51 protein-coding genes (2 of these 51 cut by a window edge) are annotated in these 57,671 nt (G+C 58.9%); 16 read left to right on the plus strand and 35 right to left on the minus strand.

Annotation, left to right across the window (positions count from 1 at the left end; genetic code table 11):
- The 8 genes from AC07UB_RS16160 to AC07UB_RS16195 all read left to right on the plus strand — a co-directional run.
- A protein-coding gene (locus tag AC07UB_RS16160; protein WP_492790475.1) for an ABC transporter substrate-binding protein crosses the window boundary here: on the plus strand, positions 1–25 show its 3' portion. The gene continues 1,370 nt to the left of window position 1, outside the view; 25 of the gene's 1,395 nt are visible here — the last part of the coding sequence; its start codon lies off the left edge, out of view; its stop codon occupies positions 23–25.
- Between the two features lie 26 nt (positions 26–51).
- Positions 52–972, plus strand: a complete 921-nt coding sequence (locus AC07UB_RS16165; protein WP_492790476.1) for a carbohydrate ABC transporter permease — start codon at positions 52–54, stop codon at positions 970–972.
- Positions 969–1,808, plus strand: coding sequence for a carbohydrate ABC transporter permease (locus AC07UB_RS16170; RefSeq protein ID WP_492790477.1), 840 nt, complete (start codon positions 969–971; stop codon positions 1,806–1,808). Before AC07UB_RS16165 ends, AC07UB_RS16170 begins: the two co-directional genes overlap by 4 nt.
- Entirely contained in the window at positions 1,805–2,857 is a 1,053-nt protein-coding gene (locus AC07UB_RS16175) for an ABC transporter ATP-binding protein (RefSeq protein WP_492790478.1), read from the plus strand. The genes AC07UB_RS16170 and AC07UB_RS16175 overlap by 4 nt, the downstream gene beginning before the upstream one ends.
- Positions 2,858–2,900: 43 nt before the next feature.
- Positions 2,901–3,647 (plus strand): GntR family transcriptional regulator, encoded by a 747-nt coding sequence (locus AC07UB_RS16180; protein ID WP_494654465.1) that lies wholly within the window; start codon positions 2,901–2,903, stop codon positions 3,645–3,647.
- A 47-nt stretch (positions 3,648–3,694) separates the two neighbouring features.
- A complete protein-coding gene (locus AC07UB_RS16185; RefSeq protein WP_492790480.1) occupies positions 3,695–5,335 on the plus strand; it encodes an arylsulfatase in 1,641 nt (546 codons plus the stop codon).
- A 186-nt stretch (positions 5,336–5,521) separates the two neighbouring features.
- Positions 5,522–6,361, plus strand: a complete 840-nt coding sequence (locus AC07UB_RS16190; protein WP_492792675.1) for a formylglycine-generating enzyme family protein — start codon at positions 5,522–5,524, stop codon at positions 6,359–6,361.
- The gene (locus AC07UB_RS16195) at positions 6,358–8,148 is read left to right on the plus strand and encodes a chloride channel protein (protein ID WP_492790481.1); all 1,791 of its coding nucleotides are present in this window, start codon (positions 6,358–6,360) and stop codon (positions 8,146–8,148) included. Before AC07UB_RS16190 ends, AC07UB_RS16195 begins: the two co-directional genes overlap by 4 nt.
- 10 nt (positions 8,149–8,158) lie before the next feature.
- Here AC07UB_RS16195 and AC07UB_RS16200 read toward each other — a convergent pair whose 3' ends face one another.
- Genes AC07UB_RS16200 through AC07UB_RS16210 form a run of 3 tightly spaced genes read right to left on the minus strand, consistent with a single transcriptional unit; the run spans position 8,159 to position 11,671 of the window.
- Positions 8,159–8,881, minus strand: coding sequence for a GntR family transcriptional regulator (locus tag AC07UB_RS16200; protein WP_492790482.1), 723 nt, complete (start codon positions 8,879–8,881; stop codon positions 8,159–8,161).
- 49 nt (positions 8,882–8,930) lie between these two features.
- Positions 8,931–10,526: a GMC family oxidoreductase gene (locus tag AC07UB_RS16205; protein WP_492790483.1), complete on the minus strand. Its 1,596-nt coding sequence runs from the start codon at positions 10,524–10,526 to the stop codon at positions 8,931–8,933.
- Between the two features lie 17 nt (positions 10,527–10,543).
- Positions 10,544–11,671 carry a mandelate racemase/muconate lactonizing enzyme family protein gene (locus AC07UB_RS16210; RefSeq protein ID WP_492790484.1) on the minus strand — a complete coding sequence of 376 codons (1,128 nt, stop codon included), beginning with the start codon at positions 11,669–11,671 and terminating at the stop codon, positions 10,544–10,546.
- Positions 11,672–11,781: 110 nt separating this feature from the next.
- Between AC07UB_RS16210 and AC07UB_RS16215 the strand changes: the two genes are divergently transcribed.
- From AC07UB_RS16215 to AC07UB_RS16225, 3 genes are read left to right on the plus strand one after another with little or no spacing between them, the layout of a single operon-like run.
- Positions 11,782–12,552, plus strand: a complete 771-nt coding sequence (locus AC07UB_RS16215; protein ID WP_492790485.1) for an ABC transporter permease — start codon at positions 11,782–11,784, stop codon at positions 12,550–12,552.
- Positions 12,549–13,373, plus strand: a complete 825-nt coding sequence (locus AC07UB_RS16220; RefSeq protein ID WP_492790486.1) for an ABC transporter ATP-binding protein — start codon at positions 12,549–12,551, stop codon at positions 13,371–13,373. Before AC07UB_RS16215 ends, AC07UB_RS16220 begins: the two co-directional genes overlap by 4 nt.
- Before the next feature lie 39 nt (positions 13,374–13,412).
- Positions 13,413–14,408: an ABC transporter substrate-binding protein gene (locus AC07UB_RS16225; RefSeq protein ID WP_492790487.1), complete on the plus strand. Its 996-nt coding sequence runs from the start codon at positions 13,413–13,415 to the stop codon at positions 14,406–14,408.
- 149 nt (positions 14,409–14,557) lie between these two features.
- On the opposite strand, the gene AC07UB_RS16230 is transcribed toward AC07UB_RS16225, so the two are convergent.
- Genes AC07UB_RS16230 through AC07UB_RS16255 form a run of 6 tightly spaced genes read right to left on the minus strand, consistent with a single transcriptional unit; the run spans position 14,558 to position 20,583 of the window.
- A complete protein-coding gene (locus AC07UB_RS16230; RefSeq protein ID WP_494654461.1) occupies positions 14,558–16,009 on the minus strand; it encodes an aldehyde dehydrogenase in 1,452 nt (483 codons plus the stop codon).
- Between the two features lie 55 nt (positions 16,010–16,064).
- Entirely contained in the window at positions 16,065–16,781 is a 717-nt protein-coding gene (locus tag AC07UB_RS16235; protein ID WP_492790489.1) for an ABC transporter ATP-binding protein, read from the minus strand.
- The gene (locus AC07UB_RS16240; RefSeq protein ID WP_492790490.1) at positions 16,774–17,523 is read right to left on the minus strand and encodes an ABC transporter ATP-binding protein; all 750 of its coding nucleotides are present in this window, start codon (positions 17,521–17,523) and stop codon (positions 16,774–16,776) included. The genes AC07UB_RS16235 and AC07UB_RS16240 overlap by 8 nt, the downstream gene beginning before the upstream one ends.
- Positions 17,520–18,464 carry a branched-chain amino acid ABC transporter permease gene (locus tag AC07UB_RS16245; protein WP_492790491.1) on the minus strand — a complete coding sequence of 315 codons (945 nt, stop codon included), beginning with the start codon at positions 18,462–18,464 and terminating at the stop codon, positions 17,520–17,522. The genes AC07UB_RS16240 and AC07UB_RS16245 overlap by 4 nt, the downstream gene beginning before the upstream one ends.
- Positions 18,461–19,330: a branched-chain amino acid ABC transporter permease gene (locus AC07UB_RS16250; protein WP_492790492.1), complete on the minus strand. Its 870-nt coding sequence runs from the start codon at positions 19,328–19,330 to the stop codon at positions 18,461–18,463. Before AC07UB_RS16250 ends, AC07UB_RS16245 begins: the two co-directional genes overlap by 4 nt.
- A 32-nt stretch (positions 19,331–19,362) precedes the next feature.
- Positions 19,363–20,583: an amino acid ABC transporter substrate-binding protein gene (locus AC07UB_RS16255; RefSeq protein ID WP_492790493.1), complete on the minus strand. Its 1,221-nt coding sequence runs from the start codon at positions 20,581–20,583 to the stop codon at positions 19,363–19,365.
- Between the two features lie 154 nt (positions 20,584–20,737).
- Between AC07UB_RS16255 and AC07UB_RS16260 the strand changes: the two genes are divergently transcribed.
- Positions 20,738–21,664 (plus strand): helix-turn-helix domain-containing protein, encoded by a 927-nt coding sequence (locus tag AC07UB_RS16260; protein ID WP_492792676.1) that lies wholly within the window; start codon positions 20,738–20,740, stop codon positions 21,662–21,664.
- A gap of 510 nt (positions 21,665–22,174) precedes the next feature.
- On the opposite strand, the gene cnbZ is transcribed toward AC07UB_RS16260, so the two are convergent.
- Genes cnbZ through AC07UB_RS16290 form a run of 6 tightly spaced genes read right to left on the minus strand, consistent with a single transcriptional unit; the run spans position 22,175 to position 27,481 of the window.
- Positions 22,175–22,930, minus strand: coding sequence for a 2-amino-5-chloromuconate deaminase CnbZ (gene cnbZ, locus AC07UB_RS16265; protein ID WP_492790494.1), 756 nt, complete (start codon positions 22,928–22,930; stop codon positions 22,175–22,177).
- A 46-nt stretch (positions 22,931–22,976) separates the two neighbouring features.
- Complete coding sequence (locus AC07UB_RS16270; protein WP_492790495.1) at positions 22,977–23,708, minus strand: ABC transporter ATP-binding protein; 732 nt, start codon at positions 23,706–23,708, stop codon at positions 22,977–22,979.
- The gene (locus tag AC07UB_RS16275; protein WP_492790496.1) at positions 23,701–24,450 is read right to left on the minus strand and encodes an ABC transporter ATP-binding protein; all 750 of its coding nucleotides are present in this window, start codon (positions 24,448–24,450) and stop codon (positions 23,701–23,703) included. Before AC07UB_RS16275 ends, AC07UB_RS16270 begins: the two co-directional genes overlap by 8 nt.
- Positions 24,443–25,378, minus strand: a complete 936-nt coding sequence (locus tag AC07UB_RS16280) for a branched-chain amino acid ABC transporter permease (protein WP_494654457.1) — start codon at positions 25,376–25,378, stop codon at positions 24,443–24,445. The genes AC07UB_RS16275 and AC07UB_RS16280 overlap by 8 nt, the downstream gene beginning before the upstream one ends.
- Positions 25,375–26,241 carry a branched-chain amino acid ABC transporter permease gene (locus AC07UB_RS16285; protein WP_494654455.1) on the minus strand — a complete coding sequence of 289 codons (867 nt, stop codon included), beginning with the start codon at positions 26,239–26,241 and terminating at the stop codon, positions 25,375–25,377. The genes AC07UB_RS16280 and AC07UB_RS16285 overlap by 4 nt, the downstream gene beginning before the upstream one ends.
- Before the next feature lie 28 nt (positions 26,242–26,269).
- Complete coding sequence (locus AC07UB_RS16290) at positions 26,270–27,481, minus strand: amino acid ABC transporter substrate-binding protein (RefSeq protein ID WP_494654453.1); 1,212 nt, start codon at positions 27,479–27,481, stop codon at positions 26,270–26,272.
- Between the two features lie 164 nt (positions 27,482–27,645).
- On the opposite strand from AC07UB_RS16290, the gene AC07UB_RS16295 reads away from it, so the two are divergent.
- Together AC07UB_RS16295 and AC07UB_RS16300 are read left to right on the plus strand one after the other, a co-directional pair.
- A complete protein-coding gene (locus AC07UB_RS16295) occupies positions 27,646–28,548 on the plus strand; it encodes a LysR family transcriptional regulator (protein ID WP_494654451.1) in 903 nt (300 codons plus the stop codon).
- 292 nt (positions 28,549–28,840) lie between these two features.
- A complete protein-coding gene (locus AC07UB_RS16300) occupies positions 28,841–29,902 on the plus strand; it encodes a ketopantoate reductase family protein (RefSeq protein ID WP_494654449.1) in 1,062 nt (353 codons plus the stop codon).
- A 69-nt stretch (positions 29,903–29,971) separates the two neighbouring features.
- Here AC07UB_RS16300 and AC07UB_RS16305 read toward each other — a convergent pair whose 3' ends face one another.
- From AC07UB_RS16305 to AC07UB_RS16345, 9 genes are all read right to left on the minus strand, one after another.
- The gene (locus AC07UB_RS16305; protein ID WP_494654447.1) at positions 29,972–31,057 is read right to left on the minus strand and encodes a glycerol dehydrogenase; all 1,086 of its coding nucleotides are present in this window, start codon (positions 31,055–31,057) and stop codon (positions 29,972–29,974) included.
- Entirely contained in the window at positions 31,054–31,830 is a 777-nt protein-coding gene (locus tag AC07UB_RS16310; protein ID WP_494654445.1) for an SDR family NAD(P)-dependent oxidoreductase, read from the minus strand. The genes AC07UB_RS16305 and AC07UB_RS16310 overlap by 4 nt, the downstream gene beginning before the upstream one ends.
- A gap of 2 nt (positions 31,831–31,832) precedes the next feature.
- Entirely contained in the window at positions 31,833–32,666 is an 834-nt protein-coding gene (locus AC07UB_RS16315) for a carbohydrate ABC transporter permease (RefSeq protein ID WP_492790504.1), read from the minus strand.
- On the minus strand, positions 32,666–33,526 hold the full coding sequence (locus tag AC07UB_RS16320; RefSeq protein ID WP_494654443.1) for a carbohydrate ABC transporter permease: 861 nt from the start codon (positions 33,524–33,526) through the stop codon (positions 32,666–32,668). Before AC07UB_RS16320 ends, AC07UB_RS16315 begins: the two co-directional genes overlap by 1 nt.
- A gap of 64 nt (positions 33,527–33,590) precedes the next feature.
- Positions 33,591–34,904, minus strand: coding sequence for an ABC transporter substrate-binding protein (locus AC07UB_RS16325; protein ID WP_494654441.1), 1,314 nt, complete (start codon positions 34,902–34,904; stop codon positions 33,591–33,593).
- Positions 34,905–34,959: 55 nt separating this feature from the next.
- Complete coding sequence (locus AC07UB_RS16330; protein ID WP_494654439.1) at positions 34,960–36,012, minus strand: ABC transporter ATP-binding protein; 1,053 nt, start codon at positions 36,010–36,012, stop codon at positions 34,960–34,962.
- Between the two features lie 3 nt (positions 36,013–36,015).
- A complete protein-coding gene (xylB, locus tag AC07UB_RS16335; RefSeq protein ID WP_492790508.1) occupies positions 36,016–37,542 on the minus strand; it encodes a xylulokinase in 1,527 nt (508 codons plus the stop codon).
- A 38-nt stretch (positions 37,543–37,580) separates the two neighbouring features.
- A complete protein-coding gene (locus AC07UB_RS16340) occupies positions 37,581–39,062 on the minus strand; it encodes an FAD-binding oxidoreductase (protein WP_492790509.1) in 1,482 nt (493 codons plus the stop codon).
- A gap of 143 nt (positions 39,063–39,205) precedes the next feature.
- Positions 39,206–40,195 carry a LacI family DNA-binding transcriptional regulator gene (locus AC07UB_RS16345; RefSeq protein ID WP_494655278.1) on the minus strand — a complete coding sequence of 330 codons (990 nt, stop codon included), beginning with the start codon at positions 40,193–40,195 and terminating at the stop codon, positions 39,206–39,208.
- Positions 40,196–40,539: 344 nt separating this feature from the next.
- Between AC07UB_RS16345 and AC07UB_RS16350 the strand changes: the two genes are divergently transcribed.
- Positions 40,540–40,785 (plus strand): hypothetical protein, encoded by a 246-nt coding sequence (locus tag AC07UB_RS16350; protein ID WP_492790511.1) that lies wholly within the window; start codon positions 40,540–40,542, stop codon positions 40,783–40,785.
- A 29-nt stretch (positions 40,786–40,814) separates the two neighbouring features.
- Here AC07UB_RS16350 and AC07UB_RS16355 read toward each other — a convergent pair whose 3' ends face one another.
- Positions 40,815–41,534, minus strand: coding sequence for a Crp/Fnr family transcriptional regulator (locus tag AC07UB_RS16355; protein ID WP_492792677.1), 720 nt, complete (start codon positions 41,532–41,534; stop codon positions 40,815–40,817).
- Between the two features lie 278 nt (positions 41,535–41,812).
- On the opposite strand from AC07UB_RS16355, the gene AC07UB_RS16360 reads away from it, so the two are divergent.
- Positions 41,813–45,028 (plus strand): ATP-binding protein, encoded by a 3,216-nt coding sequence (locus AC07UB_RS16360; protein ID WP_492790512.1) that lies wholly within the window; start codon positions 41,813–41,815, stop codon positions 45,026–45,028.
- Positions 45,029–45,041: 13 nt separating this feature from the next.
- Here AC07UB_RS16360 and AC07UB_RS16365 read toward each other — a convergent pair whose 3' ends face one another.
- The 10 genes from AC07UB_RS16365 to AC07UB_RS16410 all read right to left on the minus strand — a co-directional run.
- Positions 45,042–46,508: a Dyp-type peroxidase gene (locus tag AC07UB_RS16365; RefSeq protein WP_494654433.1), complete on the minus strand. Its 1,467-nt coding sequence runs from the start codon at positions 46,506–46,508 to the stop codon at positions 45,042–45,044.
- A 14-nt stretch (positions 46,509–46,522) separates the two neighbouring features.
- Positions 46,523–48,571 carry a hypothetical protein gene (locus AC07UB_RS16370; RefSeq protein WP_494654431.1) on the minus strand — a complete coding sequence of 683 codons (2,049 nt, stop codon included), beginning with the start codon at positions 48,569–48,571 and terminating at the stop codon, positions 46,523–46,525.
- Positions 48,568–50,049 (minus strand): cytochrome P450, encoded by a 1,482-nt coding sequence (locus tag AC07UB_RS16375; protein WP_494654429.1) that lies wholly within the window; start codon positions 50,047–50,049, stop codon positions 48,568–48,570. The genes AC07UB_RS16370 and AC07UB_RS16375 overlap by 4 nt, the downstream gene beginning before the upstream one ends.
- Before the next feature lie 797 nt (positions 50,050–50,846).
- Positions 50,847–52,283, minus strand: a complete 1,437-nt coding sequence (locus AC07UB_RS16380) for an NAD-dependent succinate-semialdehyde dehydrogenase (protein ID WP_492790517.1) — start codon at positions 52,281–52,283, stop codon at positions 50,847–50,849.
- A 34-nt stretch (positions 52,284–52,317) separates the two neighbouring features.
- Entirely contained in the window at positions 52,318–53,085 is a 768-nt protein-coding gene (locus AC07UB_RS16385; RefSeq protein ID WP_494654427.1) for an SDR family NAD(P)-dependent oxidoreductase, read from the minus strand.
- Positions 53,086–53,134: 49 nt separating this feature from the next.
- Positions 53,135–53,845, minus strand: a complete 711-nt coding sequence (locus AC07UB_RS16390) for an ABC transporter ATP-binding protein (RefSeq protein ID WP_492790520.1) — start codon at positions 53,843–53,845, stop codon at positions 53,135–53,137.
- Positions 53,845–54,573, minus strand: a complete 729-nt coding sequence (locus AC07UB_RS16395) for an ABC transporter ATP-binding protein (RefSeq protein WP_492792678.1) — start codon at positions 54,571–54,573, stop codon at positions 53,845–53,847. The genes AC07UB_RS16390 and AC07UB_RS16395 overlap by 1 nt, the downstream gene beginning before the upstream one ends.
- An 11-nt stretch (positions 54,574–54,584) precedes the next feature.
- On the minus strand, positions 54,585–55,619 hold the full coding sequence (locus AC07UB_RS16400) for a branched-chain amino acid ABC transporter permease (protein WP_494654425.1): 1,035 nt from the start codon (positions 55,617–55,619) through the stop codon (positions 54,585–54,587).
- A complete protein-coding gene (locus AC07UB_RS16405; protein ID WP_492790522.1) occupies positions 55,612–56,502 on the minus strand; it encodes a branched-chain amino acid ABC transporter permease in 891 nt (296 codons plus the stop codon). The genes AC07UB_RS16400 and AC07UB_RS16405 overlap by 8 nt, the downstream gene beginning before the upstream one ends.
- Positions 56,503–56,556: 54 nt before the next feature.
- Positions 56,557–57,671 carry the 3' portion of an ABC transporter substrate-binding protein gene (locus AC07UB_RS16410; RefSeq protein ID WP_492790523.1) on the minus strand. It continues 61 nt past the right edge of the window, so the window shows 1,115 of its 1,176 coding nt (coding positions 62–1,176); its start codon lies off the right edge, out of view — the gene reads right to left on this strand; the stop codon is at positions 56,557–56,559.

The following is a 57,671-nucleotide window of genomic DNA, read 5'->3' on the forward strand; positions in this document are numbered from 1 at the left end:
CGTCGAACCGATGATGCGTGGCTGATCTTGGCGAAGCCAGCGACAACAATCATGCGGGCTTCCGGCAACGCGGCCGTCATCGCATCGGGCGATTACGGCCGCGTGCTGGCGAAGCGCGAGCGGCGGTTCGCAGGTGCATTGCTTGCACCGGCGTTCGTTGCGCTCATGGCAACCACGACCTTCCCGCTCCTGTTTCTGATCTGGACGAGCGCGTTCCGAATGGATCTCGCAATGCCGTTTTCGGATGGCTTTGTCGGATTTGAGAACTATCGCATCCTGCTGGCCGATGATCGGTTCTGGTCGTCGCTGCTGGTCAGCCTGATTTACACCGGCTCCACCGTTATCCTGCAGGTCGCACTAGGGCTGGCGCTGGCCTTGCTCGTGATGGACATGAAGCGCGGGCAGAGCTGGTTTCGTGTTATCGCCATTCTGCCTGTTGTGCTGTCGCCCGCGGTGGTCGGCATGATCTGGCGAACATTCATGCTCGCGCCCGAATTCGGCATTGTCGACTACCTCGCAATCAATGCCGGCATCGGCAGCAAGAACTGGCTCGGCGACCCCTTCCTGGCAATGGTCTCGGTCATTGTCATCCATACATGGCAGTGGACCCCGTTTGCGTTCATGGTGCTGCTGGCCAGTCTCGCGTCTCTTCCGGAAGATATCTATGAAGCAGCCCGCCTTGACCGGGCAACCGCGTGGCAGCGTTTCCGGCGCATCACGCTGCCGCTGCTGCGGCCTGCGATTGTCATGGTGATCATCATGCGGACGATGGTTGCGCTGACTGCGTTCGCCGCGATTTTCACTGTGACGGGAGGCGGCCCGGGCACCGCCACCGAAATTCTCAACCTCTACGCCTACCGTAAATCTTTCACGGAATTGTCGATCGGCTACGGCTCCGCGCTCGCTGTGGCCCTTCTCGTGGTGACCATTTTGATCTCCGGCGTGCTGTTCGCCTTGCGGAGGGCAAAATGACGGCCAGACGAATTCGTGTCACCGTAACGCTTGGAATCTCGCTGGTGTTTCTGCTGGCATGGGTTTTCCCGATCGTCTGGAGTGTCTTGAATTCGCTCAAGACCGATCGCGACGTCCTCGCCTACCCGCCAAAACTCTTCTTTGAACCGACCTTGAGTGCCTATCGCGACGTTCTGTTCGGTTCTGCATCGATCCTGCCGAATCTTATCAGCAGTTTCATCATCTCGATCGGGACCACCGTCATTACAATGCTGATGGCCGTGCCGGCTGCCTATGCGCTGGCGCGCTTGCGCTTCGGCGGCAAGAAAACAGCGGGCTTCTACGTTCTCGCAACCCAGATGCTTCCTCCAGTCGGCATCATCATCCCCTACTTCCTGATTCTGCGAAACGTCGGCTGGATCGATACCTATCAGGGTATCATTCTTATCTATTTGTCGTTTTCCCTGCCCTTCGCAATCTGGCTGCTGGTTTCCTACTTCGAGGACATTCCGTTCGAGATGGAGGAAGCCGCCTATCTCGATGGCGCGAGCCGGATGCGGACTCTGTGGCGGATCATCATTCCGCAGGTACGCGGCGGGATCGCCGTCACCATCGTATTCGTATTCCTCAATGCGTGGAACGAATTCCTGTTCGCGGTCGTGCTGAGCGGCAACACCGTGCGGCCGGTCACAGTCGCCATGTTCAACTTCATCTCTGTGGAACAAACCTTGTGGGCTAAGCTCGCAGCTGTTTCCGTGCTCGCGATGCTCCCGGTCGTGATCCTCGGCATTGTCGCCCAGAAAAATATCGTCAAGGGACTGACCGTCGGGGCGGTCAAGGGCGGAGGACGTCGGTGAGCGGTCGCGGTCAGGTACGTTTTGATGGCATCTCGAAGATGCATGGCGAATTCGCCGCGCTGAAAGGCGTGACATTCGAGATTGAGCCCGGAGAGTTTTTTGCGTTGCTCGGCCCGTCGGGCTCCGGAAAGAGCACCACCTTGCGAATTCTCGCCGGCCTCGACGCGCCGACCGCGGGCCGCGTTTTTATCGACGCTCAGGATATTACGGCCTCGGACGCGCGCGACCGTGACATCGCCATGGTGTTTCAGAGCTACGCGCTTTATCCGCATATGACCGTCTTCGAAAACATCGCCTTCCCGCTTGAGATGGCGAAGTTGCCGACAGCAGAGATCAAGCCTGCGGTGCATGAGGCTGCGCGCAAGGTTGCTATCGAACATCTGCTCGAACGCAAACCCGGCCAGTTGTCGGGAGGCCAGCAGCAGCGTTGCGCGCTCGCGCGGGCCATTGTGCGCAAGGCGCGGCTGTTCCTGCTCGATGAACCGCTGTCCAACCTCGACGCCAAGCTGCGGCTGGAAACCCGCGTGGAGCTGAAGAAGCTGCAACGTTCGCTCGGTGTGACGGCCGTATACGTCACGCACGACCAGGAGGAAGCGATGACGCTGGCCGACCGCATGGCGGTGTTCATGGCCGGTGAAATCCAGCAGATCGGCCGCCCGGCGGAAGTCTTTGCCCGGCCTAACTCCATCGATGTGGCCGCCTTTATCGGCAGTCCGCCCATGAACCTGATCCCGGCACGCTATAGCGACGGCGGCATCGACATCGCGGGCCATCGTCTCGACACCGGAATGAAGGACGGCGGCGATCGCGATGTCGTCGTGGGCATCAGGCCCGGTTCCGTCCGGATCACTCCGAACGGAATACCGGCAATCGTCGATCTCGTCGAAGACCTTGGCGACACGGCGATCCTCGATCTTGACTGCGGCGGCACCTTGATTCGCGCGCGCGTCAGCGATGGCGATGTTCCACGCGAGGGTACGAGGCTATCGATAACCGCGCGGCCGCAAGACATTCATCTTTTCGATAAGGCGACACGCAAGCGTTTGTGATGACAATGTTCCGCGTCTTCGCACTCAAAAGGCACGACCGACAATGACCAGCTCCCATGAGCCCGTGAACGCAAGTTCTACGCCGCTTCACATTCAGGTCCGAGAGACCATCCGGCGGCAGGTCAAGGTCGGCAAGCTGATCGACAAGGCCGGCCGGCTCATGACAGAAGCCGAACTCGGCAAGCATTTCGGCGTCAGCCGGATAACCATCCGCAACGCCATCAAGCCGCTGGTCGATGAAGGCATCTTCGAGCGTGAGCGCGGCCGCGGAACGTTCCTGCGCACAAATCAGCCCGAGAACTGGGTCGGGCGGCTGATGGGTTTCTCGGAAACCATCAAGGACGCTGGCTATCAGCCCGGCGCAAATATTCTGTTGCAGGGAATGACGAACAAGCACGACGCCGACGTCCGCAAACAATTGCGGGAGCGTGCCGTCTGGCAGCTCAAACGCGTCCGTCTCGCTGACGACATTCCCATCGCAATCGAGCACGCTTTTTATCCTCCGGACATCGGGCTCGAGCTGGAAAAGCGCGATCTGACGTCCATCGTGATGTACCGCGTGTTCGAAGCCGAGATCGGCTTCGACATCAAGGAAGCGACCCAAACAATCAGCGCATCCCTGGCGGACGCCACCAGCGCAAAGCTTCTCGGCGTGAAGGCCGGCAGCCCGCTGCTGTCGATCGAACGCCTCACCGTAAATGCAGACGGGCGCCCCCTGGAACTGCTGCGTTCGGTCTATCTGCCGAACTACTTTCGCCTCAGCATCAATCTGACGAGACGCCATCTCTGACCGGTTGGCAGGACGTTTTTTAGTAAAGCTCAAGAAGGACAAGAACCGTGCGAACTGGTGGTAAAGCATCCGACAGCCCCAACATCCTGATCATCCTCAACGACGACATGGGGTTTTCCGATATCGGATGTTATGGCGGCGAAATCGAAACCCCGAATCTCGACCGGCTTGCAGCGAATGGCCTTCGCTATTCGCAATTCTACAACACCGCCCGCTGCAGCCCTGCACGCGCGTCGCTTTTGACCGGCTTGCACCCGCATCAGACCGGGATCGGAATTCTCACCTACAACAACGGACCAGAGGGCTACGCAGGTAACCTGAACAAGAGTTGCGTGACGGTGGCCGAAGTTCTCAAACAGAAGAATTACAAGACTTACCTGAGCGGTAAGTGGCATATCTCCAGCAGCCTGACCGTGCCCACGGACTCGTGGCCCCTGCAACGGGGGTTCGACTATTTCTTCGGCACCATCATCGGCGCAGGAAGCTTCTATCATCCGAACACGCTGACGCGCGGCAACGACAACATCGAACACGAAGCCGAAAAGGATCCGGCTTTCTTTTACACCGACGCGATCAGCGATCAGGCTGTCACCTATATCCGGCAGCACAAGCAGGCCAATCCCGACGCCCCGTTCTTTCAGTATGTTGCTTACACGGCTCCGCACTGGCCGCTTCATGCCCACGAAGAGGATATTGCCAAGTACAAGGGCAGGTTCGACGCTGGATGGGACAAGCTGCGCGAACAACGCATGAAACGGCTGATAGACGGCGGAATCATCCATCCGAACTGGCAACTGACGGACCGCGATCCAACACAGCCGCCCTTTACTGAAGCAGAGAATCGCGCGTGGACGCTGCGCTGCATGGAAGTCTACGCAGCCCAGATCGACCGGATGGACCAGGGCATCGGCCGGATTATCGCGGCGCTGGAGGAAACGAACCAGTTGGATAACACCCTCATCATCTTTCTCTCGGATAACGGTGCGTGCGCGGAAGACATTCCAGACAACGTCACGGCGCAGGAGTTGGTCGATCAGCTTATGATTGCCAAGGCGAAGACACGGGCCGGCGAACCAGTCCGGTTCGGAAACGATCCGTCCCTGATGCCTGGCGCAGAAGATACGTATCAAAGCTACGGTACGGCGTGGGCCAACCTGTCGAACGCACCATTCCGGCTTTATAAACACTGGGTGCACGAGGGCGGGATCGCCACACCATTCATCGTGCACTGGCCGCGAGGCATCAAGGATAAGGGCGGCCTGCGGCATAATCCCAGCCAGCTCCCGGATATTATGGCAACCATCGTCGATGTCACCGGCGCCACCTACCCCGCGACGTTCAACGGCAACACCATTCTGCCATGCGAAGGCGAGAGCCTGGTGCCATCGTTTGCGGCAGCGTATGGCGGTCGCGGCCCGCTGTTTTGGGAGCACGAAGGCAACGCCGCAATTCGCATCGGAAAATGGAAGCTGGTGCGCAACTATCCCGGTCCGTGGGAACTCTACGACATGGAAATTGACCGCACCGAGATGCACGATCTCGCCGCGCAGCATCCGGAGCGTGTTCAGTCCATGAGCGAGCAATACGCGGCTTGGGCAAATCGCTGCGGCGTGATCCCGCGCGAGAAGATACTCGAATTGATGAAAGCCGAAGGCGGCACGGCATTCTGGGAGCAGGAACGACAGTAACGCGGCTGTTAGGCAAGTAAAAACAATGGAGCGCGATACGATCGCTGAGCACCGATGACCGAGAGTTCTCCCCGTTGCTGTGTGGCTCGCCGTACCGACGATGTTTCGGCGGCATCACGCGACGGAATTGAACCGAGCTCAGCATTCATTGCGCGTAGATGGAGTCCTTCTATCGGCGGCTCTTTCATCATGGGATCGAATGACAGACGGTTCCCGGAGGATGGCGAAGGACCGCCGCGCTCCGTAACCGTGAGCGAATTTGCGATCGCCTGTTACGCGGTCAGCAACCTCCAGTTCGGTGACTTCGTTCGCGCAACCGGATATTCCACCGACGCGGAGCGATATGGCTGGAGCTTTGTCTTCCAAGGCTTTCTATCAGACGATCTCAAGCGTGACATCGGCAGCCGGGCGGCCGATACGCCGTGGTGGATTCCCGTACCACACGCCTACTGGGCGCAACCGGAGGGCCCGCCGAGTACGATACTCGATCGGCTCGATCATCCCGTTGTGCACATTTCATGGAATGACGCTCAGGCCTACTGCAAATGGGCCCGTACGCGCCTGCCGACGGAAGCGGAATGGGAGATCGCCGCACGCGGCGGACTTGAGCAAGCGACATATCCCTGGGGCGATGAGCTCACGCCTGAGGGACAACATCGCTGCAACATATGGCAGGGCAGCTTCCCCGATCGCAATACGACCGATGACGGCTATGCCGGAACCGCTCCCGTTCATGCCTTCGGACCGAACGGCTACGATCTGTACAATGTCGCCGGCAATGTCTGGGAATGGTGCCAAGACTATTTCTCGCCCGACTATCATTGCATCACCGACGTGACCAATCCGCTCCAGAGCCAGCCAACCGCCACTCGCTCGCTCCGGGGAGGATCATTCCTCTGCCATGAGTCCTACTGTAACCGCTATCGTGTCGCCGCACGCAGCTCGAACACGCCGGACAGTTCGTCCAGCAATATCGGATTTCGCGTGGCACGGATCGCTGACGGCGACACCCGGAAGACGCCATGACCTACGTTACCCCGCCGGACTCTCCCAAAAAGCCGAGCGTCGCGGGCTATCTGCTGCCCACCGTGCTGCGCAATTTCGTCCGTAATCGCGAAACCGGCGTCGTCGCAGTCGCGATCGTGATCGGGCTTCTCTCCGGCCTCCTTGTTGCTATCATCTCGAAGCTGAGCGAAATCGCGCACGCATTGCTGTTCGATATTCCCTACGACGCACATCTAAGCGCGACCGGCATGATCTCATGGCAACGCACATTGCTGGTGCCGATCGCGGGCGGTCTGGTCCTCGCCGTGATCGCAATGTTTGTGGCCGGGCGCTTTAAGGGGCAACTCGCCGACGCGATTGAAGCCAATGCACTTTACGGCGGCCGCGTTTCGATGCGAGGCAGTCTTCTCATCTCGATGCAGACCCTGCTTTCGAACGGCTTCGGTGGATCGGTCGGTCTGGAAGCCGGTTACACACAAATCTGCGCCGCGTTCAGCTCTCACATCGGCAAGCGCCTCGCGGCACGCCGCAGCGACATGCGGCTGCTGGTGGCTTGCGGCGCAGCCGGTGCGATCAGCGCGGCATTCTCTGCGCCGCTGGCTGGCGCCTTCTATGCGTTCGAGGTTGTTCTGGGTGCATACACATCCGCCGGGCTGGTGCCGGTCATTGCAAGCGCCGTGGCTTCGTGGCTGGTGGCGCGCCATCTGACTCATCAGTCATTCCTGATGGTCCCTGGCTTTCCCTCGCCCGTTTCGGTCGAGATGATCGGTCAAACCGTTCTGATCGGCGTCATTTGCGCATTCGCCAGCATCATCCTGATGTTGGCGGTGGCTTCCTCCGAACGTCTTTTCCAACGATTGTCGGCTTTCGGCGGTTTCCTGAGACCAATTCTCGGTGGTGCATTGCTGGGCGCCCTCGCTCTCCTGACACCAACGGTGCTCGGCGCCGGGCACGGCGCGATGCAGATTCTGCTCGTAAGCAACCCAACATGGCTGCTGCTGACGACGACGATCGTCCTCAAGACACTGGCATCGGCCATATCGCTTGGGTCCGGATTTCGCGGCGGCTTGTTCTTCGCATCCCTGCTGCTTGGCGCGCTGGTCGGTCAACTCTATAGCACCGTGATGAGCATCCTGCTGCCCGACATTGCCTTGCAGCCGGGAACAGCGGCCATCGCCGCGCTCGCAGCGCTTGGCACCGGGGTACTTGGGGCGCCCTTCAGCATGATCTGTCTGGCGCTCGAAATTACCGGCGATTTTTCGGTCACCGTCGGCGCCGTCGTCGCCTCGTCCGTCAGCGCACTGATTGTCAGGGAACTGTTCGGTTACAGCTTCGCGACCTGGCGTTTCCACTTGCGGGGTGAGGTTATTCGCGGTCCTCAGGATGTCGGCTGGATCCAGCAATTGAGCGCGACATCCTTGATGCGCTCGGACTTCGAGAATGCTCTCAGCACAATGCCGATCGTCGAAGCCCAGAAGTTGTTTTCGCCCGCGCGCGTCAAACAGATTGTGCTGCGCGATCCAAACGGGACTTATGCAGGTCTCGTTTCGTCCGCCGATCTGCATTCGATCGCAACAATCGACAATCTTCCGCTCGCCACGTTGGCGCAACAGAGCGAGGAGTTCCTGCTGCCTGATGCGACGATCCGGGACATCATGGCAGCCTTTGAACGGACCGAGGCCGATGTGCTGACGGTCGTTGACCGCGCAGACCACCGTGCCGCCATCGGAACGGTCAGCGAGGCGCACGTTCTGCGGACTTACGGTGAGGAACTCGAACGGCGCAATCAGGAACTGTATTTCCGGTGAGCCGCCTACTTCAAGGCCGCAAATCCATATCGATCCGGACGAAGTCGCCGCGATAGGTCACCTCACCAAGATAAATCACGGTCCGGTCTGCAGTTGTGAAAACCCGCCGAACTTCAGCGACGGGCGAATTCAACGGTACTTGCAGCAGCTTCGCGACTTCGAGGTCGGCAGTGCCGATCGTCAGCGTTTGCCGCGCGCTGCTGATCGCGGGATCGCGCATATCCTTCAGGATCGGAATCACGGTTTCCTTGCGAAAGCGCTTTGGATGCCTGCGGAATATTTTTTCGTCGAGATAGATCGAGATCACACAATAAGGCCGGCCATCACGTGAATGCACCCGGCGCATGAAAACATAATGCGCCGCCGCCTTGCCCTCTTCCGGCCGCAGCGGCGCGTCGGTACGGCTTTCCGAAATATTGATGATCTCCGGCGATGTGTCCCGGTAGACCTCCGCGAGGTCGGACAGCGTCGTCTCGACCTTCAACCATCGGTTCTCGGTCAATGTACCTGTGATAAAGGTACCACGCCCTTGTTGAGCCTCCATAACTCCATCGCGCACGAGCAGATCGACCGCCTGCCGGATGGTTACGCGCGAAACACCGAACTCCGCTGCGAGCGATTCATTGGCCGGCAACCGGAGGCCCTGCGCCCATATTCCGCGGGCGATACGCTGACGAAAAATATCGGCGATCTGGGCGTATTTTGGAACATGGCTGTTTGAAATCAAATCCATCGCTGTTCTCATGTTTCAGATCATTGGTCTGATACTAACGCCACGCGACCTACGACATGACCAGCGCCGCGCCCCGTTCTCCAATCATCAGGCTGCTCGCATTGGTATTCGCGGAGGTAATCTTCGGCATCACCGAGGCATCGATGACGCGCAGCTTTTCGACACCGCGGACACGCAATTCAGGATCGAGCACCGATTTCTCGTCGCTTCCCATCCGGCAGGTGCCGACGCAATGAAACACGGTGCCGCCGGTGTTTCGCGCGAAATCCCACAGGCCGGCCGAATCGTCCGCCGAAGCGCCGGGCACCACCTCGGTATCCCACAGATCTCGGAATGATTTCTGCCGATAAATATCACGCAGCATTTTCAAGCCTGCAACGATGGTCTTGCGGTCGATATCTTCGGCAAAGTAGTTCGGATCAATGCGCGGCTGAGTGAACGGATCGGTCGATTGAATCGCAAGATGTCCTCGCGATTCTCCGTGGCATTGCCAGACCGACGCCGTAAATCCTGAATAATTGTGCAAGGGGGTACCGGGTTTATCGACCGACAGCGGCATCACGTTGAACTGAATATCGGGACGTCCGCCCACGGAATACTCCGTGCAGGCAGCGCCGCCGACCTGTCCCGCGCCCGCGGTCAGCGGACCGCTACCCGCCAGCATCCACTGCAAACCCATCTTTGCAAGCTCGAACGGATTGCGGACCTGATCGTTGAGCGAAATTCGATCCTTTAACCGGACAATCATGCGGGCCTGATAGTGATCCTGCAAATTGCGGCCGACCTCGGGTGAGTCGGCAATGACGGGAATGCCGAGTCCACGCAGCAGATCAGGCGGACCGACGCCGGAGAGTTGCAATACCTGCGGCGATTGCAACGCGCCGGCCGACAGAATGACCTCGCGGTCGGCTGCAGCGGTGAAAACCTCTCCCTTGCGCACCCATTCTACGCCGCTCGCGACGCGGCCTCTGAATGTGACCTTGCTGACCTGAGCGTCAGTCACGACAGTCAGGTTGGTACGATCTCTGGCGGGCCGCAAAAACGCCGACGCAGAACTGGTACGCCAGTGGCGGCCAATGCCGAGTTGATACGTGCCGACACCCAACGTGGAGGCGCCGTTAAAATCCGGATTACGCGGAAGGCCGAATTCCACAGCAGCATCGACCCACGCTGCAGAAGCGCGATTCCCTGTCCGAAGGTCGGAGACTTCAAATTCACCGAGGCCGCCATGGTACTGGCTCTCACCGCCTTGGTACCGCTCGTAACGCCGGAAGTACGGCAGCAGTTCGCGGTAATTCCAACCTTTCGCGCCAAGACGCTCCCAGTCGTCGAAGTCCTCATGCTGGCCGCGGATGAAGATCAAACCGTTGATCGATGACGACCCGCCAAGCACCCGCCCGCGCGGCCAAATGATCGACCGTCCGCCGGTGCCTTCTCCGGGTTCGGTCTTGAAGAGACGTGAGAAGCGCTCGTTGTAGATCGTGCGGTAGTAACCCACCGGAAGCTTCAACCAGAAATTCCGATCGGACCCTCCGGCCTCCAGCAGCAGCACGCGGCAGGACGGATCGGCGGACAAGCGGTTCGCAACCACGCAACCGGCTGATCCCGCGCCGACAATGATGTAGTCATATCCCTGAGCAGCCATACTTGCTTCCCGACAGATCAGGCTGTCCGATATTGTTCGATCGAAAGGAGGTCGGGTTCGATTCCAAGACCCGGATGATTGTCCAGCGTCACCCGGCCGTCATTGATCTTGCTGACGGGCCCACAGAACTGGTCACGCAGCGGATTGAGGTTCGAGTCGACTTCCAGCAATCCGTCGCCGCCGACCCCTGCCAGCAAGTGTGCCGATGCCAGCAGGCCTATGCCGCCGCCGAGATAATGCGGACAGAACATCTTGCCCGACTTCAGAATATCGCGCGCGATCTCCGCGCAAGCGGTCAATCCGCCCCATTTGGCGATATCCGGCTGAACGACCTGCAGGACATCGTCACTTAGCGCTTGTGCAAAGCCTTCGCGGCTCGCAATGTTTTCTCCCGCCGCCAGCCGCAGATCGCTGCCGCTACGAAGTGCCTGCCATTCACTCCACGGCCGGTCGGCACGGATTGGCTCTTCAAGCCACGCCAGACCAAATTCCTGAAGGTGCGGCGCAACTTCAAGCGTCCGTTCCTTTGACCAGGCTTGGTTGGCATCCGCCGCCAACATTCCATTTCCGATGAGCCTGCGAAGCGCCCCGAGATTTGCGCGGTCAACCGCCAGATCAAAGCCGATCTTCAACTTCAGCGCGCGATGCCCCCGGCTCAGCGCCGCTTCCGCCATTTGCGCCGAGCCTGTCGGGTTGATGCCGCTGGCATAGACCCGGATTTCATTACCGTTGCCCCCGAGCAACTTCCATAGCGGCATGTTGCGGCGACGCGCGCAGAGATCCCACACCGCGAGGTCAATGCCGGCGATCGCCTGCGCAAAAGGGCCCGGCTCCCCCGATTGCAGCGCGAGGACGGCGGTGGCCTGCGTCAACCTTTCGAAAACATCCGAGGGCTGGCTGACGGAAAATCCGGCTACCGCCGGCGCCAGAACCTCGTTGACCAGCCTCGCCCGGTGCTCGGCGCCCGTCGAGGGAAAGTTAGCCCAGACTTCTCCCCAACCCACCGTGCCGTTATCGTCCTCAACGCGAACGAAGACCGCAGGCCGATCCAGCATCCGGCCGAATGATGTGACGACCGGTGTGGAGAGCGGGTAGCGGTAACAAAATGCCTGAACGGTACGGATGGCGAACGTCTGCGATGTCATTTCTGCGATCCGACAGCGCGACCGGCAACATGCGGCCGCCTCTTGTATGGTCATCCTATTTATAATATGACTGCCATCGGATCAACTGCAATTGCTTGCGGGATGCACGAATGAATGGGAGTGTCGCGAGACGCTTTTTGCTTGGGCTGGCACCGTGGGTCGGCGCTGTCCTTCTTTGGTATGGCGTGCGCTGGAGCGGGTTTGTCAACGAGTCCTTGATTCCAGCGCCTCATCAGGTCGCAGCCAAGTTTGTCGAATTGCTGCTCAATGAAGGGCTGCTGTTCGACATCTACGCCTCGACGCGAAGGGTCTTGATCGGCGTCGTGCTGGGCATTCTCGCCGCCGTTCCGGTCGGCTTCCTGCTGGGCTGGTATCGGCCTGCCCGGACCTTCGCCGATCCCATGATCAATTTCTTTCGGGCACTTCCACCAATCGCGCTGATCCCGCTCGTCATCGTCTATTTCGGCGTCGACGAAGCCGCAAAACTCGTGATCCTGTTCTATGCCTCGTTTTTCTCGGGCGTGATCGTGATGTACGAAGGCGTGTCGCAAATCACGCCGCTGTATATACGCGTGGCACAAACCCTCGGCGCCGGCGAGTTCGAGATTTTCCGAAAAGTCATCATCCCGCTGACAGTCCCCCATATCCTGACCGCATTGCGGGTCGCACTGGGTGTGGCGTGGGCAACGCTTGTTGCATCCGAGCTGGTTGCAGCTCAGCGCGGTCTCGGCGCAATGATCCAGAACGCCTCGACCTACTTTCTGCTCGACGTCATCTATGTCGGCATCATCTGCATCGGCTTTATCGCTCTGATCATGGACCTGATCCTGCGGCGGATCAGTGCGCGCCTTCTGGTCTGGCAAGAACGGGCTGTGGCATGAGCGAGACAGCTAGCCTCAAGAGAGTGCAGTTCGACCACGTCTCACTCGCCTTTGATACACCCAAGGGCAAACTCACCGTCGTGGAGGATGTCACCTATGACATCAACGATGGCGATTTCATCGCGGTGATTGGCCCTTCCGGCTGCGGCAAGACCACGATGATGAGTATGCTGGCCGGATTCCAGAAGCCGACTACGGGTAATGTCCTGTTCGACGGACATCCCGTCAAAGGACCCGGCCCCGAACGAGGCGTCATCTTCCAGGAGTACGGTGTTTTTCCGTGGCTGACCGTGAAGGAAAACATCGCGTTTGGTCTCCAGCTCAAGGCGAACCACGTTCCGCTCACGGAGCGGAATCAAATCTGCGAGCACTATCTCGCGCTGATGGGACTTTCGGATTTCGCGAATTCCTATCCGAAGCACCTGTCCGGCGGAATGCGTCAACGCCTTGCGATCGCCCGCGCGTATGCCGTGAAGCCGCAGTTTCTCCTGATGGACGAGCCGTTTGGCGCTCTCGATGCGCAGACCCGGGCCAATATGCAAAACCTGCTGCTGAAGGTTCTCGCCACCGAAGGCAAAACCGTCATGCTCATCACGCATTCCGTCGAGGAAGCGATCTATCTCGCCTCCCGCATCGTGGTGGTGACGGCGCGTCCGGCCCGGATCAAGCAGATCATCGATGTGCCCTTCGCCTATCCGCGCGATGAATCGATACAGGAGCGCCCGGAATTCGGTGAACTGAGAAGCTACATCCGAGAACTCGTTATGAGCGAATACCGCGCGCAGCAGGCACAGATGCGTCCCGCCTCATTTTCGGAATAATCGCAAACACAAATCACAATCAACCGGGAGGATAATGCCATGGATCGACGACAGTTTCTCGCAACGACAGCAGGCGTCGCACTGAGTGGTTTCGCAGCTTCCGCGCCCGCCATTGCACAAGCCAAGACCAAGGTCCGCGTCGGCTATCTGCATACGGTCGCCGTTGACGGACAGATCTGGACCGGAATGGACCGGGGTTCGTTCGAGAAGCAAGGGCTCGATCTGGAACTGCGCCAGTTCAACACTGGCCTGGAAATCTTCCAGGCCCTGATAGGCGGCAGCCTCGATGTGCTGGCCACCGGCGCTGTGCTCTCAAATTTCCCTGCGCGTGGACAGGGCAAGGCATTCCTGATCAACGACATCGAAGTCGCAACCGCGCAGCTTTGGGTGCGTTCCGATCAAGGCATCAAGTCGTTCGAGGATTTGAAGGGAAAACGTATCGCGACGGCCACCGGCACGACCGCACACGTTTTCCTCGACAAGGCATTGCGCGCCAACAAGGTCGACCCCAAGGAGGTCGAACTCGTCAACCAGAGCATGCCCGCAGCAGTGACGGCCTTTATCTCAGGGGCAGTGCCGGCGGTTGCGCTTTGGGTGCCGTTCAATGTCACCGTCCGCGACAAGGTACCCGGCGCCGTAAAGCTTGCGGACGCGTCAGCCTATTATCCGCAAGCCGCGATCATCGGCGGATGGGCGGCCAGCAACAGCTACTACGATACGAACAAGGAGGCTCTCGCCAAGATCATCAAGGGCTGGGCCGAAGCAAATGATTACATCATCGCCAACAGCAAAGAGGCGATGGAAGCGCTTCAGAAAAATCACTACAGCCAGACGCCGTTGACGGACATCAACGAGCAGTTCAAGGCGCAGAAGATGTTCACGTCGCGCGACTGGAAGCGGCTCTATTCGGACGGAACTGTGACCAACTGGTTGCAGCAGACGACCGACTTCTTCATGGCAAATGCCGGGGTCAAGGACTTTACGCCGGCAAGCAAGTATTTCGACCCGAGCATTTACCTCAAGACGATTGCTTGAAGTCTCTCGCGTGTGGACGGCGACCCTACGATTGCCGTCCACCGCTCTCGTTATGACGCACAACTGCGCAATCGAGACCAGCACGCCGCCGTGCGTCCCATCTGCGACCGCAGAATCCTCTATCCGAACCTTTGCCGGGCTTCGGTACCTCAAATGGGATAATGCTGCGGGCCGGTTTCGATGGTGATCCATCGCAGTTCGGTGAACTCGGCTACGCCTGCTTTGCCCCCGAAACGCCCATAGCCCGACGCTTTCACCCCTCCAAACGGCATCTGGGCCTCATCATGTACTGTCGGCCCATTGACATGGCAGATGCCGGATTCGATCCGTTTCGCGACGTCGAGTGCGCGCGCAATGTCGCGGCCAAAAACTGCGGCCGACAATCCGTATTCTGTGTCGTTCGCAACCCGCACGGCTTCATCCGCGCCATTGACCCGAACGACCGAGACAATGGGACCGAATGACTCTTCGCCATAGATGCGCATTGTCGAAGTGACATGATCGACCACCGTCGCCGACATCAGCGTCCCATCGACCTTCCCGCCCGCAACCACCCGTGCCCCCTTCCCGACCGCGTCCTTGATCAACCCCTGAATCCGATCCGCGGCATCCGTTCCGATTAGCGATCCAAGCGGCGTATTCCCCGTACGCGGGTCGCCGGCCACGAGCGTCCCTGCCTTGGTGGCAAGTTTGGCGACGAAGGCATCAGCGATTTTCGCATCGACGACAATCCGTTCGGTCGACATGCATATCTGTCCCTGATTCATGAAGGCACCGAACGCTGCTGCCGCGACCGCCGCATCGATGTCAGCATCGTCCAGTACAAGCAGCGGCGCCTTGCCGCCGAGTTCAAGTAAAACGGGCTTGAGGTACTTTGCAGCGGTCTGGGCGATGATGTGTCCGACCCGCGTGGAGCCTGTGAAGTTGATGCGCCGCACCGCCGGGTGAGAGATCAGTGCATCGATGAAAGCGGGCGCATCTTCCGGCGCGTTCGTGATCACATTCAGAACGCCCGGCGGCAGACCTGCCTCGCGCAGGCACTCCGCGATCAGCCGGTGCGTGCCGGGGCAAATTTCCGACGCCTTGAGGATAACGGTGTTTCCGCAAGCCAGGGGCAGCGCCACCGCGCGCACGCCGAGGATGACCGGCGCGTTCCAAGGCGCAATACTGAGCACGACGCCAGCCGGTTGGCGGATTGCCATTGCGATACATCCCGGCTTGTCGGATGGGATCACCTCGCCGGAAATTTGCGTGGTCATTGATGCCGCCTCACGCAGCATCCCCGCCGCAAGATTGACATTGAACCCCGCCCAGCCGGCGGTCGCGCCGGTTTCCGCAGCCATCAATTCGATGAACTTCGGGGCCTTGCTCGCCAGTATGTCCGCCGCTTTCAGCAGGATCATGCGGCGTTGGCTCGGCCCGGTAGCCGACCACGCCGGAAAGGCCGCTGCTGCGGCGTCGGCCGCCCGCCTGACATCGGTGATCTTCGCCGCAGCCGCACGTGTGGCAATATCGCCCGTGATCGGGTTGAGCCGGTCAAATGTCACACCGTCGATCGCCTGAACATCCTGATTCTCGAGCAACAGATTGATCTGATTCATGCCAGCTTCCTCTCTGTGATTTCCTGATGCTGCATAGCTTGGTTCCGGGTCAGGACTAGCCCGGAAGCCCACCGAGATAAGCACGCCGCACCGCCGGGTCGGACTTCAATGCCGACGCCGTTCCGCTGCCGACGATCTTTCCGTTTTCGATGAGATAGCCGCGATCAGCAAGCGCGAGGCTTTCCTGTGCGTTCTGCTCGACCAGCAGCAGGCCGACGCCGGCCTCGCGCACCTGACGCAGCGACGCGAATAGTTCACGGACCATCAATGGCGACAGACCGAGCGAAGGCTCGTCAAGCAGCAGAATCTCAGGGTTCGACATCAGTGCGCGGCCGATCGCAACCATCTGCTGCTCACCGCCGCTCATGGTGCGGACGGTTTGAGTGAGCCGCTCGCCGAGACGGGGAAACAGCGACAGCACCCGCTTGCGTCGCGCCGCCTCACCATCGCGCGCCCGCTTCGGATTGGCACCGAGCAACAAGTTCTCGGCGACGGTCAGTTCCCCGAAGATGCCCCGCCCTTCCGGCACCGATGCCAGCCCGGCTTCCACGATCTCATGCGCCGGAAAGCTGGAAAGATCGCGACCTGAAAGTTTGACGCTCTTCCCGGGAAGACACGGCACGATGCCTGCAATAGCTTTCATGAGCGACGTCTTGCCGGCGCCGTTCGCGCCAAGAATAACGACGATTTCGCCATCGCCGACGTTCAGCGCTGCTTCGGTGAGCGCGCGGTGCTGGCCATAGGCGACGCTCACATCCGAGACTTCAAGCATCCGCTGTCACCCCAAGATAAGCCTCGATGACAACGGGATCAGTGAGGACAGTGTTCGGTTCGCCCTCCGCGATCTTGCGGCCAGTGTTCATGACCACACAACGATCGCAAAGCGAACGGATCGCGTCCATGACATGCTCGACGAGCAGGATCGAGAGCCCGTCGTCCTTCAGAGAACGGATCAGTTCGATCCCGATCAGCAGTTCCGATGGATTGAGGCCCGCGAGCCACTCGTCGAGCAGCAGAAGTTGTGGCGTCAGCGCCAGCGCCCGCGCCAGTTCAAGCCGCTTCTGATCGATATAGGTAAGTTCGGATGCCGGCCGCTCGCCCTGCCCGCCCAGCCCGACGCGTTCCAGCAACATTGCTGCGGCATCATTCATCTCGCCGGACGCGAGCGGCGTACGATGAAATGCGAGCCCCGCGCGGACATTGTCGGCGCAGGTCATGCCGCCAAGCACACGCACAAGCTGAAATGTGCGGGCCAGACCGAGGCGTGCGATGCGATACGCCGGCAATCCCGCAATATCCGTTCCGGCAAAACGGATCGTCCCGGAATCCGGGCGCAGCAGGCCCGACATCAGATTGAGCGCCGTCGTTTTGCCTGAGCCATTCGGGCCTAGCAACCCGACGATCTCGCCACGATGCACGGCGAGATCGATCGCGTTGACCGCAACGAGGCCGCCGAACGCCCGCGTGAGCGCGATGACCTCAAGCACAGGCGATGACGAGGCGGCCCGGATCATGTCTCCGCCCTCCGCATCATGCGCAACGCAGGCCGCGAGACCAACCGGTCCCACAAACCGGCCACCCCGGACGGCAGCGCGTACACGATCAACAGAAAGACAACGCCCATGACGAGCGTCGAGGTACTCGGGAAACGCGCCGACAGGAACTCGAACAGCAGTGTCAGCGGCACCGCACCGAGGACAGGCCCCCACAGCCGGTGCGCGCCGCCAAGCAACGCCATGATCACGACCTGAAAGGAGATCGTTGCATTGAACGCAATCGACGGCTCGATATAGGTCCAGCGCGGTGACATGATCGCGCCGACCAGAGTCATCACGATGGCGCTGATCGTGAACAGCGCCACCTTGGCGATGGTGACATTGATTCCGCAATGCTGCGCGACGGTTTCGTCTTCACCGATAATGCGGAGCGCAAATCCGAGCCGCGAGCGGGCAATCATCCATCCGACGGCGAACACCACAACCGCAAGGACAAGAAGTTGCCAGTAGATGTCGTTCTGCGTGATCTCCACGAAGACATAGCGGCCGAGCACGCGCGTCTTGTTGACCTCGTACCAGACGACGAGTTGGCGCACGAGTTCCGCGAGGCCAAACGTGAAGATCACGAAATGGACGCCGCTGAGTCTGAGTGTCGACAGGCCGACGATCACGGCCATCAACCCGCCGATCGCCGCGGCAATGCCGAGCACCAGTGGCCATGCCAGGACTTCGCCCAGCACCGCGACCGTATAGGCGCCGACACCGAAGAAAGCCGCGGTTGCCAGCGAGACATACCGTGTGGGGCCGGAAAACATGCCCCATGCCGTCGCAAGAACAGTGAATTGAAGGAGGCTTATCGCCAGCGACAGATAGTAGGCGTTCACGTAAAGCGGAAGAAAGATCAGCACGATCAGGCTGCCAAGAGCCGCCACCGCGAGCGCCATCTGCGATGCTTTCATCGCTGAGCCCTCCCGAACAAGCCAGCCGGCTTGATCAGCAGCACCGTCAGGAACAGCGCGAAGTTGACCGCGAGCGTCAATCCTGGATCGACGTATGTCGCCACGAGTGCCTCGCTGAGCCCCAAAAGAAGGCCGGCAACCAGACACCCCAGCAGATTGCCCACGCCTCCCATCACAACGATGATTAGCGCCTTCATCGTGAACACCACACCCGAACTCGCGCTGAATGTCATGAACATGCTGATCAACACCCCGGCCGTCGTCACCAGCGCGCCACCGAGCGCGAAGGCCAACGCCGACGTTTGCCCGACATTGATCGCGACCAGTTGCGCAGCGGCGGGATCGACCGCGACGGCGCGAATGGCCGTCCCAATGCGGGTGCGCGTTAGCACCAGATACAGCGCAAGGCCGATCGCCACGGCGAGGCCGAACGCCATCAATCGGTTCAGTGCCAGATTTTCGCCAAGCAATTCGACCGGGATCGCAAGAAATGAGTAGCTGTAATAAGCGCCACCGAACATCGCCAGCATGATGCCCTGAACGATGAACATCATTCCGAACGTCGCCAGAATGCTTTCAACCTCGAGCGCATCGCGCGTGCGGGCGCGCCGCACCAGTGGCGTGAGCAGCACACGATAGAGTGCGTAGCTCACGCCAAAACTAATGGGAATGACGAGCGTCAGTCCAAGCAGCGGACTGAGAGCCCATCCCGTGAACAGCCAGTAAGACGCAAAGGCTGCGGCGACGAGAAACTCGCCGTAGGACAGGTTCATGATCCGCGCGACGCCATATTGAAGCGTCAGACCCATGGCAATCAGCGCGTACATACCGCCGAGCATGAGTCCGGTGAGGACCGCGTTCGTCATCTTTATTCAGACTAGCTGGAGAGATCGGACGATTACGGAGCCTTCCAGGCTGGCTTTGGCACGACGGCGCCGCGCGCGCCTTCGTTAACCGCAGGCCCGACGCCATAGAACTCGCCGCCCTGCCATTGTCCGACCCACCAGTATTTGGTCGGCATGTTGTTTTCGAGCTTGATCTTGCCGATCACCGTGTCGAACGTCCCGGTCTGTAGATCCTTGATGACCGCAGCGCGGTCGACCTTGCCGACGCGCTCGATAGCCTGCTGCAGCATCTGAAGGCTGGCGTAGGTTACGGCGCTGGCCCAGCGATCCGGCTCAGCCCCGTTCGCGGATGCAGCCTTGTGCCGCGCGAGATAGTCCTTGATCGCCGGACTATCGCCGCTCCAGCCGCCTATGCCCATCACGCCTTCGGCGTTTGCGCCGAACTTCTGCCGGAACAGCGGAAACGCGGTGCCTACGCCTGTGTAAAAGATTTTGGGGTTGAAGCCGGCAATGCGCGCCTGTTCCGTGATCGCGAGAGTATCCGGCGGGTAGCTGAAGGCGATGAAAACGTCGGGATTAAGCCCTTTCGCTTCATTGACGATGGGACCGAGATCCTGCGTGCCGATCGGATAGGTCTTGTCGTAAACGAGCTTGAACTTTGCCGCCGTCAGCGCAGGGCGCGCTGCAGCTGACAGATCGATGCCGAAACCATCCGCGATGCTTGCCATCGCGACCGTGTCACCGATCTTTCCCTCGGTTCGCAGCTTGACCAGCAGTTCAACGAGGGTCTTGGAGGCATCCGCACTGGTGCCGAGCAGCCAGAAACTGTTGGGCCAGCGCTTTGCCAGTTCAGGCGCGCGGTCGGTCACCGCAGTCGCGGCAAGATGCGGATAACCGGCCTTGTTGAGAATAGGCCCCATCGCAAGATTCAAACCCGTGCCCCATGGCGGCAGGATGAAGTCCACCTTGTCCTGGCTGATCAGCCGTTCCAGCGCGCGCGCCGCCTCTTCCGCGCTTGAGCGATCATCATACTGTACGATCTCGATCGGCACGCGCTTGTCGCCGAGCTTCAGACCGCCGGCGGCATTCACTTCCTTCACCCACAGGTCGTAGTTCGGGATTGTGCTGACCGCGGCGCCTCCGGCGTTCGGGCCGGTGCGCGAGATAGCGTAACCGATCTTGATCGAGGTCTGCGCCTGAGCGGCCTCCCCCAAAACGGCAGCGCCGGCAATCGCGAGCAACCCCGCCGCGAGGCGGGTGACTGATGACACCATGTTCTCCTCCCAGAGATAATTCCGTCCGTCGCCTTGAATGGCGTTCGACGGTAAGAGATTAATCGAGCACCATCTGCAGATAATTGGACGGTTCCGGGGAAAGATTGTATTCTTCCGTCAATTCCACTGGTTCACAGGCGACGGATTGTCTCAGGTGCAGGACGGCACGACCCATGTCATCCCCGGCCCGGCCGGTTTTCTCGAGAAAGCCAGCCCGGCCCTTCATGCGGAAACCTTCTCCGGCGGGCTCGCGCCGCGTGACTGGGTCATCCGCCAGCATGTCGACCGGCGCGCGCATCTGCTCATGATCGAGACACGAAACGGCACGGCGACGCTACGTGGAACGGCTGTTGCGTTCGAAGCTCCCACTGTGCTGTGGCTGCCGGGCGATGTAGAGGGCCATCTCCAAGTGGAAGCCGGCACGACGGGCCATCTCGTCGCCATCTCCGAGGATTTCCTGACCCGGATCGTCGCGAGCAGCGCAGAAGCTCTCCATTTGCAGCGCGCGATCGGCCGGTTCGTGATGCTGAGCGGCCGGCAGATCGACGGTGCAATCGATGCCGTCGCGGGGTCCTGTGCGACGCTGGTACGCGAGCTCCACACGCCGGGCCGCGGCAGCATGAGCATGGTTTCATCTCATATCCTGTTGCTGTGTCTGCATCTGTGGCGTTCGGCGACCCGGGAGGACGCCACAAGCGAGACAGCTCAGCGCGGCGACGGGCCGCGTCTTGTCGGCAACTTTCTCCAGATGGTCGAACTGCACTATCGCGACGGCTGGCCGATCGCACGTTATGCCGCGGCGCTCGGCGTGACAGACGACAAGCTTCATGCACATTGCAAACGCGAAAAGGCCAGCAGTCCGCGCGCCATCATCCACGATCGGCTGATTCACGAGGCTTGCACCCGGTTGCATCAACTCGATCTGCCGGTCGAACAGATCGGATACGGCCTGGGCTTTCGCGATCCGGGTTATTTCAGCCGCTTCTTCCGCAAGCATCAGGGCATTTCACCGGGCGCCTATCGACGTCGCACCAGAGTTGAGCATGCGAAACGCGGACCATTTTATGCGGCTTGGCCATAACGCTCGGCGGCGACCATAAAGTCAGCTGCGCTTGAGGAAAAAGTATCCGCACAACAGGATCGGGGTCGCGAGCATCATCCATGACACGCCGTCCCAGAAGCCGTCACCGACCAGCGCTGATATGAGGACGATCGCACTCAGCGCACCGAGAACAATCGATATCGAGAAGATCTGGCCGTTGATCTGACCAGCGCCTCGCGCGCGACCTCAAGCCGTCTGGTTCTCAGATAGTCGATGGCGCTGATGCCGTAAGCCGCCCGAAAGCGCACGTTGAACGACCGGCGGCTCGATCCCGCCTGTCGGTTGCCTTGAACAGATCGAGAAACTTTTGCTCGATACTCAGCGCCGCAATCGACGAGCGGGAAAGGCGATATCGACAGCTCGTATGGCTCCGCTCGGAGCTTCGCCGCTGCTCAGGTTGGTCTAACCTGTCGCCATGGAAGCGGACGCCCGCCCACTCAACGGGGCGGGCATTGGTTTAGAGCTATTTGAAAGTAGCCTGCCGGCGGCTCAGCTCTCTATGACGCGTTCCACATGGACGCGGCGGCAGTCCATTTCATACTCCAGGTCCTGAACCGGCGGCCGGTTGAGGTACCAGGTCAGGCCCTGTCCGAAAATGCCGCGTTTGCCCAGCTCGCTTTCGATGAAGGGGTAGATATCATGAACGGTATAGAGCTGGGTCGCGGTCACCTGACTCCAGTCGCCACCGAATGCGCTCATGCGGCGTTCCATCTCGCCCAGAACCCACCGCGCCTTCTCGACCATCGCCGCCGGACTAATGTCACCGAGCCGAACGGCATGATCGCGATAGCTGCCCTTGCCTTCCGGCGCCTCGCCGCTGCCCGCGACAACGAACGATGTAGGCGCATTCGCAGCCGGCACCGCATACGAAAACGCGTGGAAGCTTGGCTCTGCCGGCGGATTGATTTTCGGACAAACGTTGCTGCGCGATACCGGATTCAGTCCGTCCGACAGCAATCCCCATGCCTTCAGAGTACCGGTGTACACTTCATTGAACTGCACGAATCCGCTTTCCGTGAACGGTGCGGGCGAGCGCAACTCGCAAGCAGCGAATGCGGTCAACGGCCTGCCGGCGTCCTTTAGATGCTGCGCGATGCGATCGAAGCCTTGCCGCAGCGGCACCGGCTTGGTGAACCGCACCCGCTCGAGGGAGAATCCCGGCAGCGCCGCGACTCCGGCTGAATACTGGCTGACGCCGGGCATGAACCTGTAGCCGCCCTTTGCTGCTTCGACAGTCTCGATCATGTTGCCTCTTCTTACTGCAGGAATTTCTTTTCCGGTGGATTTCAAGTTACTCTTCGAGCACGCCGAGATAGGCGTCGCGAATGATCGGATCGGCCAATAGCTCCGTACCGGACCCCGTCCGCACGATTCGGCCCATGTCCATCACGAAAGCCGCATGACACAGGTCGAGCGCCGTCGTCACATCCTGCTCGACCAGCAGGATCGACATGCCCTCTGCGTTTAGCGCGCGAAGCGCAGCGACGAGTTGCTCGACCAGCAACGGTGACAATCCAAGCGACAATTCATCGATCATCAATAGCTTCGGCGCGCTCATCAGCCCGCGCCCGATCGCGCACATCTGTTGCTCGCCGCCGGACAATGTCGCGGCCGCCTGATTGCGGCGTTCGAACAATTTCGGAAACGTCGCGTAAACGCGGTCCATATCGCGACTGATTTCAGCGCGTCCGGCCGTGCGCGAATAAGCCCCCATCAGAAGATTGTCTTCAATGCTCATCGCGCCGAACAGCCGCCTGCCCTCGGGCACATGCACGATGCCGTGTGACAGGATTGCTGCCGCAGTCGCACCGACGAGGTCCACGCCGTCGGAACGATAGCTTCCCGACTGGATCGGGATCAGGCCCGATAAGGCACGCATCAGCGTCGTCTTGCCCGCGCCATTGGAGCCGATCAGCGCAGTGATCTCCCCGCTTCGCACGGAAAGATCGATGCCCCACAGCACCTGAACCTCGCCATAGCCAGCGCGCACGCCCTGCAATTCAAGGATGGGTGTATCAGCCATGAGCACCGGCCCTCTGCGCATACTGCTGACCGAGGTAGGCTTCAACGACTGCCGGATTCTTGATCACGTCCCGCGGAGCGCCATCGGCGATCAACTGACCGTTGTGCAGCACCACGATCCGCGTGCAGACATTTAGCACCACCTTCATCAAATGCTCGATCATCACGATGGTGATGCCGCTTTCCGCAAGCTGATGGATAAGGCGCGTCGCACGTTCGACTTCCGCGCTGTTCAGACCTGCATTCACCTCGTCGAGGAACAGCAACTTCGGCTTCATCGCCAGCGCCTTCGCGAGTTCAAGGCGCTTGCGCATCGCCAGAGTCAATGTCGCTGCGGGTTGATCTGACTGCGTTTCAAGGCCGACGAACGCGAGATGCGCACGCGCTTCTTCTCGCGCCGTTCTGATGCTCTCGCCGGGCTGCGAAAACAGTGCGGCTGCGGCGACGTTGTCCAGCGCGCTGAATTCCGCGAACGGCTGCACCACCTGGAACGTGCGCGACAGTCCGAGACGCGCAGACTGATAGGTCTTCACGCGCGTGATATCCTGCCCCATGAATGTCACGGCGCCGGAGCTTGCCGGAGTAACGCCGGTAACGACATTCACCAGCGTGGTCTTGCCCGCGCCGTTCGGGCCGATGAGGCCCAGGACTTCGCCTTTATTGACGCCGAGCGAGACGTCGCGCAGCGCCTTCAGGCCGCTGAAATTTCGGGAGACGGACTGGAGCCGGAGGATTTCAGACACGCTTCGGCCTCCATGAGAGAAGGCGATCACGCATCGACATCAACCCGTGCGGCAGGAACAGCAACAGTATGACGATCAGAACGCCGAGTACGCCGCTGTGAATCTGGATGTAGTTGCGCCAGACCACCTCCTCCAGACCGAGATATACGAAAGCCCCGATCAGGACACCGAGGGGCGAGCCCAGCCCTCCAATCAGCGCCATAACAATCGGTTTCACCGAATAAAGAATATCGAAGACATCGGATGGATCGATGTAATGCACCCACGCCGCATAGACCCCGCCTGCGGCGCCCACGAAACAGGCGGACAGACCGAAGGCGATGCTCTTATAGAGCGTGGTGTTGAGTCCGATCATATTGGCCGCGGTCTCATTCTGGCGGATGCAGGCGAGGCCGAAGCCGAGTTTGGAGCCAGCGACGAGAATGACCATCAGCACAGTGCCGAGCAGCAGCCCCCACATCACGTAGAAAAAGAATGTTGCGTCCGCCATCACACCAGCCGCCGAGGTCAGCGGGATGTTGAGCCCCATGCCACCACCAGTTAGATCGGTGGCGTTGTTGACGAGTTCTCGGAATACCTCGATCAGCGACAGACTGGCGATTGCGAAATAATGCCCGCGCAGACGAAGCAGCGCCGCGCCGAGCAGACACGCCAGCACAAACGACATTACTCCGGCAGCGGAAACGGACACCAGCAGCGGCATGCCCTTGCCGATCAGGACGCCCGCCGCATAGGCGCCGAAGCCGAAGAACGCCGCAGTCGCGAATGACGGATAGCCTGCGAAGCCGCCGACGACATTCCAAGACAGCGCGAGAATGCCGTACATGCAGGCGATTGTGCCCAGCCGCAGCGCGTAGGATCCACCAACCATCGGCAACGCGGCGATACAGACGACCAGCGCCAGAAGGATAAAATTCGACCGTGTCATTCAAAGCCCTTTCGGCCGAGCAGACCTTGGGGACGCACGATCAGAAAAACGATCAGTAGCGCGAACGACAACGTTGTTGCATGAGCGGGACCTATCAGCGTCGAGCCAATCCCTTCAATCAGCGCCAGAAGAATGCCGCCCGCCAGCGCGCCGGACACGCTGCCGAGGCCGCCTAGCACGCAGACGACAAAGGCCTTTCCGAGATAGGCCGTGGACGTCAATGGTGAAATCGGAAAGATCAGCGCCATCAGCACGCCGGCGCAGCCCGCGAGCGCGGCGCCAAGACCGAACGCAATCGCATAAATCGAATTGACGTCGACGCCCATGAGTTTGGCCGCGTCGCGATCGAGTCTGACCGCAACGATGGCGCGGCCGACCCGCAGCCGCCGCAAGATTAGATAGAGCACGCCGGTCAATGCCAGCGCCGACACGGTTGCGATCAAACGATCGACCGGCACGACAACATCGAACAGCGAAACCGAACCCATCGGCGGCGTCAGCGTCAGTTTCCGGTAGTCCGCCTTGAAGTAGTAGATCATCGCGTTGTTGAGGATCAGGTCGAGCCCGAATGTCAAAGTCAGCGTGACAAGCACTGGCGCGGTGATCACACGATTGAGGATCAGGCGCTGGATGACGTAGCCAAAAACGAAAAAAGCCGGAGCTGCGATGCCGAGCGCATACCACGGCGAGATGTGGAGCGACTGATAGAGCCCCCACGCCAGATAAGCGCCAAGTACGATAAAGGATCCGTGGATCAAGTTGATGACGTTCAAGACGCCCCAGACCAGCGAGAAGCCGATCGCGATACACGCGTAAAGGCAGCCCAGCACTAACGCATTGATCAGAACCTGGGCCGCCAGCATGTCGTGTCCTCTCCTCAGCTACGGCGTATCAGTTGACGCCGAGCTTGAATTCGCCCTGCTTGATAATCGCAGGTGAGAGAACCACGGCCTTGCCGCCCTGAAGCTGGAATACGGGCGGCTCCAGTGAATCGATCTGTCCGGTGGGGCCGAACTTCACCGGTCCCCAGAAGGTCATTTCGTTCAGCTTGGCAAGTTCGTCACGCACCTTGTCCCGGTCCAGCGAACCGGCCCGTTCGATGGCCATCTGGAACAGCGCGCCGGAAACAGACGCGGAGGCCTGCGCATAGTCGGGATCCGACTTGAACTTCTCACGGAACAGTTTCACGTAATTCGCGGTGGTGCCGAAAATGTCCTTGCCGGAATATTGTGCGGCCGGATGCCACCAGGCCGCGCTCGTGATGTTCTCGCCGCTCGCACCAGCGGCATCGATGAACTCCTGATACGCGGGACCGGCGATCATCGAGACCACGCTGGCCTTGATCTGCTGATCGCTCATCTGCTTGCGGACCAGCAGCAGATCGTTGATGTAGCCGGTTACGAAAACCCACTGCGGTGCGAGCGATTTGATCTGCGATAGCGTCGCCGAGTGATCCAGCGTGTTGATCGCGTATTTCTCGAAGTAGACGACCTCAAGGCCGTTAGCCTTGGCCGACTTTTCCATTTCCTGCGCAATCGCCAGCGGGAAGAGATCGTTGCGCGCCAGAATGGCGACCTTCTTCACATCCGCCGCTTTGGCCTTGACGATTTGCGTCAGCGGTGTGGTCAGCGTGTCGTTCGGCGTAAAGGTCCCGAACAAATACTTGTAGCCCTGGTCGTAGACCTGCGCGGAAGACGCGGTCGATGCAATAGTTGGCACCTTGTATTTCTCGGAGACGCTGCTGCCGGCCTTGGCGGCGCCCGAACCGAACGGACTGAACAGGAAGTTGACATTGTTCTGCGTGATCATCTGCTCGGTGGTCTGCACCGCGCGCGGTGTGTTCGACTGGTAGTCGGCGTAGACGATCTCGACTTTGTACTTCTTGCCGCCGACCGAAATACCGCCAGCCTTGTTGGCCTGCTCGGCCCAGAGGTCGTATCCCTGCTGCTGTTTGATGGCCTCGGGCGCCAGCGGGCCAGTCAGCGGAAGCGGCGCGCCGAACTTGATGACATCCTGCGCTATAGCCGCAGAGGCGGATAGCCCGAAACAGGCGGCGAGAAGAAGCGCATTCAAGCGACGTGATGCAAGCCGGAAATGAGTCATCCAAATTCTCCATCGGGACCGAGAGCGGGACCTGACGAAAGCATGACAAATTGAGGGGTCGAATAAAAGCATTGAATTTCGAACCGAACGGTCTGAAAATTCGAACGCTATGCACCGCCTGCATTCTTTCCGGGCAAGCAACGAGGCCCCTAGGAACACGAAACATGATTGAATCAACAGCTTTGCGATACTTTCGGGAGGTCACGCTGCGCGGCTCCATCAAGCGCGCGGCCGAATCGTTGCGCATCGCACCAAGTGCCATCAGCCGGCAGGTGCAGGGGCTTGAGGACGAACTTTCAGCGAAACTGTTCGAGCGGGGCGCGCGCGGCATGAGCCTGACCGGCGCCGGCCACCTGCTCTATCGTTATGCCGTCGAAAGCGAGGACAGGCTCGACCGGATTCGCGCCCAGGTGGAGGAATTCGACTCGCTGCAGCGCGGCCACGTCAAGCTTGCAACGGTGGAAGGCCTGCTCGCGAGCTTTGTGTCCGATTTCGTGGTCGATCTTTCAAAAAATTATCCCGGCATCTCGATCACGGTCACGACCGCGGGCACCAGCGGTGTCGCGGAAAAGGTCGGACGGCACGAAGTCGATTTCGGTCTCGTTTTCGGGCGCGCACCACGGCGCGACCTGATCGAACTCGCGCGTATGCGCCAATCGCTGTGCCTCATGGTCGCTCCCGGTCATCCGATGGCAGGTAAGGAATATTGCACGGTCAAAGACCTCGCAGGTTTGCGCGTGATCCTGCCCGATCCGTCGTTCGGCATCCGTCAGGAAATTGACCGCGCTTGCGCCAAGGCCAACGTCCAACTCGATGTCTACAGCGAGACAAACTCGATTGCCTTCCTCCGCACGATCGCCATGAAGGCCAATATCGGAACCTTCCTGCCGCGTGACTCCGCCATGCCCGAACTACTTGCAGGCACATTGGTCGCAGTGCCATTGCGCGATAAACGTCTCGAAGCGACGCAGGTAACGCTCGTGCAGCTTGCAACCAGAAATACCACGCCGTCGGGTCTTCGCGTCGCGCAGCTTCTTATGGAAAGAATGAAGGACCGGAAGACTTGAACGAGGCCGGCCCCCTGACGGTGCAGATCGCATCACACTGGAAGAAATGTTCATATGTCAGCATTTCGACTTGGCCGGATGCGCATCGGCGACGGTCAAAGTCGGCCCCCTATATGATTGTTATGTCTATCGACTTGCGGTAGATACCAACGCCTCCTTGCCCAAAGGAGCTATTCCCCTGTGATGTTAAGGGTTTGGCCTGCGCCGTTCCTTCGCCCAGGTGGTGTTTCTGACGTGACCGACATTTCCCAGCCCCATCTGGGCTAGAGACGTAATTTGAGGACGAGCGAGCATGGCGCGCAATATTCTGATTCTTGGAGCCTCGTACGGCTCGCTGCTGGCAACAAAGCTGCTGATGGCTGGTCACAACGTGACTTTGGTTTGCCGGAAGAACACTGCGGAATTGATCAACCGCGAGGGCACCGAAGTTCGTATCAAGCTTCGCGATGAGCGGAATCACCGGTCAATCTTTTCCCGCGATCTGCCCGGAAAACTGGATGCGACCTCACCCGATAAGGTCGACCTTTCCCGGTATGACCTCGTTGCTCTTGCCATGCAGGAGCCGCAATACACCAACCATACGATCCGGGTTTTGATGATCAAAATCGCCGAGGCGAAGTTGCCTTGTCTTTCGATCATGAACATGCCGCCCCTGCCCTATCTCAAGCGGATTCCGGCGCTGGCAGACATGGAACTCGAAGAGGCCTATACGAATGCTCAGGTGTGGGAACGCTTCAAGCCGGGACTGGTGACGCTCTGCTCCCCCGATCCGCAGGCCTTCCGTCCACCGGAGGAACCGGCAAATGTGCTTCACGTGGGCTTGCCAACAAATTTCAAGGCTGCGGTATTTGAAGATGAGGCTCACAACAAGCTGCTTCGGGAACTGGAAACGGACATCGACGCTGTGAAGCTCGATGGTCAGGATGTTCCAGTGAAGCTCAAGGTGTTCGATTCACTGTTCGTGCCGCTGGCGAAATGGTCGATGCTGTTGACCGGCAACTACCGCTGCATCACGCCAAACGATCCTCAGCCGATCCGCGACGCGGTGCACGGTGATCTGAAACTCTCGAAGTCGATCTACACCCATGTCGATGCAATCGCGCAGCGTCTGGGAGCCGACCCGCAGGATGCGGTGCCATTCGAGAAGTACGCGAAAGCAGCGGAAAGCCTTCTCAAGCCCTCGTCCGCAGCGCGCGCGGTTGCAAGTGGTGCGCCGTTCATTGAGCGGGTCGACCTGCTGGTGAAGCTGATTTCGCAGCAGCTAGGCATGCCCAATGCAGAAATCGACCGCACGGTGCAAATCGTCGATCAAAAGCTCAGCGAAAAGATCGTCGCGGGTGGATCAGGCGGATAACGGCAGCGAGCGATGCCCCATTTGCGACAACTCACCCTATGCTCTGGCTCAGAGACCTAGCTCTCCCTGCTATCCCGCGCAGCAGTTCGCCTTGTCCAATGCCGCGACAAGACCTTGCTCGGTCACATCGCCAACGAATTGCTTCAGATACGGCGCTTCGGCAATCGACCGCTGCGCGATGATCCGAATACCATCCTGCGCGTTCCCTGAAAATCCTAAGTCCTTAAGGCTCGTGGGCAGACCGACTGCCCGAAAGAATGCGACCATATCGGTGAGGAATTCAGACGACCGCTGCTCGAGGCAGAGTTGTGCCAGAAGCCCGAACGCCACCTGCTCCCCGTGTAGCGCGCCGTTGAGCGAGGGAATGGCCGAGAAGCCGCGCGTCAGCGAGTGCGCAATCGATAGACCGCCGCTTTCGAAGCCGAGACCGCTGAGCAGGATCGTTGCCTCAACAATGTTCTCGAACGCAGCATCGGGCTGCTTGCGATCCACCGCCGCGAGAGAAGCAATCGCATCGCGACGGATTACCTGATAGCACTGATCGGCAATCGATACAGCGAGCGCCGCAGGCCGTGCCTTGTAGAAATTCAAGCCACCGGAGTTGTAGCACTGCTCCGCTTCAAACTTCTTTGTAAGCGCGTCGCCAATTCCTGCGACAAAGAACCTTCGCGGCGCGCGCGCGATTATCGACGTATCGACGACGACCGCGTCTGGATTGGTCGGCATCAGCCTGACTTCCTTCAGAACGTGGTCATCCGTGTAGACGATGGCGAGCCGGCTGGTCGGCGCATCGTTGGAGGCCACCGTCGGCACGACGATAATCCCTCCCCCTCGCAGAATGCGAACGCCCTTCGCAGTGTCGATCGCCTTGCCGCCGCCAATGGCGATCACGACGTCACTCGCCGCAGCATCGGCCTTGCTTGCCATTGCATCGATCTGAGTCGAAGAGCATTCGCCTGAGAACTCCGCGAAATACAATCCATCGACGCAGGGCTCAAGAATTCCCTCAAGCTGCGCGCGCAATGATCCGAGAACGGCGGTATCTGCAAGAACGAACGGACGCCGGCCATACATCGGGACAAGCGTAGCAAGTTGTTCCAGGGCACCCGGCCCCTGAACGTAACGATGCGGCCCGCCGAACGCGCGAATGGTCATTGGTCGCCCCAGAAGAAATCGCGCTTGCCGCCATCCATGCAGATCAGCGCGCCATTGATGAAAGCCGCCTGAGTGGAACATAAAAACGCGATCAACGATCCCACTTCGTCCGGCTGGCAGAAACGTCCGAGCGGATTCTGTCCGGCGATAATCGCCCGCTTCTCGGCGGAGAAACCAGCAATCAGCGCGGTCTCGACATAGCCCGGCGCAATGGCATTCACGGTAATTCCTGCGCTGCCCACTTCCTTGGCCAGCGTCCGTGTAAAGCCGATCACACCGGCCTTCGCGGCGGAATAGTTCGTCACGCCGGGCCGGCCGCCTCCGGTGACGTTCATGGAGGATGTATTCACGATCCGCCCGAAGCCACGTTCGCGCATCAACGGCACGGCATATTTGCTGCACAGGAACGTGCTGCGCAAGTGCGTGCGGACGATGATGTCCCAATCGTTGATCGACATGTCTTCAGCATTGCGTCCAAGATGGCGGCCGCCCGCGCCAGCGTTATTTACCAAAACATCGAGCTGACCCAGTCCCTTATGCGCCGCGCGCACTACGGCCTCTGCGCCTGCTTCCTCGGACACATCCCCGACACAGGCCACGGCTTTGACCCCACTCGCGCACAATTCGGCGACCGTGGCATCGGCGGCATCCTTGTCGATATCGTTGATGGCAATGGAGCAGCCCTCCGCCGCCAATGCCAGTGCTTCCGCCTTGCCGATGCCGCGCGCAGCTCCAGTCACCAGCGCAGCCTTGCCTTTCAGTCCGAGATCCATGATCAACCCTTTACGGCGCCAGCGCCGAGACCTTGAATGAAATACTGCGTCAGCATCACGAATGCCGCAAACAGCGGAAGCGCGATCAAGGTCGATCCGGCCATGATTTCACCCCAGCGTAGGTCAAACGAACCAACCATCGACGCCAATCCCACCGGCAGCGTCTTGTTGGCATCACTCCCGATCATGATCAGCGCGAAGGTGTAGTCAGTCCATGACAGCAAGAACGAGAAAATCGCAACCGTGATCAATCCCGGCAGCGACAGCGGCAGAACGACTCTCAGGAACGCACCAAGCCGTGTGCAGCCGTCGACCATCGCGGCTTCCTCAAGCTCAAAAGGCATGCCCTTGAAGAAACCCCAAAGGAACCAGACTCCCAACGGCAGCGTCAGCGTCAAATGCGACGCGATCAGGCCGATCAGGGTGTCGCTGAGGCCGAGGCGCGCGAAGATCGTGAACATCGGGATTGCGATCAGTAGCGGCGGAAACATGTAAGCATAGAGCATCGCGCCGACGATCAGCTTCTTGCCGCGAATCCGCTGGCGGGTCACCGCATAGGCAATCATGATCGAGAAGATCATCGTCACGACGACCGTCACCACCGCGACGATCACGCTGTTCATGAAGTGCGTGGGGTAATCAGTCAGTTCGAGCAGGTTGCGATAATATTCCAGCGTGAACGGGCCCGGCACCAGCGAGACGGTACTGAGCAGGCTGGTCGGTTCCCGAAGACTGGAGATGAACATCCAGTAGATCGGAAATGCCGAATAGATCGCGATAACGATCGCAGCACCATAGAGGCTGAGCCGGGCCGGGAGCGATTTGACGGCAGCCATTAATCGTCCTCCAGCGGGAAGATGCGAAAGTAGAAAAATACGGCGACGGACAGGATTGCGAAGGAGATCGTTGCGATCGCCGCGCCCCCGCCGATGTCGAACAGGCTGAAGGCATGGCGATAGGACAGGATCGCCAGATGCTCGGTCGAGCCGACCGGGCCACCGCGCGTCAGGAGCCAGATCACATCGAACTTGTTGAACATCCAGATCGCGCGCAACAACACGACAACGGTCAGGATCGGCTTCAGCATCGGAAGTGTAATGTGGAAGAAGCGCTGGACCGCGGTCGTTCCATCGACCCGCGCGGCCTCATAGAGCGACGTGGGAACAGTTTGCAGTGCCGCGAGGAAACAGGTCGTGACGAACGGCGTCCACATCCAGACGCTCACCAGAATGACCGATGTCATCGCGGCGCCAGAGCTCTCAAACCAGTTCACCGGCGGCAATCCCAACGCCGCGATGGTCTTGGTGAGAATGCCGATACTGCCATCCACCATCCATTTGAAGGTCAGGATGACGACCACTGTCGGCAGGAGATAAGGAAGAATGGATAATCCGCGGACGAAATTGCGGCCCGGAAACGTCTCGTTGAGGATCAGCGCAAATCCGATGCCGAGCACGACCTGAAGCACAATGGAGCCGACCGAATACACGACGCCATTCCAGAGCGCACGCCAGAACTCCGGCAATTGTAGGATCGCGATGTAATTATCGAGACCGACCCACTTGGCCTCACCGACGAACGAATCGAGCTTGTAAAAACTCAGGCTGATCGCATAGGCCACCGGCGCGACGATCAGAACGAGCGTCACGAGAAGTCCAATCACCAGAAAGGTGTATATCGTCGTCTTCGAACTCAAATTCGTCTTTCCGGGAAAATCCCGGCCGGGAGCATCCGGCCGGGGCAGTTGGCAAACGCGTTTCTTATGCCGTGAGCTTGCGCATCTTGTCGCCTGCCGCCTTGACGCAGTCGGCTGCCGGCGTGTTCTTGAGGATACGGTTCTGCAGCATCTCGGGGATCACGAAGCCCTCGAACACCTTACCCGGACGCAGATCCGGCGCCGGGCCTTCGGTGTCGACCGAGGTCAGGATCATCGATTTGTCGACGATGAAGTTCTTCATCGTCTCGACTGCATCCTTGTGCTTTTCGATCAGCGGGTGAGCACGCCAGCGAGCATCCTCATAGACGTCCAGACGCGGCGGCTGGAAGTGCAGCGGCGCGGTGTGCAGGAAGTTGATGTACTGGTTCTCGGTGAACCATTTCATGAACTTCATCGACTCGCTGGAGTTCGGCGTCTTCAGCACAACCCATCCATCGTAACCGTGATTGACGGCTTTCGACTTCCCCGCGCTGTCCATATACGGCATGATTCCGTACTTGGTCGCGAGAGCCGGCGACGTGCGCTCGAGCGCCTCGATGATACGGCCGGCGTAGGCCGTGTGCCCAACCTTGTCTGAAGAGAAGTTGGAGAGTACTTCGCCGAAGCTTGCCTGGCTGGTGCCAGACGGCATCGTCTTGTAGAGATCAGCGAAGAAATCGAGATAGGCCGCGACCTTCGGAGCGTTGGCGGCATTGTCGATGGCGACATTCCATTTGTCGTCAAACAGCTTGACGCCTTCCGCCCACATGAAGCCCGGCGACAGCCAATTGGTCGCGCCGTTGCTGCCGATGGGGAACAGGGAACCCGCGCGGCCATCCTCGTTCAGAGCCTGCGAGTTCTTGAGCATGTCAGCCCAGTTCTTGGGAACACTCAGGCCCTTCTTCTCGTAGAGGTCCTTGCGATAGTAGATCCATGCGAGGTTGTAATCGTAGGGATACCAGTAGGTTTCGCCCTTAATGGGGAAGAGTATCTTCGGTCCCCACTTGTGCTTGCTGGTCAGTTCGGTCAACGGCATCAAATGCCCTTCCGCCTGCAGCAGCAACACATGGCCGACAAATGCGAACGTCGCGATGTCATAAGGCTGACCGCCGCGCAGCGACGTCGTCACCTTGGTAAAAGCGTCGTCAAGCGGCACGGAGTCGACGACGACCTGTGTGCCTGTCATCCGTTCGTACTCAGCACATGCGACCTTCAGCGCCCGGATGCTGTCGATGGACGTTTCAGTGTTGAGGAAGCGGATCGTCTTCTTGCCCTGCCCCCAAACCACCGGCGCGCCAAGTGTGCTGGCGGCAAGTCCCGCACCGGCGCCCTTGATGAGCGTGCGGCGGTCGATACCCGATTTTCCGTTCTTAGCCATTTCCTTTTCTCCCATGGCAATTCACCCCTTATGTTTGTTTTAGTTTCTTGGCCGTCTAAAAACGCTGTCCTGTCGCTTTCGAAAACAGATGGAGCCGCCCGGCTTGAAGCCGGACGGGAATTCGCTGACCGAACGTCCAGTTATCGACGCGATCCGTGAGAATACGCAGGCGTGCGCCGCTCACTTCACCGATGCCGAGAGTTTGCGCACCGAGCTGTTCGATGACGCCGACCTCGAATGCGAGCGCACCGGGACCCTCGCCGAGCGTGACATGCTCCGGGCGGATGCCGAGCACGATGTCTTCGTTGATGCCCTGAAACTGCGCAGGTAGTTCTATCCGCAGCGCGCCGCTTTCGAACACACCGTTCCCCGCACGCCCCTCGATCAGGTTCATTTCAGGTGAGCCAATGAAGCCGGCGACGAACAGATTGACTGGGCGATCGTAGACTTCGAGCGGCGCACCGACCTGCTGCACGTGACCATCGCGCATGATCACAATGCGATTGGCGAGCGTCATAGCCTCGACCTGATCGTGGGTGACGTACACCATACTGGTGCCGACCTCCTGATGCAGCCGTGCGATCTCCTCGCGCATACGCACGCGCAACTTGGCATCGAGGTTCGACAACGGCTCGTCGAGCAGAAATACTTCCGGTTCGCGCACAAGCGCGCGACCGAGGGCAACACGCTGCATCTGGCCGCCCGAAAGCTGCTTTGGCTTGCGTTTCAGATATTCATCGAGGCCGAGCATCTTGGCGGCGCGCTGGACTCGCATATCGATCTGCGCCTGATCCATCTTCCGCATCCGCAGGCCGAAGGCGAGATTTTCGTAAATCGTCTTGTGTGGATAGAGCGCGTAATTCTGGAACACCATTGCGATGTTGCGATCCTTCGGCTCCAGCGCCGTGACATCGCGATCACCAATGAAGATCTTGCCCGAGGTAATTTCCTCAAGGCCAGCCATCATCCGCAGCGTGGTAGACTTTCCGCAACCCGAAGGACCCAGGAATACAACGAACTCGCCGTCGCGGATGGTCAGATCGACGCCGTGAACGGCGACCACCGGGCCATACGCTTTGCGAACCTTTTCCAGTCTAATCTCTGACATGCGTCACTTGCTCTGACCGGCTACGAAACCGTGGATGCGATGATTGATTGGCGCCAGCGCCTTCTGGATATCGCGGTAGATGGGAAAACCTTGATCGTAGATCGCTGCACGAACCGGGTTCGGCGTCGCACGCGACACGATTTGAACGACATCCGCGGCGGCGCGCTCACTCTCGAAGACGCCAATGCCAACGCCTGCCAGCAATGCCGCGCCATACGAGGCGTCCGCCACCGCAGGAAGCTCGACGGTGATGTTCAGCACGTCGGCAACGATCTGCCGCCACAAGGCGCTTCGCGCTCCGCCGCCCGTCAGGCGCGCGGTTGTGAAGCCGAGTCCCTTCGATTTCATGACCTCGTGACAATCGCGAAGGGAATAGGCCACGCCTTCATAGAGAGCACGAACGAAATGGCCGCCACCATGATTGAAGCCCGCTCCGACAAAATCCGCGCGCAGCAGCGGATCCCAGTATGGACTGCGTTCGCCGTTGAGATAAGGGTGAAAGAACAGGCCCTCAGAACCCGGGCGCACCGCAGCCGCCCGCGCATCCATGGCGTCGAACACAGCACTTCCGTCCTCACCCTCGCGACGAAAGAACGTGTCGCGGAGCCACTTATGTGCCGACGCGCAGGAATTGGTTGCCGCGATGACGTACCAATGATCCGGCACGACATGATAATAATTGATCAACGAGAAGTCCGGCCGCGCTTTCGGCGACAACACATTCACTGTCGCGGCCGTGGCGAGCTTCACGACACCCATACCTTCGCGCACCATGCCGGCGCCAAAGGTCTCCGCCGCCGTGTCCGATGTGCCGCAAACCACCGGGGTCCCTTCGGCGAGGCCCGTCGCCTGTGCTGCCATTGCCGTGACCTTGCCAACCACGGCGCTCGGCTTGACGATCGGCGGCAACGTCGCCATCGGCCAGCCGATCATGTCGCACAGTTCTTTCGACCATTCGGCGCTTTGCGCATCCAGCATGAGGGTGCCGAGCGCATCGATGGTGTCGGTTTCCCATGTGCCGGTGAATTGCGCGCGGAGCCAATCCTTGGCGACATAAAGGCGCTTTACGCGGGCAAATGCCTCCGGCTCATGCGTGCGCAGCCATAGCATCTGCGGCAGCGTCCAGGTCGGATTGGCACGGTTCGCACCGATCTCAAGGATGCGGGCGTCGGCCTTTTCGCGGAGTTGTTGCGTTTCATCCCGACTGCGCTGATCGTTCCAGAGAATGGCCGGACGGATCACACGACCGTCGGCATCCTCCAGCACCTGGGTATGGGCACCGGCTGAAAATGAAATCGCGGCGATATCGGAGGCCGGGCGGCCCGACGTCTGTAACCCGCGACGCAGTGCGTCGCAGGCTGCAAGCCACCAGTCATCGGGATTCTGCTCGCTCCAGCCCGCGTGCGGTGACGATGTCGCGACCGGCGCGGACGCTTCGCTGACCAGCGAACCATCGCTCTTGATGATGCTGATCTTGAGCGAGCCCGCACCAAGATCGATGCCGACCAGAAGAGGATCAGACACCGCCATGACGCGCGCCCTCCCCAACAGCGCAGGTGCGCGCGATGTCAATCACGGCGAATGTCTTTCGCATTCGCGCTCGCGCGCAAGCCGATCTTTCCCGGGTTGAACAGGTTTTCCGGATCTATCGCATCCTTGATCGCCTGCAACACTGCAAGGCCTGAGCCCAGTTCACGCTTCATCCAGGGATTGCGGAACAATCCCGCACCGTGGTGATGCGCGATGGAGCCGCCATGATCCAGCGTCAATTGCTGCACCGCGTCCCAGAGCTTCTGGTGAATCGGCAGCGCCTGATCGTCTGCCATGGGCGGCAAACGCACTGTCATGTACTGGCAGGCACCTTCCGGATACACGTGCGACCAGTGCGCGCCAAAATGAACACCGGGATGAATCGCCCGCACAGCCTTACCAATCGCGTCATACATTGCAGGAATCGTGGACCAGTTTCCGGTCACTTCAATCGTGTCGTTGAAGTACCCGGCGTCATGCCACTTCTGGGAATAGGCAACGTAACGGTTTTGCTTCCAGTGTTGGTACGGTCCATCGGGTCCTACCTCGCCGCCCTGTGCTGCGGCGATTTTGAGCGACATGTCCTGTTCGGCCGACACGAGAGGCTCGCTGCCACTGAACTGGAAGACAGCGAGAAACGGCTTGGTTTTGAACAGTTCGATGTCTTTGGTGCGCTCGTCGCTCTCGACGCGATCATAAAGACGTACAATCGACGGGCGCAGTTCGGCCTGCATGATGAGACGCGCGCTGTCCAAAGCGGACTGCAACGACGGGAACGCAAGCACGATACCGCGTTCCACGGCGGGTTTCTTGAAGATACGCAGCGTCGCCTCGGTGATAATCCCGAGGGTGCCTTCGCTGCCGATGATCAGGTCACGGATGGAGGGACCGACCGAACGCCGGGCAACGGGCCGCACTTCAAGCGGCGTGCCGTCTGGCAGCACAGCCTTGAGGCCCACGACAATATCCTCGATTTTTCCGTAACGGCTGCTCAACTGCCCGCCGCCACGGCAAGCAAGCCAGCCGCCGACGGTCGATATCTCGATGGATTGCGGCAAATGCCCGCTGGTGTATCCGGCTTCATTGAGCTGACGCTCGAAATCAGCACCATTCATTCCCGCCTGCACGGTCACCATCGCATCAGTGGGATTGATCGAAACAATCTGGTCGAGCCGGCGGATGTCCACCATAACCTCGCCGCCCAGCGGGATCGCGCCGCCGAGCACGCCGGAGCCGTTACCATATGGAATCAATGCGATGCTGCGCGCTTTCGCAAGCTCAACGATACGAACGACTTCATCCTGGTTCGCCGGGCGGACAACCAGGCGCGGCACAGCTCCAGCAATTGCGCCCGCGCGTTCGCGGAATACGGCGAACGGCAACCGGTCCCTTGAATAACCAAGCCGTTGGTCGAAGGACGTCAGAACGTTCGCCGGTCCGACAATGGTGGCGAACGCCTGAGCCAGGCCTTCATCGACCTGATCGGTATTGCGAATGGCAACGATGGTGTTTGCGGTCATGACAGCCCCTGTTCGGAGGCCAAGTTCGCCACGCTCACTCGACGTACTCCCCGACAACTTCGCTTTTCTATGATTGAACAAATAGTTTGCGCAATCGTTTGTTCAAACGTCGTCTAAACTTGCCCGTCGGTCAAGTTAAAAATTCAGCGTGGAGCTGGACCTGTAGACGCGCGCGCGACCAGACCGTCCGGCGCCAATGGCGCGACGGGTTGCGGCGTACCGCCGTTCAAAAGATCAATCAGAAGATCGGATGCAATCTCGCCCATCAATTCGGTCGGCATCTTCACCGACGTCAACTGCGGATAAAGCATGGTCGCAACGGGCGCATCGTGCAGACCGATCACAGAAACGTCGCGCGGAATTTGCAAACCTGCATCATGCAAAACAGCCATCGCGCCCGCCGCGGTGACGAGCGTTGCACCCAGAACCGCCGTCGGCTTGAGCGCAAGAAGACTGCGCATCGCGTCCGCACCGCCCTCTGCTGTATAGCCCGCAACGGCAACCAACTTCGGATCGAACGGAATCCCGTGACGCTTCAGTCCATCACGATAGCCGGCGAGACGTTCGCCCGCATTGAATCCGCCAGGTCGCCCTGCGAGATGCGCAATCCGCTTGTGCCCCATCTCTGCAAGATGATCGACAGCGATTGCCGCCGCAGCGCGGCTGTCCAGCACGACGCAATAGGGACTGCCCGGCAATCGCCGATTAAGCAGCACAAAGGGCGTATGGGTGGATTCCAGTTCCTCACGCAACAGACCGTCGTCATCAAGGCTCGCGACCAAAAGACCATCGGCCCGGTTGCCATGCGACAGGCGGTGATAGACAGCATCGGTTGCGCCCGGCTCCCTATGAGCGATCAATAATGAGTAGCCGTGCTTTGCCGACGATTTCTCCGCACCTCGGATAGCCGACGAAAACACCGGGTTATCAAGCTGCGGAACGATCAGGCCGAGCGTCCGGCTGCGTGACGTCCGCAAACCTTGCGCCAGTGTATTCGGCGAATAATCAAGGCTACGCGCGCTTTCAAGAATCCGTTTGCGGGTCTCTTCGCGAATGCGCTGATTGGTTTCGCCGCGGAGCACGCGGGACGCGGTGGAAATATCCACGCCTGCCATACGGGCGACATCGGTCAAACGCGATCTCATCAAGACACCGACAGTTGCAATGAAGTGGTAACCTAGGAGACCGTTTGGTGTGAAGCAAGCATATCGTCTGGTACCTTTTGGATTTAGCGAGCCAACGCGTGAGCGAGCGATCTTGCACGCGACAATCATGTTGCGCGCTGATCGCATGTGAGCCGATGTTGTTGCTTGCATTTTGCGGGGGAGTTTAACTCGCCGCCACACCTCATCATGGTGACCCGCTGTCGGGTAGCTCCGAAGCTGACATACGGAGGCCCGCCTTGGTCTGTGACTTAGTTCACAGACCTCTATGGAAATCCAGGCTAGTGAATCGCTGTCCTTCAAAGGAGGGATTCATGCAAGTGCCATCAGGAAACTTTGCTCACCCCGATTTAGGCAACCGGCGAAATTGGACGGTGTGTTGGAGATGGTCTGTTACAGTTCTGGCGGTGGAATTTGCTTTCGTCATGGCCTTGATCGGATTCGCTATAACCCCCCGATCAGCCTTGCCAGTAAAGGCATCCTCGCAGCTCGAACAGGCGCAGCAGAACCCGACTCATAGCCGCAAGGCTTGTCCGCTGGTTAACCTCCAGAAAATCTGAAATCTCGGATGGCCGGCCATCGCAAGCGATCAATCCTGCGTGCGCTCCGCCATACCCTTCAACGAATCCACGTCGATGACGGTGATCGACCCGCGCTGAAGACGCACCAGCTTCCGCTCAGCCCACTCGTGCAGTTGCTTGTTGACGCTCTCTCTCGACATGCCAAGCATCTCACCTATTTCCTGCTGCGTGATGGTGATTTTCTTGTCCAGCGCAGCGCCCCGTCGATCGATCAGGCGGATCAGCGCCTTGGCCAGCTTGCCGGACAAGTCAGGAAATATGACTTGCTCCACATGATCACTGATCCAGCGCAATCGGACACAAAGCAGCTCTATCAGTTTTGTCGCCAGCACCGGTTGACCGGCCAACAACGATAGAAAATCTTTCCTATCGATGACAAACAGTTCGGAGTCAGAGTTAGCGATGGCGTCGGCTGTTCTCGCGAGGCCGTCAAGGACCGCTATCTCACCAAACATTTCTCCCGCATCGACCATATTGAAGATCGCACCTCGGCCGTCGGCGGATGAAACACCGATTTTTACCGTGCCGCTGATAATGAAGAAGAGGCTCTGGCCAGGATCACCCTTCGCGAAAATTGTTGCGCCACGCTTGAAGGTTCTCTTTTTTGCGCAATGACATAGTTGATTTAGGGCATCAGCTCCGAGGCCGCGAAACAGCGGATGGCTGCGCAAGACATGGGTCTTGTCGCCGGCGGATCGGACTGCTCTCGGCTTATCGTCTTGAAGCATCGGTGTATGGCCCGCCTGCAAAACAACTAAACTTCTTCCCATTCGACGCTCCTGGCAACGCCGGTACGGAACAATATTGGCTTCGAGAAATTTCAATCAAATGCCGCTGCAGAGCGGCGAAGTCTATAATATATTTGCAATATTCGGCCGGCTTGCCGCTATCTTTCAGAGGTCTGACCCGCCCCAAAAGGCTCATCTGTCTTGCTATTGCCATAGAACCCCCTAAGTCTAGCCTAGGCTTGGAACTGCGGGCTACCATAAGCATAAGGTAGCGTGGCATGGTCGGCAGCACGGATCATCGCTGTAGCTACTGTGGTTTCCTTTTGGAACCGACAGCTAGGTTTTGCGGTGGCTGCGGGCGCCCGAAGGCTCGTTCCAGCGAGACAGCGTCGCACGCGCTTTCCTTTCTACAATCGAACATCCCCGCCGATCTTGCCGAACGCATCCTGCGTTCCGGCGGTGCAATGCTTGGCGAACGCAAACACGTTACGGTCGTTTTTGCGGATGTCCGCGATTCAACGGCCCTGATCGATCAGCTCGATCCGGAGGAAGCGCTCCAGGTTCTCGGTCCTGTCCTCAAAAGTTTGATGGATGCGGTCCATCATCACGATGGCTTCGTGAACCAGACGCTTGGCGACGGAATTATGGCACTCTTTGGAGCTCCGATCGCGAGAGAGGATCACGCGGTTCAAGCATGCAGCGCGGCGATTGCGATGCGAACCGCCGTCGGCGAACTCAATCAAAGGACCGGACGAGATATCGCCATCCGCATTGGCATGAACTCCGGAGAGGTCGTCATTCATTCAATCGGCAATAATCTCGCGATGAATTACGATGCTGTCGGGAAAAGCGTCCATTTGGCCGCGCGAATGGAAGAACTCGCCGCGCCAGGCAAGATCCTGTTGACGGCGGCAACGCATGATCTTGCGAAAGGTTTTATCACGGTCAAGCCGCAGGGATTTGCGGAGGTAAAGGGCATCTCGGAAGCAGTTGAAGTTTTCGAGCTATCGGCAATAAGAATGAGAACGCGATGGCAGGTCCGGTCCGCGCGTGGCCTCAGCGTCCTCGTTGGCCGCCAAAATGAATTGCGCGCCCTCAGAAGCGCAATCGAGAATGCCGCGGCAGGCAATGGACAGTCATTAAGCATTGTCGGTGCAGCGGGACTGGGAAAATCCCGGCTGATACATGATTTCATCCGGAACCTCTCCGCTGAATGGACCGTGCTCGAGACCGCCTGCCCCTCGCAACGGACAAGTTCAAGCTACTATCCCATCGGCATACTGATCAGAGCCATGTTTGGAATTGGCATTGATGACAGCCCCGAAGCTGTTATCAGCCGCGTCGAGGAAGGAATCGACCGGCTGGACGGCAATCTGTCCGTTTTCTTGCCGCCTATTCTCTCGCTGCTGGACCTCAACGCTGATGATCAGGAATGGAAGAAACTGGAGCCATCAGAGCGGCGGCTCAAAACCATGGAGGCCGTCAGGTCGCTGGTTTTTCACTACGCACAATCGAATCCCTCGGTAATTTTGGTCGAGGACCTTCACTGGGCCGACGCAGAGACCAAGCTCATTCTGCAGAATTTGGCTACCGCCCTCGAAGGAACGCGAAGCGTTCTCATTGGAACGCAGCGCCCCGAAGGCGGCCCCCTGAATCGCGGCACAACCTGTATCGATTTGTCACCGCTTGACGATATGACGTCTCACCAGTTGATGGACTGGCTCATGGGTGACGACAGCGGTCTTGCCCCGTTGAAACGGAGAATACTGGCTCAGTCGCAAGGCAATCCCTTGTTTATGGAAGAACTGGTCCAGACGCTCAAGGAAACGGGGTTTCTTGAGGGACAGCCCGGCAGCTATCGGGCGATCAAGCGGACCGGGCGCGCTGAAATTCCACAGACCATTCATTCTGTCCTCGCGGCTCGCATCGATCTGCTGGATGGATTCCCAAAGTCCCTGCTGCAGACGTCAGCCGTCATCGGTATGGAAATTTCCGTCGCATTGCTCTCGGAAATGCTTGACGTGACCCCAGCGGAGATCTCCAGCGAACTTAGAACGCTGGAAGCTGCCGATTTTCTTCGCAAAATCAGAAGCACCACATCAGCCGACTATTCCTTCAAGCATGAGCTTACGCGCGAAGTTGTCTACAGCACGATGCTGCTAGGCCTTCGACGTTCCCTTCATGCCAAAGCCGTCGAAATCATTGAGTCGCGTTTTTCAGATCGCCTTGACGAGTACATTGATCGCCTCGCCGATCACGCGTTCAAGGCCGAGTTATGGGAAAAAGCCGTTCCTTATCAATTGCGCAGTTGCCGGCGTGCTATAAAGCGCGGCGCCAATCAGGACGCTATCAGCATCTTCGAGCGTGGCCTGGAAACCCTGTCGCATTTGGCTGATTCTCCCGCCAAGATCAAAGCCGAGATCGATTTCCGCTTGACGCTGGTAATTGCGCTTGAGCCGCTCGGCAAACATCGCCAGATCGCGGACATATTGCGCGAGGCGAGCCGTCTGGCCGATGCCTCCAGAGACCCGCTGCGCACGGCTGCAGTCAATTGTCAGCTTGCTGTAGCACTTTGGAGACTCGGAGAGCATGACGCCGCAATGGCAGCTGCCGAAATCGCAAGCCGGATCGCAAATAAAATCGGCGACCCCTCGCTCCAGTTCGCTTCACTTCTCATTGTCGGCATTGTCCATCACGAGCTCGGAAACTTCGCAACCTCAATCAATATGCACGAAAGGTGCCTTGCCATTGAAACCCCGGAGCTTGATCAGAAGAGGGCTGGCTGGGCCGCTTATCCCAGCGTTCTTTTGCGAACGTTCATGGCGGACTCACTGATTGAACTCGGCGATCTCGACCGCGCGGAAACCGTGGCCGAGGACGCCAGCAGACGCGCTGAAATTCTGGATCACGCTTACTCACGTGCAAATATCAATCATGTGCTCGGTCGCCTGCGGACGGCCCAGGGGCGACATGCCGAAGCGCTTTTCCTTTTGCGCGAGAGTTGGCAAACCTGCCTGGATCTCGAAATGGTTCAAATGTATCCCGTCTTCGCAGCCCGGATAGGAGAGGCTTATCTTGCGACGGGCGACATAGAGACTGCCCTCGAAATCCTGTCGGCGCCTGAGCGGCTCGACGTGCCATTGGCGGAGCATTCGTTCGGCTGGCGCTATCTCTTTGTTGCTCAAGGACGGGCCCTGCTCGCTGCTGGCCGCCTTACGGAAGCGCAGGCCGCGGGTGAGCGCGCCCTGGCGCTCGCGGAAGAGCGCGGGGAGCCGCCGCAGCAGGCGTACGCTGCGCATTTGCTCGGTGAGACTGCGCGGGCCGGAAATCCGCAGGACCGCGCCACGGCGGAATCCTATTTCAAGCGCGCACTTGAGCTTGCAGAAAAATGCGGCATGCAGATTCTGGTGGCAACCTGCCGTCACGCGGCAATGAGCGCCGCAAGCCGAAACAAAGAGCCGAGCATCGCAGCAAGTCAGCTGCCTCAGCCTTGAATGTCGGCCAGAATTAACCCGCCAACGCGCGGACTGCCTCAATGCCGGGCAGAAACAGGTAAGCACCACCACGGACACGGACAAACGGGCGCGGCCGGTCGATATGGTGGTTCGCTGGCCTGTCCTGGATCGTGGCCACGTCTCCAGCGCAACTGAAATGTCCAAGTGGATCTGTGCCGGCGTAAAGGCCGTCGAAGCGAGTGTTGTTCAACCATGAATGCTGGATCATTTCGAATTGCCCGGCGATATCTGCATTGAGAGCGATGAATGAAATTCCACGCATCGTTTGGCTGCCAGCCGCACTTTCCTTGGCCATATCCAATCTTTCGCCATAAGGCCTGCCGCGCCTGATAATGCGATGCATTTTTGAAAGACGCAGCGCTGTATCGGCATCCGGCCCGATCGTGTCTCGCGGATTCGCGCGCCTGATGTGAGCCCCGATTGGGCAAGCCATGCCAAAGCGATCCTCGAAGTAATAGAGAAAATCGTTACGCGGCGCCGCGCCAGGAGGCCGGTCTATCGGAAACAGAGGATCGCCTTGGCGCGTTCGCCCAACGAGTTGGGATGCAACCTTTCCCTGGGCAAGTTGATCTGCCCGTCCATAGATACGTTCAGCCGTCTTCGCGACAAATTCGCTGAATGCAGGCACATCCTGTTCCAGTTGCCGGAATACAAGGTATGTCCCATTGCGCCGAATGTCTCTTGGTTCTGCATTTGCGCTGATCTTCGCGCCGGAGATATCCGAGATGCTGGTACGACGCTCGTTCTTATAACCGAGCACGAACTCGCCCGGCTTGACGAGGAGAATTCGCTTTTCATCCGGGGTCAGCTTCTTGTTGTGGTCGGCGTCGCTGCTGCGCTTCTTGCCGCGCCCGTTTGCCTTTGGCGAACCTTCAATCAAAGGCTGGGAAATGCCGTCGGTAAATCCAAAGTGCTCCTTGCGATCTTCATAAATCCGGCCGTCGATAATGAGCGGTTCGCCGTTCTGCCGCATAGCAAGCACGGCGGCACCCGCCATTTCGGCGATCTCGGCATTGATGAACGAGAGAAGTTTCGTTTTATCGGCAGCGTAAAGCAGCAGCATTCCGTCGATGTCGCGAATTTCTTTCCAACCACCCCACTCCCAGAGCTCGGGCGAGCTGTCACCAACATCCCCGAGAACGTTTGACCGTCGCGGAAACTTCGTTTCCGCTGTCGGCTTCGGGGCCATTCCTTCCAGAAACTCCAGAGAAAAGCTGTTCAGTACGTCGTCACTGACACGGAGATGCTTCAGGCCAGACGCCGTAAGCGCCAGGTTTATCGCCTGCTTGCCACCGTTGGCCGTCGCGCACGTCAAACGGCTCGACAATCGTCGCAACCATTCTCTTGCAGAGTCAACCTCGCCGGGCACGAAGTGCCAAAAGACGTAAGCGGAGAATGGCAACTTTGGATACCCGCTCAGCACCAGCCTCTGAACGTCATCCCATTCAACCTTCTCCATGGCAGCTGTCCATATCAGAGGTTTCGAAATATCGCGTCGATCTCGCCATAGTTCAGCGGCTTGAACAACGACTGTCTCAAATCGGTACTCGCATTGATATTGATAACGCTGAGCGTGGGATATGCACTGTACCAGACGATCGTCTCAACCTGGCTTTGGCGGACATAAGCCTTGAAGGGCTGTTCGGCCTGCGCGCCTTTCCAGAAGAGAAATTTCGGTGCAGGAAAACCGTAGGATTTTCCATCGGCCGTAACGAACGTGTTCGACCAAATGGCATTCAGACCCTTCACCGCCGCCAGATCGATGAACTCGTTGAGATAGCTTTCCCAGGCGCCTCCGTAATTATCGAGAAACAGGAGTCGCTTCCCGCCGTCGATCATCACCCACCGCGCCGACAGGATTGTCGGTATGCCGCCAAGCTCCCCCCGGTTAAACCAGAAACGGGACAGCAGGTTGATCACAAACAGTGCAAGCCGTAGCAGCCAACACCGAATGAAGCCCGGCTTTACGGAGGTTATGCTCGCCAGATGGTTCTGATATCTGTTGATGCCACCCTCTTCGCGGGCATACTTCACGGCGTTCGCACGGGCTCGGACGATGAGCTCGGCAGGCTCCGAAAAGTTGCTTTTGTCCCTGATCTCGAGCGTTCGTATGAGCGCGAAGATCAAAACTCCAGCGGCATAAAAGGTCAGGATGCCAATGAACCCGTAAGCCACAATGACAAAAATCACATAAACGAATGATCGCGCGACCGTCGCTATCTGCTCGCTGACGGCAAACGGGATATGACGTGCAACGAGCAGGATGCCGATCGCGCCCACGACAACCATCGCGAACCTGTCAATATCCAACAGCAACCGGCGCACATTCTCACGAACGGCATCGTATGGCCGAAGCTGGACGGCAAGCTTCAGCGACGTCGTCCAATAGTTCAGAACCGCCAAGATCAAGCCGACCGCAATGAGACGCCCGATGATCGATGCTGTCGTTACGAACGATGACCAGAAGCCGGATTGAGCAATGCCTGCCGATCGCGCCGCGGTCATTCCTGAAATAATGGCCAGGACGATAGAGCCGACAAGAAACACGATCAAAACATATCTGACGATAACCGCGATCTGGAGCGGGAAACGATTGATGAAAAGCTGATCGTGAGGATTCTTCGTCCAGCTGGTCAGAAACAGTTCAAAGACACGCACGATCAGCCATACGACGGTCAACGCGATCAGGATGTGGAGGATCGCGGGCTCAATGGTAATGTGACTGGCAATCCCGGGGAACCGAGACACCATAAGGTTGCTGATTTTGGCCCCGATGTGACTCACTTGTTCGAATGTCCGAATGATATGTTCGTGCAGCACAAATGGCCCCCACCCGAGCAGCGCGCCCACGGCTACACCGACCGCACAGACCACGACGAACGCCGCGATGACGGTCCCAGCCACAATCGCCAAGCGCTGTCGTATCTCCCAGGGTATTGGCGCAACTTGCTCGAACCAGCGATTATCGTTCTGGCCGCGGATCACATGCCGACGCACCTCGTTCAGAAACCCGACCGACCGCGTTGGAATAGCTTCGCCCGGCTGGCATCGTTTCGAAAGGAACGTGAGAATATCGCGGCGGACAAGGCTTTCGCCTTGAATTTGCGCAACGGAACGTCCCCGACTGCCGCTGAAAAAAGTGTTCGCGCCGACGTCATGGCTCACAAGATATTCTTCGATCAGCTGCGGTGCCGCGAGCCCGGAAAACGGATAGTCCGCACAAAACCGATACACTTCATGCATGCCTGCAGACGCGACATCCAGCAATTCACTGAGAAAATCCTCTCGGGACCCGTCGAATGTTGCTTCGAACACGAGGCTCGGTGGAAATTCGCTGTCGGTTTTGAGGATAACGAAGCTGCAAAAATGCAGGCTTCCGATCTTGTCGAACCGAAACAGCGGCCGGCATTCAATGGAGTCACCGGCGAGACCTGGCTCGGCATTGTTGCGCAGATATTCCCGACACTCATCCACACGATCGGGATCGAGCGGCGTGATGATGGTCGTGTAGTTCGGGTTCACCGTTCCTGAGCCCCGGTCGCTTGCTTATTGAATGTAAGCACAAATGAATATGGCGCTGGCCCCTCATAGCGGATCCGGCCATCGGAGCCGGACGCACGGGCGAGACCTGGCAGACGCAGCAGTGCCCGCACCATTTCCATGAGCGCGCCTTCCGCAACATATCTCCCAAAACAACGACGCTCCCCGTCACCAAAATGAATGTAACTCTTGAGCGGTCGCTGCGGATCGAAGCGCAACGAATGTGGAAATGCGTCCGGGTCGAACATGGCGGCCAGCGGCGCTGCCAGAACACGCGCACCCGCCGGCACAATGCGCACACGCCTAGTTCCGCTTGCGATGATTGTTTCGCGCGGACAATCGCGGACCAGCAGAGGAAGCATCGGACGAAACCGGAGAGCCTCATAGATGTAGTGCGTCAGCGCCTCGTGTGATTTCAACACACGCTCGGTGGCCGAGCGCCGCTCGATTTCCGACGCACCGCTGGCGAAACGTTTCTCATCTACTTCCGCTTCGTCGAGCGCCGCGACGAGCCTCTGCGCCTCCCTCAAGGCATCCGGACGTGCGACGAGCTGATCGACCGTCTGCGACGTGCCGCGGACGACTGTTGCCAAGCCGGTCGCAACCAGACCGGTCAGGTATCGTCGTATCCAGTCTTCATCAAACCACTTTGGCGTGCCACCCGCGTGCAGCAGTACAGTGAGACGCGTCAGCAAATTATCGGGAAGCTCGGTTCGGCGCGACGCGTTGATTACCGACTTTACAACTGCAATCTGCTCCAGCAGTTGTTCCGTCAGGGCCACCATGTCCTCACGCGAGTCGATCCACGGCTTCGATCCGACCGGCGGATTGACCATAATGATACCGGCCAAATTACGCGTGGCGCGCGCCATGCGGCGCATGTCGTTCTTCAACGGAGCAACGCCGAAATAGTCAGCGGCGATGCGAATAACAGCAGGTTCCGCAAGCTCGGCCACCATGTCAATCCGACCGTCATTGGCGGCGGCGGCTATCCGCTCGCAGCATTCTTCAGCAACAGATTTCCGGATTGTCTGCGGATCGATCTCCCGCTTGACCACACTCTGGAGAAGCCCCCGCTCGCGCGCATGCTGCTCGTTCCAGTCAACCGTCATCAGGAACGGGCCCCACGGCATTCCCGGCTCGATTACCTCGCCAAGTGTGAAGTCATCGAAGCGTCCGAGCACTTCGCGGACATCGCTCATCTTGGTGAGAACCACGAGTTTTCCGAAAATCGAGATCGGCCTCACGCCGCGCAGCAGCGTAAAGGCAAGCTTGAGAAGCCAGAGCTGTGAAAAGATGTAGGAGCTGAAACGGTAGCCAGCCATTTGTCTGGCCAGCGATATCTTTTGCAAGAACCGGGTCAGCGCGCCGCCGTCAGTTGCCCGCCACTCGCGGCGTCGAGGCGCAGCAGAGCCGTGATGCCGACCTTCGATCATTGAATCAGGAACGTTCGTGCTCATGACGACATCCCGCAATTATCGCTGGCAACGAGCCTTAAAAATCCAAGCCGGCAACAGGTTCAGCAGATCGCAGAATATCATCTCCACGAAGGAACGGCCAATACTCAGAGGCATGTGAGCGGAAACCAGCCAGCAGGTTTTTTGGACAACGAAAGCATCAATGCACGCCCTGCAAATCTCCAATAACAACAATAGTTTGGGCGGTGCACATGATCACCGTGCGCGCAACGGCCGGGATTGTTCGACCGCCTCGCGCCTTTGAAAGAAATCGCCATGTTTGCATGCGCGGAAGGTAACGCTCCGTCGGGCTTCTCCCGGAGCACCAGCCTTCTATTTCCATAAGTTACCACAAAGCAGGATTGGATTGTCCGCCCGGGCGCCGGCTCGCATGACATTTCGCCGATCAAGTCGAAATTCGTGAGCGGATGAACGCGTCGAGTTTGGGGGAACGAGTCATCTGCCGGCAATCTCGGTTCGCTGATCGGATTGTCGCCCTTTCTCATCCAATCACGCATAGCCGTTGTCGACTACGACACGATCGCTAACAAACGCCCGAAAGCTGTTCCTATTCGCGGAACGTCACTGAAATGGGTATTGGCGACGTCGCGCGACCGCGCACGGTTTCCGGCGTCAGCGCGATGACTCAAAGTATTGAAAAATCTTGTTCAAGAGCATCAAAGACGAGAAATAGCAGGCTTCACTGAAAGATCGTTGCAAGCGAGTGTCAACAGGGCGTCCGCGCCTTTGTTGACACTCGCACACGCAACGAACCCAAAGCGTTCACCTCGGATCATCAATCACGATGCCGGGCTGCCTTGCGAGACAAACTTGGTGGCGAGATAGGCTTCCACAGCCTCAAGCCCGCCTTCAGAGCCGTAACCCGAATCTTTGACCCCGCCAAATGGTAACTCGGGCAATGCCAGTCCGTAATGATTGATCGACAGCATTCCGCTTTCGATACCGGTTGCCAGTGCGGTCGAGGTCTTCACCGAACGCGTATAGGCATAAGATGCAAGGCCATATGGAAGACGATTGGCTTCCGTCATGACTTCATCGAAATCCTTGAAGCGTGACATCAGAGCGACGGGGCCGAACGGCTCCTCGTTCATCGCGCGCGCGGATTTTGGCACATCGACGAGCACGGTCGGCTCGAAGAAATAGCCCTTGTTCTGGCTTCGCTTGCCACCGGTGAGCGCCTTGGCGCCATTCTTGAGCGCATCATCCACAAGCGAGCCGATCGCCGCCTGACGACGGTCGTTGGCCAGCGGTCCAATGGTCACGCCGTCCTCAAGACCGTTGCCCACCTTGAGGGCCTTCGTTTTCGCAACGAATTCATCGACAAACTGATCGTAGACGCCGTCCTGGATCAGGAAGCGCGTCGGCGCGATACAAACTTGGCCGGCATTGCGGTACTTCCCACCTGCCAGCACGGCCGCTGCGAACTTGACGTCGGCGTCATTAAATACAATCGCCGGAGCATGGCCGCCAAGCTCCATAGTGATGCGCTTCATATGCGCACCAGCCAAAGAGGCCAATTGCTTGCCGACCGGCGTCGACCCCGTAAAGGAAACCTTGCGGATGACCGGATGTGAAATCAGGTAATCCGAAATCTCCGACGGCACGCCATAAACCAGATTGACTACACCTTTCGGCAAGCCCGCATCGGCCAGCACGCGGATTAACTCAGCCGGGGATGCAGGAGTTTCCTCAGGCGGCTTAATGACCACAGAGCAACCGGCCGACAGAGCCGCGCCCAGCTTACGCACCGCCTGGCTCATAGGGAAATTCCACGGCGTGAATGCCGCCACCGGCCCGACCGGCTCTTTCATCACCAGATTGTAGATGCCCTCACCCCGCGCCGGGATCATCCGCCCATAGGTACGGCGGCCTTCTTCGGCGAACCAGTCGAGAAAGTCCGCGCAGCCCAGAATCTCGATTTTCGCCTCGGCGACAGGCTTGCCCTGTTCGAGCGTCATCATGGGCGCGATGGACTCAGCGCGCTGGCGCAGCAGGTCCGCGGCCTTGCGCAAGATTCCGGAGCGATCGAGCGGCGACATCTTGCGCCAGACCCGAAAGCCGCGTTCAGCCGCATTCACTGCAAGTTCGAGGTCCTCGCGCTGGGCATGGGCGACCTCGCCGATTTTTTCTTCCGTAGCTGGATTAACGACTGTAATCGTCTTCCCGGACAGACTGTCGCACCACTCGCCGTCGATAAAGAGCTGAACTTTTGACACCCGAATTCTCCCTTAGCGGTTTCTTGAGTTTCAATCAGTGCATAACAGAGCCACCATCGACCACCAAGGTCTGGCCAGTGACAAAATTACTATCATTTGAAGCAAGAAAAAGTAATGCGCCGACGAGATCCTCTGGCATCGATTCCCGCTTGATTGCACGGCTCGATACAATGGCCGCGGCAACATTCTGCCAATCTGGATGGGATTGGACGTTGCTGCTCATGACAAGACCCGGCGCGATAGCGTTGACGCAAATATTGCTGTCTCCAAGCTCGCGAGCAATGGCGCGTGTCAGCGCGATCACGGCTCCTTTGGACGTCACATAGTGCAATAGATACGGGCTGCCTTTAAATACAGTGCCGGATGAGATATTGATGATCTTGCCCCCACCGGACTTTTTCATGGCGGGAACCGCGGCGTTTATCGCCTGCCAGACACCGCGCACATTGACCGTCATGACGCGATCCCACTCCTCGGATGCGATGTCGGCAAAGCCCTGCATCTTCAACGATCCGAACATACCAGCATTGTTCACCAGCACATCGAGACGGCCAAACCTCGCAACCGTGTGCTCGATCATGGCATCAAGTGACGATTGACTGGAAACGTCGGCCTTCACGGCACTCGCCTCCCCACCGGCTCCGTTGATCTCGGCGAGAGTTTCTTCAGGCACCGCAATATCCGACACACAAACCTTGGCGCCAGCGGCGGCGAGCGCCAACGCATAGACCCGCCCAATGCCTTGTGCTGCGCCAGTCACGATGGCAACCTTGCCATCAAGTCGCTTCGAAGCCGTTGTCATTCCATTTTCCTGCATACAATTGAGAGTTCGGATGGGGTCAGCTTGCCGCTTAGACGGCGATCGCGGCAAAGAGCCGCTCGCGATCCGCTTCGGATTTTCCATCGCCTGTCACGATAATGCGCCCGCGTTCCACCACACAGAAACGATCGGTCACCATGAGTGCCTGATGGACATTCTGCTCGACTAGCAAGATTGAGGCGCCGTCGTCGCGCAGATCGCGGATCATTTTGAAAATGTCTTCCACGATCATGGGCGCCAATCCTTCCGTAGGCTCATCGATCAACACGAGCTTCGGCTTTCCCAGCATCACGCGCGCCATCGCGAGCATCTGTTGCTCGCCACCTGATAGCGTGGTCGCGAACTGCTTGCGGCGCTCCGCCAGGCGCGGCAGCCGCACGTAGATGCGGTCGAGCGCATGTCGTTCCTCTCGCGCGCTGCGGCCTCTCACTTGCAGCAGAGCAATACTGAGGTTCTCCGCAACCGTCAGGCCCGGAAAGATGCGCCGGTCTTCCGGCACAATCCCGACACCCAGATGACATATCTTGTCGGAGCTGCGGCCATCCAGCCGCGCGCCGTCCAGCATGATCTGTCCCCGCGCAGGCGCCACCCAGCCCGCGATCGTTTTCAGCAGTGTCGTCTTGCCGACGCCGTTGCGGCCAAAAATGCCGATGATCTCGCCGCTGTCAGCTTCGAGATCGATTCCCTGAATGATATGGCTCAGGCCATAATACGTGTGCAGCCCTTCGATTTTCAGCAGCATTACGCGTGTCCGAAATAGGCTGCCTGGACGGCAGGGTTGGCGCGCACGGATTTGGGATCGCCGGCAGCGAGCTTGCGGCCCTGATGCATGACGACAATGTAATCCGATATACTCATCACTAGACCTACGTCATGTTCGATCAAAACGACCGTCACACTGTTGGCGAGCGACCGGATTAATTCTTTGGTCTCCTCGGTGTCACCCTGACTCATCCCCTGGGTCGGTTCGTCGAGCAGCAGAACTTTCGGTTCGGAGGCAAGACAGACAGCGATTTCCAGCCGGCGCTGTTCACCATGGGACAAGCTCCCCGCAAGTTCGTCGGCTTTTGAACCGAGATCGAACCGGTCGAGCATTTCCTTGACCTTGGCCAGCGCGCGGACGCTCTTTCGAGTCAACAGGAAAGCGTTTCGCCGCGGCTCCAGAACTTGCGCTGCAATCCTCAGATTCTCCCGCACCGTAAGATCGAAAAACAGATTCGTAATCTGGAATGAGCGTGACAGACCGCTCGCTTTCATCTGCTCTGGCGACTTTCCCGTCATGTCGACGCCGTCGATCCACACCCGTCCGGAGCGGGGACGAAGCGCGCCGCTCATCAAATTGAAGAGCGTCGATTTACCCGCACCGTTAGGGCCGATCACGGTGGTCACCCGAAACCGTTCGATATCGAAGGTGACATCGTCAACCGCCTTCAATCCTCCGAAGGCGATGCCGAGTCCCTCAATCTTCATGACAGGTGATGTCACGATTTGACCTCCTGCGAGACAGCCACCACACGTTCAACGGGTTCGGATTTGGCTGACCGTGCCGCAAATCGCAGAAGCCAGGGCTGAACAATCCCAATCAGCCCTCGAGGCAGGAACAGGATCGAACACATGAAAAGCGCACCAATGAAAATCAGATGATGCTCGGTCCAGCTCCCGACGATCGACTTGATGATGACAAGCAGGACGCTGCCGTAAAGTGCTCCGGCCAGCGTCCCCACGCCCCCCAACAGCACAGAGACCACCGCATTGCCGGACACAGTGAACGACATCAGTTCGGGCGACACGAAGCCGCGCAGCATCGGATAGAGCGCCCCGGACAGGCCTGCCACCAACCCAGCGAGCACGTAAACCACCATCCGCGCGCGCCACGATGAGTAACCCAGGAACGGAACACGCTTTTCGTTGACTTTCAGTGCAATCAGAACGCGCCCGAACGGCGTTTCGAGAAGGTATGAAAGGGTCGCGTAGAGCGCCGCCATAATGCAGAGAACGACCAGAAAAAAGCCGACCGGATTGCCCGCGGACACCGACAACGTACCGATGCCGATATCAATCACCGGAATGCCGATGATACCGTCTGACGCTCCCAGTTCGCGGGTGTTGTATACGATCTTGCCGACGACCTGAGCGAGACCAAGAGTGATCAAGGTGAAGTAAACACCGCGGACACGATTGGCGATAATGCCACCGACAAAGGCCACGACGAGGGAGACCCCACCGGCCGCAACCATTGCAAGCCAGAATGACGGCGTTCTGAGCAGCACAAGCGCCGACACATATGCGCCGATGCCGAAATAGAGCGCCTGCCCAAGCGACAAGGCTCCAGTATAACCCAATAGCAGATCGACGGAGAGCGCAAGGCCCGCAAAAATGAGAGCTTCTGTACTCAAGCGAAGATAGAATGCATTGCCGGACACCATACCGAAAAGAGCCAAAGCCAGCGCCCCGCCGACGAAGACCTGCATCAGAAGGTGGTTTGCGCGCATGATCTGGGATTGCCGGTCAAGCATGACCCAGTCTCCCGAACAGTCCCTGCGGGCGGAACATAAGAAACGCGACCATCGTTCCAAACACGATCGGGTCGGTCCAGACCGGTGAGATCACGAGGCTTGCGAGGGCCTGCACCTGCGTCAGGAAAATGCCGGCAATGACCGCGCCCCAAATTGACCCCATTCCACCGATGATGACCACGGAAAACGCGAGCAGGATAAAATCGCGTCCCATCGTCGGAAACACCGAGTACAAGGGAGCAAGCAAAATACCTGCGAGTCCGGCAAGCGAAACACCGAGCGCAAACGTGCCCGCATAAACCCAGCCCACCGGAACGCCCAGCGACGAAACCATCAGGCGGTCGAACGCCGCAGCACGCACCACCGCTCCCAGGCGCGTACGATAGGTCACGAACGCCACAGCACAGATGATGGCTGCACCGATTCCGATCAGAAGCAGCCGATAGTTCGGAACGATAATTCCGAAGATTTCGAGTGCGCCTGATACCGGCGCATCGATGCGGTGGGTGTTGGGCCCGTAAATTGCCTTCAGAACATCCTCGATGATCAAAGACAGGCCGAACGTCAGCAGAAGCGTCGAGACATGCCGATCCTTGCCGTCGAACACGCGTCGTATCAAAAATCGCTCTGTGAGTATCCCCAATGGCGCCATCAAAATCGGCACCAGCGCGATCAAAATCCAGAAATTGACTCCGGTAGCCGCCAAAGAAAGGCCTGCAAATGCACCTACCGCGTAGAATTCACCGTGACTCATATTAATGACGTCAAGCAAGCCAAAAATAATGGTCAGTCCCAGCGCGACAAGCACAACAGCCGTCCCCAGCGCCAGCCCGTTGATGACCTGAGGCGCCAGGACAAATTGAATGTAGTCGATCAATCCCATGATGCTTTCCACCGTGTGGCGCTGCGGCGCTCTTCGAGCGCCGCAGCGAAAGAATCAGAAGCGAGTGCACTGATCCGGACCGATCGCGTCTTCGGCCGCGACCTGACCGACGACATCGAACTGGCCGTTCTTGATCTTCACGATGTACATCGGCTGCATGGCCTGATTGTCACCGGCGCGGATCGTCTTCTGGCCCTGAGGCGTCTGCCACGACAGTCCGCGCAGCGCTTCACGAACCTTGTCGGTGTCAGCCGAGCCAGCCTTCTCAACCGCCGCCTTGTAGGCATAGAGCAGCCCATAGGAGTCCGCGGCGAACAGATCAGGGTCCGTCTTGAACATCGCGCGGAATGCACCGACGAACTTTTTATTCTCGATGGTATCGATCTTGGGTGAATACCCCGATCCCGTAACGTAACCCTCCGCGGCTTTGCCGACAGCAGCCAGATTTTGCGAAGTGATCGTTCCCGACGAACCGACCACACCCGCTGTCCGCAGGATTCCAAATTCATCGAGCTGGGTCAGAAAGCGAACAGTGTCGTTGCCAGCCACCGACGTGTAGATCATGTCAGGTCGCGCTGCGCGAATCTGGCCGAAGTATTGCGAATAGTCCTTCGAATCCAGCGGAGCAAAAACCTCGCCCACGACCTCGATCTTGTTTTTCGCAGCGCCGGCCTTGAGCGCGGCTACACTTGACCGTCCCATCTCATAATCAGGACCGACCGCAAATACCTTGGCGGTTGGCTTTTCTTTCCCAAGCCAATTCGTCAGTGCATAGGATTGCTGCTCGGCGCGAGCATTGACGCGGAATACGTTCGGCGAGCACTTGTCGCCCGTGATCGAATCCGCGAACGAAACGGTGGTCGACACCAGCTTGTTGTTTCGCTCCCCGAGTTGTCCAACTGCGAGCGTCGAACCCGAGTTGACCATGCCTGTCAGGAAATCGACCTTCTCGACCTGAAACAGGCGTTCGGCCTTCTGAACGGCGACAGAGGGATTTGCTTCCTCGTCTTCAAAAATGAGGACAACTTTTCGGCCAGCAATGCCGCCGGCGCTATTGATCTCACTTGCTGCGAGCTCCAACCCCCACCGGACCGGCTGTCCGATGCCCGCATAAGTACCGGAGAGAGGCGTCACCACTCCGACCTTGAGCGGCTCTTGTGCATGACTTT

This window comes from Afipia sp. GW821-FHT04G03, assembly GCF_059419985.1.

What these genes read in the sequence shown, in the direction of transcription:
- AC07UB_RS16165 (WP_492790476.1), top strand. Translation starts at nt 52, where the DNA reads ATGCGGGCTTCCGGCAACGCGGCCGTCATCGCATCGGGCGATTACGGC.
- AC07UB_RS16170 (WP_492790477.1), top strand. Translation starts at nt 969, where the DNA reads ATGACGGCCAGACGAATTCGTGTCACCGTAACGCTTGGAATCTCGCTG.
- AC07UB_RS16180 (WP_494654465.1), top strand. Translation starts at nt 2,901, where the DNA reads ATGACCAGCTCCCATGAGCCCGTGAACGCAAGTTCTACGCCGCTTCAC.
- AC07UB_RS16195 (WP_492790481.1), top strand. Translation starts at nt 6,358, where the DNA reads ATGACCTACGTTACCCCGCCGGACTCTCCCAAAAAGCCGAGCGTCGCG.
- AC07UB_RS16200 (WP_492790482.1), bottom strand. Translation starts at nt 8,881, where the DNA reads ATGGATTTGATTTCAAACAGCCATGTTCCAAAATACGCCCAGATCGCC.
- AC07UB_RS16205 (WP_492790483.1), bottom strand. Translation starts at nt 10,526, where the DNA reads ATGGCTGCTCAGGGATATGACTACATCATTGTCGGCGCGGGATCAGCC.
- AC07UB_RS16210 (WP_492790484.1), bottom strand. Translation starts at nt 11,671, where the DNA reads ATGACATCGCAGACGTTCGCCATCCGTACCGTTCAGGCATTTTGTTAC.
- AC07UB_RS16215 (WP_492790485.1), top strand. Translation starts at nt 11,782, where the DNA reads ATGAATGGGAGTGTCGCGAGACGCTTTTTGCTTGGGCTGGCACCGTGG.
- AC07UB_RS16220 (WP_492790486.1), top strand. Translation starts at nt 12,549, where the DNA reads ATGAGCGAGACAGCTAGCCTCAAGAGAGTGCAGTTCGACCACGTCTCA.
- AC07UB_RS16225 (WP_492790487.1), top strand. Translation starts at nt 13,413, where the DNA reads ATGGATCGACGACAGTTTCTCGCAACGACAGCAGGCGTCGCACTGAGT.
- AC07UB_RS16230 (WP_494654461.1), bottom strand. Translation starts at nt 16,009, where the DNA reads ATGAATCAGATCAATCTGTTGCTCGAGAATCAGGATGTTCAGGCGATC.
- AC07UB_RS16235 (WP_492790489.1), bottom strand. Translation starts at nt 16,781, where the DNA reads ATGCTTGAAGTCTCGGATGTGAGCGTCGCCTATGGCCAGCACCGCGCG.
- AC07UB_RS16240 (WP_492790490.1), bottom strand. Translation starts at nt 17,523, where the DNA reads ATGATCCGGGCCGCCTCGTCATCGCCTGTGCTTGAGGTCATCGCGCTC.
- AC07UB_RS16245 (WP_492790491.1), bottom strand. Translation starts at nt 18,464, where the DNA reads ATGAAAGCATCGCAGATGGCGCTCGCGGTGGCGGCTCTTGGCAGCCTG.
- AC07UB_RS16250 (WP_492790492.1), bottom strand. Translation starts at nt 19,330, where the DNA reads ATGACGAACGCGGTCCTCACCGGACTCATGCTCGGCGGTATGTACGCG.
- AC07UB_RS16255 (WP_492790493.1), bottom strand. Translation starts at nt 20,583, where the DNA reads ATGGTGTCATCAGTCACCCGCCTCGCGGCGGGGTTGCTCGCGATTGCC.
- cnbZ (WP_492790494.1), bottom strand. Translation starts at nt 22,930, where the DNA reads ATGATCGAGACTGTCGAAGCAGCAAAGGGCGGCTACAGGTTCATGCCC.
- AC07UB_RS16270 (WP_492790495.1), bottom strand. Translation starts at nt 23,708, where the DNA reads ATGGCTGATACACCCATCCTTGAATTGCAGGGCGTGCGCGCTGGCTAT.
- AC07UB_RS16280 (WP_494654457.1), bottom strand. Translation starts at nt 25,378, where the DNA reads ATGACACGGTCGAATTTTATCCTTCTGGCGCTGGTCGTCTGTATCGCC.
- AC07UB_RS16285 (WP_494654455.1), bottom strand. Translation starts at nt 26,241, where the DNA reads ATGCTGGCGGCCCAGGTTCTGATCAATGCGTTAGTGCTGGGCTGCCTT.
- AC07UB_RS16290 (WP_494654453.1), bottom strand. Translation starts at nt 27,481, where the DNA reads ATGACTCATTTCCGGCTTGCATCACGTCGCTTGAATGCGCTTCTTCTC.
- AC07UB_RS16295 (WP_494654451.1), top strand. Translation starts at nt 27,646, where the DNA reads ATGATTGAATCAACAGCTTTGCGATACTTTCGGGAGGTCACGCTGCGC.
- AC07UB_RS16300 (WP_494654449.1), top strand. Translation starts at nt 28,841, where the DNA reads ATGGCGCGCAATATTCTGATTCTTGGAGCCTCGTACGGCTCGCTGCTG.
- AC07UB_RS16305 (WP_494654447.1), bottom strand. Translation starts at nt 31,057, where the DNA reads ATGACCATTCGCGCGTTCGGCGGGCCGCATCGTTACGTTCAGGGGCCG.
- AC07UB_RS16310 (WP_494654445.1), bottom strand. Translation starts at nt 31,830, where the DNA reads ATGGATCTCGGACTGAAAGGCAAGGCTGCGCTGGTGACTGGAGCTGCG.
- AC07UB_RS16315 (WP_492790504.1), bottom strand. Translation starts at nt 32,666, where the DNA reads ATGGCTGCCGTCAAATCGCTCCCGGCCCGGCTCAGCCTCTATGGTGCT.
- AC07UB_RS16325 (WP_494654441.1), bottom strand. Translation starts at nt 34,904, where the DNA reads ATGGCTAAGAACGGAAAATCGGGTATCGACCGCCGCACGCTCATCAAG.
- AC07UB_RS16330 (WP_494654439.1), bottom strand. Translation starts at nt 36,012, where the DNA reads ATGTCAGAGATTAGACTGGAAAAGGTTCGCAAAGCGTATGGCCCGGTG.
- xylB (WP_492790508.1), bottom strand. Translation starts at nt 37,542, where the DNA reads ATGGCGGTGTCTGATCCTCTTCTGGTCGGCATCGATCTTGGTGCGGGC.
- AC07UB_RS16340 (WP_492790509.1), bottom strand. Translation starts at nt 39,062, where the DNA reads ATGACCGCAAACACCATCGTTGCCATTCGCAATACCGATCAGGTCGAT.
- AC07UB_RS16350 (WP_492790511.1), top strand. Translation starts at nt 40,540, where the DNA reads ATGCAAGTGCCATCAGGAAACTTTGCTCACCCCGATTTAGGCAACCGG.
- AC07UB_RS16355 (WP_492792677.1), bottom strand. Translation starts at nt 41,534, where the DNA reads ATGCTTCAAGACGATAAGCCGAGAGCAGTCCGATCCGCCGGCGACAAG.
- AC07UB_RS16360 (WP_492790512.1), top strand. Translation starts at nt 41,813, where the DNA reads ATGGTCGGCAGCACGGATCATCGCTGTAGCTACTGTGGTTTCCTTTTG.
- AC07UB_RS16365 (WP_494654433.1), bottom strand. Translation starts at nt 46,508, where the DNA reads ATGGAGAAGGTTGAATGGGATGACGTTCAGAGGCTGGTGCTGAGCGGG.
- AC07UB_RS16375 (WP_494654429.1), bottom strand. Translation starts at nt 50,049, where the DNA reads ATGAGCACGAACGTTCCTGATTCAATGATCGAAGGTCGGCATCACGGC.
- AC07UB_RS16385 (WP_494654427.1), bottom strand. Translation starts at nt 53,085, where the DNA reads ATGACAACGGCTTCGAAGCGACTTGATGGCAAGGTTGCCATCGTGACT.
- AC07UB_RS16390 (WP_492790520.1), bottom strand. Translation starts at nt 53,845, where the DNA reads ATGCTGCTGAAAATCGAAGGGCTGCACACGTATTATGGCCTGAGCCAT.
- AC07UB_RS16395 (WP_492792678.1), bottom strand. Translation starts at nt 54,573, where the DNA reads ATGAAGATTGAGGGACTCGGCATCGCCTTCGGAGGATTGAAGGCGGTT.
- AC07UB_RS16400 (WP_494654425.1), bottom strand. Translation starts at nt 55,619, where the DNA reads ATGCTTGACCGGCAATCCCAGATCATGCGCGCAAACCACCTTCTGATG.
- AC07UB_RS16405 (WP_492790522.1), bottom strand. Translation starts at nt 56,502, where the DNA reads ATGGGATTGATCGACTACATTCAATTTGTCCTGGCGCCTCAGGTCATC.